The organism is Mycolicibacterium madagascariense (assembly GCF_010729665.1).
Lineage (GTDB): Bacteria > Actinomycetota > Actinomycetes > Mycobacteriales > Mycobacteriaceae > Mycobacterium > Mycobacterium madagascariense.
The window spans coordinates 1,768,376-1,824,761 of record NZ_AP022610.1 but is presented as its reverse complement, the minus strand read 5'-3'; the positions used below and the strand labels follow the sequence as shown (position 1 = coordinate 1,824,761).

Annotated in this window: 54 protein-coding genes (2 of these 54 cut by a window edge); 37 read left to right on the top strand and 17 right to left on the bottom strand. The window is 70.1% G+C overall.

Annotated elements, in window-relative coordinates:
• On the top strand, positions 1 to 187 hold the 3' end of the coding sequence (locus tag G6N60_RS08580; RefSeq protein WP_163735261.1) for an acyl-CoA dehydrogenase family protein. It extends 1,022 nt beyond the left edge of the window; 187 of the gene's 1,209 nt are visible here — the last part of the coding sequence; the start codon falls outside the window, past its left edge; the stop codon is at positions 185 to 187.
• Between the two features lie 29 nt (positions 188 to 216).
• Entirely contained in the window at positions 217 to 1,215 is a 999-nt protein-coding gene (locus G6N60_RS08575) for an acrylyl-CoA reductase family protein (RefSeq protein WP_163735258.1), read from the top strand.
• A gap of 34 nt (positions 1,216 to 1,249) precedes the next feature.
• On the opposite strand, the gene G6N60_RS08570 is transcribed toward G6N60_RS08575, so the two are convergent.
• Positions 1,250 to 2,170, bottom strand: a complete 921-nt coding sequence (locus tag G6N60_RS08570) for an esterase family protein (RefSeq protein WP_276028490.1) — start codon at positions 2,168 to 2,170, stop codon at positions 1,250 to 1,252.
• Between the two features lie 313 nt (positions 2,171 to 2,483).
• On the opposite strand from G6N60_RS08570, the gene G6N60_RS08565 reads away from it, so the two are divergent.
• Positions 2,484 to 3,692 (top strand): CaiB/BaiF CoA transferase family protein, encoded by a 1,209-nt coding sequence (locus G6N60_RS08565; protein ID WP_163735251.1) that lies wholly within the window; start codon positions 2,484 to 2,486, stop codon positions 3,690 to 3,692.
• 12 nt (positions 3,693 to 3,704) lie between these two features.
• Here the strand turns inward: G6N60_RS08565 and G6N60_RS08560 are convergent, their stop codons facing one another.
• The 3 genes from G6N60_RS08560 to G6N60_RS08550 are packed head-to-tail and all read right to left on the bottom strand — an operon-like array spanning position 3,705 to position 9,489.
• A complete protein-coding gene (locus tag G6N60_RS08560) occupies positions 3,705 to 3,944 on the bottom strand; it encodes a hypothetical protein (RefSeq protein ID WP_246240474.1) in 240 nt (79 codons plus the stop codon).
• Between the two features lie 36 nt (positions 3,945 to 3,980).
• Entirely contained in the window at positions 3,981 to 6,827 is a 2,847-nt protein-coding gene (locus G6N60_RS08555; protein ID WP_163735245.1) for a helix-turn-helix transcriptional regulator, read from the bottom strand.
• A gap of 46 nt (positions 6,828 to 6,873) precedes the next feature.
• The gene (locus tag G6N60_RS08550; RefSeq protein WP_163735242.1) at positions 6,874 to 9,489 is read right to left on the bottom strand and encodes a LuxR family transcriptional regulator; all 2,616 of its coding nucleotides are present in this window, start codon (positions 9,487 to 9,489) and stop codon (positions 6,874 to 6,876) included.
• A gap of 137 nt (positions 9,490 to 9,626) precedes the next feature.
• On the opposite strand from G6N60_RS08550, the gene G6N60_RS08545 reads away from it, so the two are divergent.
• The 18 genes from G6N60_RS08545 to G6N60_RS08460 all read left to right on the top strand — a co-directional run bounded on the left by G6N60_RS08545 (position 9,627) and on the right by G6N60_RS08460 (position 26,959).
• Entirely contained in the window at positions 9,627 to 10,163 is a 537-nt protein-coding gene (locus tag G6N60_RS08545) for a YceI family protein (RefSeq protein WP_163735239.1), read from the top strand.
• A 1-nt stretch (position 10,164) separates the two neighbouring features.
• Positions 10,165 to 10,569 (top strand): Rv3143 family two-component system response regulator, encoded by a 405-nt coding sequence (locus G6N60_RS08540; RefSeq protein ID WP_372511009.1) that lies wholly within the window; start codon positions 10,165 to 10,167, stop codon positions 10,567 to 10,569.
• A gap of 171 nt (positions 10,570 to 10,740) precedes the next feature.
• Complete coding sequence (locus G6N60_RS08535) at positions 10,741 to 11,115, top strand: NADH-quinone oxidoreductase subunit A (RefSeq protein ID WP_163735233.1); 375 nt, start codon at positions 10,741 to 10,743, stop codon at positions 11,113 to 11,115.
• Between the two features lie 6 nt (positions 11,116 to 11,121).
• Positions 11,122 to 11,679: a NuoB/complex I 20 kDa subunit family protein gene (locus G6N60_RS08530; RefSeq protein WP_163735230.1), complete on the top strand. Its 558-nt coding sequence runs from the start codon at positions 11,122 to 11,124 to the stop codon at positions 11,677 to 11,679.
• Positions 11,676 to 12,383 (top strand): NADH-quinone oxidoreductase subunit C, encoded by a 708-nt coding sequence (locus tag G6N60_RS08525; RefSeq protein ID WP_163735227.1) that lies wholly within the window; start codon positions 11,676 to 11,678, stop codon positions 12,381 to 12,383. The genes G6N60_RS08530 and G6N60_RS08525 overlap by 4 nt, the downstream gene beginning before the upstream one ends.
• Positions 12,383 to 13,696 carry an NADH dehydrogenase (quinone) subunit D gene (gene nuoD / locus G6N60_RS08520; RefSeq protein WP_163735223.1) on the top strand — a complete coding sequence of 438 codons (1,314 nt, stop codon included), beginning with the start codon at positions 12,383 to 12,385 and terminating at the stop codon, positions 13,694 to 13,696. Before G6N60_RS08525 ends, nuoD begins: the two co-directional genes overlap by 1 nt.
• A gap of 63 nt (positions 13,697 to 13,759) precedes the next feature.
• Entirely contained in the window at positions 13,760 to 14,605 is an 846-nt protein-coding gene (gene nuoE, locus G6N60_RS08515) for an NADH-quinone oxidoreductase subunit NuoE (protein WP_179969666.1), read from the top strand.
• Positions 14,602 to 15,924, top strand: coding sequence for an NADH-quinone oxidoreductase subunit NuoF (gene nuoF / locus G6N60_RS08510; protein WP_163735217.1), 1,323 nt, complete (start codon positions 14,602 to 14,604; stop codon positions 15,922 to 15,924). Before nuoE ends, nuoF begins: the two co-directional genes overlap by 4 nt.
• A gap of 82 nt (positions 15,925 to 16,006) precedes the next feature.
• Positions 16,007 to 18,385: an NADH-quinone oxidoreductase subunit G gene (locus tag G6N60_RS08505; RefSeq protein ID WP_263992388.1), complete on the top strand. Its 2,379-nt coding sequence runs from the start codon at positions 16,007 to 16,009 to the stop codon at positions 18,383 to 18,385.
• Positions 18,382 to 19,614, top strand: a complete 1,233-nt coding sequence (gene nuoH, locus G6N60_RS08500) for an NADH-quinone oxidoreductase subunit NuoH (RefSeq protein WP_163735214.1) — start codon at positions 18,382 to 18,384, stop codon at positions 19,612 to 19,614. Before G6N60_RS08505 ends, nuoH begins: the two co-directional genes overlap by 4 nt.
• Positions 19,607 to 20,203 (top strand): NADH-quinone oxidoreductase subunit NuoI, encoded by a 597-nt coding sequence (nuoI, locus tag G6N60_RS08495; protein WP_163735211.1) that lies wholly within the window; start codon positions 19,607 to 19,609, stop codon positions 20,201 to 20,203. The genes nuoH and nuoI overlap by 8 nt, the downstream gene beginning before the upstream one ends.
• Positions 20,200 to 20,964, top strand: a complete 765-nt coding sequence (locus G6N60_RS08490) for an NADH-quinone oxidoreductase subunit J (RefSeq protein WP_163735207.1) — start codon at positions 20,200 to 20,202, stop codon at positions 20,962 to 20,964. Before nuoI ends, G6N60_RS08490 begins: the two co-directional genes overlap by 4 nt.
• Positions 20,961 to 21,260, top strand: coding sequence for an NADH-quinone oxidoreductase subunit NuoK (gene nuoK / locus G6N60_RS08485; protein ID WP_163735204.1), 300 nt, complete (start codon positions 20,961 to 20,963; stop codon positions 21,258 to 21,260). The genes G6N60_RS08490 and nuoK overlap by 4 nt, the downstream gene beginning before the upstream one ends.
• On the top strand, positions 21,260 to 23,146 hold the full coding sequence (gene nuoL, locus G6N60_RS08480; protein WP_163735200.1) for an NADH-quinone oxidoreductase subunit L: 1,887 nt from the start codon (positions 21,260 to 21,262) through the stop codon (positions 23,144 to 23,146). Before nuoK ends, nuoL begins: the two co-directional genes overlap by 1 nt.
• 5 nt (positions 23,147 to 23,151) lie before the next feature.
• Complete coding sequence (locus G6N60_RS08475; RefSeq protein ID WP_179969775.1) at positions 23,152 to 24,699, top strand: NADH-quinone oxidoreductase subunit M; 1,548 nt, start codon at positions 23,152 to 23,154, stop codon at positions 24,697 to 24,699.
• Between the two features lie 41 nt (positions 24,700 to 24,740).
• A complete protein-coding gene (nuoN, locus tag G6N60_RS08470; protein WP_246241194.1) occupies positions 24,741 to 26,273 on the top strand; it encodes an NADH-quinone oxidoreductase subunit NuoN in 1,533 nt (510 codons plus the stop codon).
• Between the two features lie 42 nt (positions 26,274 to 26,315).
• Positions 26,316 to 26,564 (top strand): type II toxin-antitoxin system Phd/YefM family antitoxin, encoded by a 249-nt coding sequence (locus G6N60_RS08465; RefSeq protein ID WP_163735194.1) that lies wholly within the window; start codon positions 26,316 to 26,318, stop codon positions 26,562 to 26,564.
• A complete protein-coding gene (locus tag G6N60_RS08460) occupies positions 26,564 to 26,959 on the top strand; it encodes a type II toxin-antitoxin system VapC family toxin (protein ID WP_163735191.1) in 396 nt (131 codons plus the stop codon). The genes G6N60_RS08465 and G6N60_RS08460 overlap by 1 nt, the downstream gene beginning before the upstream one ends.
• Here the strand turns inward: G6N60_RS08460 and G6N60_RS08455 are convergent.
• Together G6N60_RS08455 and G6N60_RS08450 are read right to left on the bottom strand one after the other, a co-directional pair.
• Positions 26,956 to 27,291: a hypothetical protein gene (locus G6N60_RS08455; protein ID WP_163735189.1), complete on the bottom strand. Its 336-nt coding sequence runs from the start codon at positions 27,289 to 27,291 to the stop codon at positions 26,956 to 26,958. The two genes, G6N60_RS08460 and G6N60_RS08455, sit on opposite strands and share 4 nt — an antisense overlap.
• A gap of 18 nt (positions 27,292 to 27,309) precedes the next feature.
• Positions 27,310 to 27,912 (bottom strand): TetR/AcrR family transcriptional regulator, encoded by a 603-nt coding sequence (locus G6N60_RS08450; RefSeq protein ID WP_163735185.1) that lies wholly within the window; start codon positions 27,910 to 27,912, stop codon positions 27,310 to 27,312.
• Between the two features lie 41 nt (positions 27,913 to 27,953).
• Between G6N60_RS08450 and G6N60_RS08445 the strand changes: the two genes are divergently transcribed.
• Entirely contained in the window at positions 27,954 to 29,090 is a 1,137-nt protein-coding gene (locus G6N60_RS08445; protein ID WP_163735182.1) for a phosphotransferase family protein, read from the top strand.
• Complete coding sequence (locus G6N60_RS08440) at positions 29,090 to 30,205, top strand: Rv3169 family protein (protein ID WP_163735179.1); 1,116 nt, start codon at positions 29,090 to 29,092, stop codon at positions 30,203 to 30,205. Before G6N60_RS08445 ends, G6N60_RS08440 begins: the two co-directional genes overlap by 1 nt.
• A 72-nt stretch (positions 30,206 to 30,277) precedes the next feature.
• Here the strand turns inward: G6N60_RS08440 and G6N60_RS08435 are convergent, their stop codons facing one another.
• Positions 30,278 to 31,780: a flavin-containing monooxygenase gene (locus tag G6N60_RS08435; protein ID WP_163735177.1), complete on the bottom strand. Its 1,503-nt coding sequence runs from the start codon at positions 31,778 to 31,780 to the stop codon at positions 30,278 to 30,280.
• 48 nt (positions 31,781 to 31,828) lie between these two features.
• Positions 31,829 to 32,818 (bottom strand): TIGR03617 family F420-dependent LLM class oxidoreductase, encoded by a 990-nt coding sequence (locus G6N60_RS08430; RefSeq protein WP_163735175.1) that lies wholly within the window; start codon positions 32,816 to 32,818, stop codon positions 31,829 to 31,831.
• 57 nt (positions 32,819 to 32,875) lie between these two features.
• Here G6N60_RS08430 and G6N60_RS08425 point away from each other — a divergent pair, with 57 nt between their 5' ends.
• Positions 32,876 to 34,216, top strand: coding sequence for a flavin monoamine oxidase family protein (locus tag G6N60_RS08425; protein ID WP_163735172.1), 1,341 nt, complete (start codon positions 32,876 to 32,878; stop codon positions 34,214 to 34,216).
• On the opposite strand, the gene G6N60_RS08420 is transcribed toward G6N60_RS08425, so the two are convergent.
• A complete protein-coding gene (locus G6N60_RS08420; RefSeq protein ID WP_246240471.1) occupies positions 34,206 to 35,156 on the bottom strand; it encodes an alpha/beta fold hydrolase in 951 nt (316 codons plus the stop codon). The genes G6N60_RS08425 and G6N60_RS08420 overlap by 11 nt on opposite strands.
• A 124-nt stretch (positions 35,157 to 35,280) precedes the next feature.
• On the opposite strand from G6N60_RS08420, the gene G6N60_RS08415 reads away from it, so the two are divergent.
• Together G6N60_RS08415 and G6N60_RS08410 are read left to right on the top strand one after the other, a co-directional pair.
• Positions 35,281 to 36,252, top strand: coding sequence for an NADPH:quinone oxidoreductase family protein (locus tag G6N60_RS08415; protein ID WP_163735170.1), 972 nt, complete (start codon positions 35,281 to 35,283; stop codon positions 36,250 to 36,252).
• Between the two features lie 17 nt (positions 36,253 to 36,269).
• Positions 36,270 to 37,268, top strand: coding sequence for a ketopantoate reductase family protein (locus tag G6N60_RS08410; RefSeq protein WP_163735166.1), 999 nt, complete (start codon positions 36,270 to 36,272; stop codon positions 37,266 to 37,268).
• Here the strand turns inward: G6N60_RS08410 and G6N60_RS08405 are convergent.
• Complete coding sequence (locus tag G6N60_RS08405) at positions 37,231 to 38,406, bottom strand: NAD(P)/FAD-dependent oxidoreductase (RefSeq protein ID WP_163735164.1); 1,176 nt, start codon at positions 38,404 to 38,406, stop codon at positions 37,231 to 37,233. The two genes, G6N60_RS08410 and G6N60_RS08405, sit on opposite strands and share 38 nt — an antisense overlap.
• A gap of 104 nt (positions 38,407 to 38,510) precedes the next feature.
• On the opposite strand from G6N60_RS08405, the gene G6N60_RS08400 reads away from it, so the two are divergent.
• Both G6N60_RS08400 and G6N60_RS08395 read left to right on the top strand, forming a co-directional pair.
• A complete protein-coding gene (locus G6N60_RS08400) occupies positions 38,511 to 39,239 on the top strand; it encodes a DUF72 domain-containing protein (protein WP_163743666.1) in 729 nt (242 codons plus the stop codon).
• A gap of 71 nt (positions 39,240 to 39,310) precedes the next feature.
• A complete protein-coding gene (locus tag G6N60_RS08395; protein WP_163735161.1) occupies positions 39,311 to 40,267 on the top strand; it encodes a TIGR03557 family F420-dependent LLM class oxidoreductase in 957 nt (318 codons plus the stop codon).
• Between the two features lie 14 nt (positions 40,268 to 40,281).
• Here G6N60_RS08395 and G6N60_RS08390 read toward each other — a convergent pair whose 3' ends face one another.
• Positions 40,282 to 41,415, bottom strand: a complete 1,134-nt coding sequence (locus tag G6N60_RS08390) for an alpha/beta hydrolase (RefSeq protein ID WP_163735158.1) — start codon at positions 41,413 to 41,415, stop codon at positions 40,282 to 40,284.
• Between the two features lie 134 nt (positions 41,416 to 41,549).
• On the opposite strand from G6N60_RS08390, the gene G6N60_RS08385 reads away from it, so the two are divergent.
• The 3 genes from G6N60_RS08385 to G6N60_RS08375 all read left to right on the top strand — a co-directional run bounded on the left by G6N60_RS08385 (position 41,550) and on the right by G6N60_RS08375 (position 45,390).
• Positions 41,550 to 42,194: a UdgX family uracil-DNA binding protein gene (locus G6N60_RS08385; protein WP_163735155.1), complete on the top strand. Its 645-nt coding sequence runs from the start codon at positions 41,550 to 41,552 to the stop codon at positions 42,192 to 42,194.
• A 92-nt stretch (positions 42,195 to 42,286) separates the two neighbouring features.
• Positions 42,287 to 43,030: a beta-phosphoglucomutase family hydrolase gene (locus tag G6N60_RS08380; RefSeq protein WP_163743664.1), complete on the top strand. Its 744-nt coding sequence runs from the start codon at positions 42,287 to 42,289 to the stop codon at positions 43,028 to 43,030.
• Positions 43,027 to 45,390 (top strand): glycoside hydrolase family 65 protein, encoded by a 2,364-nt coding sequence (locus G6N60_RS08375; protein WP_163735150.1) that lies wholly within the window; start codon positions 43,027 to 43,029, stop codon positions 45,388 to 45,390. Before G6N60_RS08380 ends, G6N60_RS08375 begins: the two co-directional genes overlap by 4 nt.
• Here the strand turns inward: G6N60_RS08375 and G6N60_RS08370 are convergent, their stop codons facing one another.
• The 3 genes from G6N60_RS08370 to G6N60_RS08360 are packed head-to-tail and all read right to left on the bottom strand — an operon-like array spanning position 45,391 to position 47,788.
• The gene (locus tag G6N60_RS08370) at positions 45,391 to 45,732 is read right to left on the bottom strand and encodes a hypothetical protein (RefSeq protein WP_163735147.1); all 342 of its coding nucleotides are present in this window, start codon (positions 45,730 to 45,732) and stop codon (positions 45,391 to 45,393) included.
• Between the two features lie 45 nt (positions 45,733 to 45,777).
• Entirely contained in the window at positions 45,778 to 46,065 is a 288-nt protein-coding gene (locus G6N60_RS08365; RefSeq protein ID WP_163735144.1) for a hypothetical protein, read from the bottom strand.
• 16 nt (positions 46,066 to 46,081) lie between these two features.
• Complete coding sequence (locus G6N60_RS08360) at positions 46,082 to 47,788, bottom strand: sodium:solute symporter family protein (RefSeq protein ID WP_246240469.1); 1,707 nt, start codon at positions 47,786 to 47,788, stop codon at positions 46,082 to 46,084.
• 163 nt (positions 47,789 to 47,951) lie between these two features.
• Here G6N60_RS08360 and G6N60_RS08355 point away from each other — a divergent pair, with 163 nt between their 5' ends.
• From G6N60_RS08355 to G6N60_RS08345, 3 genes are read left to right on the top strand one after another with little or no spacing between them, the layout of a single operon-like run.
• Positions 47,952 to 48,740: a DeoR/GlpR family DNA-binding transcription regulator gene (locus G6N60_RS08355; RefSeq protein WP_163735141.1), complete on the top strand. Its 789-nt coding sequence runs from the start codon at positions 47,952 to 47,954 to the stop codon at positions 48,738 to 48,740.
• Positions 48,741 to 48,745: 5 nt separating this feature from the next.
• Positions 48,746 to 49,840: a galactose-1-phosphate uridylyltransferase gene (gene galT / locus G6N60_RS08350; protein WP_246240466.1), complete on the top strand. Its 1,095-nt coding sequence runs from the start codon at positions 48,746 to 48,748 to the stop codon at positions 49,838 to 49,840.
• Positions 49,837 to 50,949, top strand: a complete 1,113-nt coding sequence (locus G6N60_RS08345; RefSeq protein WP_163735134.1) for a galactokinase — start codon at positions 49,837 to 49,839, stop codon at positions 50,947 to 50,949. The genes galT and G6N60_RS08345 overlap by 4 nt, the downstream gene beginning before the upstream one ends.
• Here G6N60_RS08345 and G6N60_RS08340 read toward each other — a convergent pair.
• Positions 50,877 to 53,141, bottom strand: coding sequence for an MMPL family transporter (locus tag G6N60_RS08340; RefSeq protein WP_246241192.1), 2,265 nt, complete (start codon positions 53,139 to 53,141; stop codon positions 50,877 to 50,879). The genes G6N60_RS08345 and G6N60_RS08340 overlap by 73 nt on opposite strands.
• Before the next feature lie 126 nt (positions 53,142 to 53,267).
• Here G6N60_RS08340 and G6N60_RS08335 point away from each other — a divergent pair, with 126 nt between their 5' ends.
• Complete coding sequence (locus G6N60_RS08335; RefSeq protein ID WP_163735131.1) at positions 53,268 to 53,831, top strand: TetR/AcrR family transcriptional regulator; 564 nt, start codon at positions 53,268 to 53,270, stop codon at positions 53,829 to 53,831.
• Positions 53,832 to 53,876: 45 nt separating this feature from the next.
• Positions 53,877 to 55,277, top strand: coding sequence for a glycoside hydrolase family 27 protein (locus G6N60_RS08330; RefSeq protein WP_163735128.1), 1,401 nt, complete (start codon positions 53,877 to 53,879; stop codon positions 55,275 to 55,277).
• Positions 55,278 to 55,283: 6 nt separating this feature from the next.
• Here G6N60_RS08330 and G6N60_RS08325 read toward each other — a convergent pair whose 3' ends face one another.
• Positions 55,284 to 55,583 (bottom strand): hypothetical protein, encoded by a 300-nt coding sequence (locus G6N60_RS08325; RefSeq protein WP_246240463.1) that lies wholly within the window; start codon positions 55,581 to 55,583, stop codon positions 55,284 to 55,286.
• Positions 55,584 to 55,889: 306 nt separating this feature from the next.
• Between G6N60_RS08325 and G6N60_RS28525 the strand changes: the two genes are divergently transcribed.
• Entirely contained in the window at positions 55,890 to 56,273 is a 384-nt protein-coding gene (locus tag G6N60_RS28525; RefSeq protein WP_246240460.1) for a tudor domain-containing protein, read from the top strand.
• A 17-nt stretch (positions 56,274 to 56,290) separates the two neighbouring features.
• Here G6N60_RS28525 and G6N60_RS08315 read toward each other — a convergent pair whose 3' ends face one another.
• A protein-coding gene (locus tag G6N60_RS08315) for an LLM class flavin-dependent oxidoreductase (RefSeq protein ID WP_163735124.1) crosses the window boundary here: on the bottom strand, positions 56,291 to 56,386 show its 3' portion. The gene runs 936 nt beyond the window's last position; only the last 96 of its 1,032 coding nucleotides appear in the window; its start codon lies off the right edge, out of view — the gene reads right to left on this strand; it ends in the stop codon at positions 56,291 to 56,293.

Genomic DNA, 56,386 nt, shown 5'->3' with positions numbered 1-56,386 from the left:
GGTCGCCAGTGACGTCACGCTCAAGGCCGTCGAAATGGCAGGCACCACAGGCTATTCCGAAGCCACGCTGCTGGAGAAGTGGGCGAGGGACAGCAAGATCCTCGACATCTTCGAGGGCACCCAGCAGATCCAGCAGCTCGTCGTCGCCCGTCGGCTGCTGGGCCTGTCCTCCGCCGAGCTGAAGTAGCCGCGACCCGACGCGATAGCGTCGGTGTCATGGATGACTTTCAGGCTCTGGTCGCCCGACGGGGCGACGACGCGATCACCACGACGGTCGAGACGCTCACTGAGGCGGACCTGCCGCCGGGTGAGGTGACGATCCGGGTGGCGTACTCCAGCGTCAACTTCAAGGACGCGCTCGCGCTGACGCCGAAGGGCGGCGTGGTGCGCGACTACCCGATCGTGCCCGGTATCGACCTGACCGGCGAGGTGGTGGCCTCCTCGTCGGAGGACTTCGCCGTCGGTGACGCCGTCCTGGCGCACGGCTACGAGATCGGCACCGGTCGCCATGGCGGCTACGCCGAGTACGCCAGAGTGCCCGCCGACCAGGTCGTCGCGCTCGGTCCGCTATCGCCCTACGAGGGCGCCGCAATCGGCACCGCAGGCTTCACCGCGGCCATGAGCGTCCAGGCGCTCATCGCCCGCGGCATCGATCCCGAGGACGGGCCCATCGTCGTGACGGGCGCGACGGGCGGGGTCGGGTCGGTGAGCGTCGATCTGCTGTCGGCCGCGGGATACGAAACCGTGGCCTCGACCGGCAAGGCGGACGTGGCGGAGCGGCTGCGGGCGCTGGGTGCGGCCGACGTGATTCCCCGGCTGCCCGCCGACCCCGAGGCCACGCCTCGCCCGCTAGGTAGGACGCGCTGGGCGGGTGCGGTCGACTGCGTGGGCGGTGCCACCCTCGCCGACGTCCTGAGCACCGTCTCCTACGGCGGCGCAGTGGCCGCGAGCGGATTGACCGGCGGGCCGACGCTCAACACGACGGTGCTGCCGTTCATCCTGCGGGGGGTGGCGCTGCTGGGCATGGATTCGGTGCAGATGCCCATCGGCCCCCGGCGCGAACTGTGGGGGCTCCTCGGCGGCTCACTGAAGCCGCGGCGGCTCGAGCAGATCACCCACGACGTGGACGTCAAGGACGTCGTCGAGGTCATCGATCAGGTGCGGGCCGGAACGTTCTCCGGACGCGCGGTGGTGAAGGTGGCAGGCGGGTTCTGAGCTCGCGCGGAACCCGCCCGCCACCGTTCGACGATCAGAGCAGGTGGCTGATGAGGTCGGGCTTCATCTGCTGCAGCTGCGCACCCCAGTACGGCCAGTCGTGCGTGCCGTTGTCCGGGAAGTTGAACACGCCGTTCTTGCCGCCCGCGGCGATGTAGTTGTCCTGGAACGTCTTGTTCGTGCGGATGGTCAGGCCCTCCAGGAACTTGGCGGGCACGTTGTTGCCGCCGAGATCGCTGGGCGTGCCGTTGCCGCAGTAGATCCAGATGCGGGTGTTGTTGTTCACCAGCTGCTGGATGTTGACCATCGGGTCATTGCGCTTCCAGGCGCTGTTGGGGTCCTCCGTGGCGCCCCACATGTCGTTGGCCTTGTAGCCGCCCGCGTCACCCATCGAGATGTTGATCAGGAACGGCCACGAACCCTCCGACGGGTTCAGGAAGCCCGACAGCGACGCCGCGTACGGGAACTGCTCGGGGTGGTAGATCGCCAGGGTCAGCGACGCCGAGCCGGCCATCGACAGTCCGACGGCGGCGCTGCCCGTCGGCTTGACCTGCTTCTGCGAGGCGAGGTACGCGGGCAGCTCCTGGGTCAGGAACGTCTCCCACTTGTAGGTCTGGCAACCGGTCTTGCCGCACGCCGGCGAATACCAGTCGGAGTAGAAGCTGGACTGGCCGCCGACCGGCATGACGATCGACAGGCCGGAGTTCAGGTACCACTCGAAGGCCGGGGTGTTGATGTCCCAGCCGTTGAAGTCATCCTGCGCGCGGAGGCCGTCGAGCAGGTAGACGGCGGGCGAGTTGGGGCCGCCGCTCTGGAACTGCACCTTGATGTCGCGGCCCATGCCCGCCGACGGCACCATCAGGTATTCGACGGGAAGTCCGGGCTTGGAGAAGGCACCCGCGGTCGCGCTGCCCCCTACGGCGCCGACCATGCCCGGCAGCAGGACTACCGCCATGGTCGCCATGAGTATGCGGCGCGCCCAGCGCCCGAGAGATCGTTGAGCCAACATCTACGAATCCATCCAGTTCCTGGTACGGGTGAGCCGGCAGGGCCACCGTCAGCCGCGCCCGCGCCGCGTCAGCAGGCGGACCTGAGTTTTCATTTGTAGATACGCAGTAAAACATGTGGCTATCGTCACCAGCCACCCCAGCACCGATCAGACTAAGCCCCTTTGCCGTCAATCGACTGGCATTTGCCCGTGGGTGCGGCGCGTTTGCACAGTTCGACGGTCTGCACCGGCGCGACGGGCCGTCTGAAATGCTCAGGTGATGAACGAGTGCACGGGCCCACTGGACGGCATCCGCGTCCTCGAGGTCGGCACGTTGATATCGGGGCCGTTCGCCGGCCGTTTGCTCGGCGACATGGGGGCCGAGGTGATCAAGATCGAGCCGCCGGGTGCGCCCGACCCGCTGCGCACCTGGGGGCAGGCCGAGCTCGACGGCCACCACTTCTTCTGGACCGTGCACGCCCGCAACAAGAAGGCCGTCACGCTGAATCTGCGCGAGCCGCAGGGCCGGGAACTGTTCCTCGACCTCGTCGAGCGCTCCGACGTCGTCGTCGAGAACTTCCGGCCCGGCACCCTGGAGAAGTGGGACCTGGGCTACGAGGTCCTGCGCAGCCGCAACCGCGGCATCATCCTGGTGCGGGTGTCGGGCTACGGGCAGACCGGCCCGGAGGCACACAAGGCGGGATACGCCTCGGTCGCCGAGGCCGCCAGCGGACTGCGGCACATGAACGGCTTTCCCGGCGGACCGCCACCGCGGTTGGCCCTGTCCCTCGGCGACAGCCTCGCCGGCATGTTCGCCGTCCAGGGGGCGCTCGCCGCGCTGTACCGCCGGACGGTGACCGGCGACGGTCAGGTCGTCGACGCCGCACTCACCGAATCCTGTTTGGCCGTACAGGAATCCACGATTCCGGACTACGACGTCGGCGGCGTGGTCCGTGGGCCGTCGGGGACCCGGCTCGAGGGCATCGCCCCGTCGAACATCTACCCCACGGCCGACGGCAGCTGGGTCGTCATCGCCGCCAATCAGGACACCGTGTTTCGCCGGTTGTGCGGGGCGATGGGTCGCCCCGAGCTCGCGACCGATCCGCGGTTCGTCAACCATGTGGCGCGCGGCCGCAATCAGGACGAGCTCGACAAGATCATCGCCGCGTGGGCGGCCGAGCGGCAGCCCGCCGACATCATCGCCACGTTGGGCGCCGCCGGCGTAATCAGCGGACCCATCAACACCGTCGCCGAGGTCGTGACGGACCCGCAGCTGACCTCGCGCGGCATGATCGCCGACCACTGGGACGAGCGCATCGGCCGCAACGTCAAGGGGCCCGGCGTGGTGCCGGTGCTGTCGCAGACCCCGGGAACCATTCGCAACGCCGGCTCGGCCGAACCCGGCCAGCACAACGCGCAGGTGTACGGCGAACTACTCGGGAGGACCGCCGAGGAGCTCGCCGCGCTGCGTGCGGCCGGCGTGGTGTGACGGTTCGCCCGCTCAGGCGTTCTCCGCGATCCAGGTCGTGACCTGCGGGGTGAGTCGATGCGGCAGCGCTCCGGCCCGCGTGCACGTGCGCAGGACGCTCTCCGACGTCTCGGCCTCGAAGACGCCGTAGAGCGCGTCGTCGGAGGGCACCGATAGCGTGACGAGCAACCGGATCGGCGTGGTCTCCGCCGACAGCTCGGCGGCCATGGACTCGAGTAGGTGCGCGAAGCCGCTGACCGCGTGGTCGGTCATTCCGGTACGGCACCACTCGGCGAGGAAGCAGGGCATCTAGTCGTCTCCGTCCGTCGCCCGGTCGGGTCGCGGCTGATCGGCCTGCAGGCGACGGGCCAGTTCGACCCTGGTCCGCACGCCGAGCTTCCGGTAGCTGCGACCGAGGTTGGACTCGACGGTCTTGGGGCTGATGAACAGCGCCGCAGCGATGTCCTTGTTGCTCATCCCCGCCGCGGCGAGTTCGGCCACGCGCTGCTCGGACGCCGTGAGGTCCGGCTCCTGACCCCGCAGCACCTGGATGCGCGCGAGTTCGGCCGACGCCCGCGCCGACCAGGCGGGCGTGCCCAGTGCGTCGAACGTCGCCAGCGCGCCCTCGATCGTCGTCCTCGCGGCCTGCCGACGACGCAACCGCCGTTGCAGCTCCGCGAGCAGGAGCTGCGTGCGGGCGCGTTCGAAGGGCACGGTGTCCCCTTCGTGAGCGGCCATGGCGCGCAGGGCCGCTCGCTCGGCACCCGCCAGGTCACCCCGCGCCGCGAGCACCATGCTCCGACAGCGGGCGGCCGTCGCCAGCAGCCACGGGTGACGAAGTCTGGCGCCGTCGCGCTCCATGAGCTCGGCCAGCGCGTCCGCCTCGTCGAGGTCGTCCAACGCGACCATCGCTTCGATCGCGTCCGGAATGACGAAGTGCATGGTCATGTCGGAGTCCTCGGCATGCTGCCAATGGGACAGCAGCGGACGCAACACGCCGAGCCCCTGTTCGTAGTTGCCGAGGGACACCTCGAGGAAGCCGAGGACCACCGGTGGCCAGGTCGTTCGCCACCGCCCGTCGGGCAGCGCGGACTCGGCCAGCGCCTCCGCGATCTCGCGGCGCGCATCCTGCTCGCGCCCCGTGTAGGCCGCGGCGAGCGCCGCGGGCACCGCGGCCAGCACCCGGACGTGCATGCCGCCGAGTTGTGCTGCCCGCGTGCGCATTTCCTCGGCCAGCCGGGCGGCGTCGGCGTAGCGGCCCAGCCAGACGTCGACCATCGCGGCGTGGAATTGCAGCCACTGCACGTCGGGCTCGCTACCACGCGTGGCCGACTGTGCCAGCAGGGACCGCAACTTCGACTCGGATTCACCGAGCCGACCGAGCCACGCGGGGGCGACGGCGTCGACCGCGCTGGCGCTGAACGGCGCCGGGGTGGGCACGTCCCGGTCCTCCAACGCGATGGCGCGGTCGAGCGTGTGACGGTCGAGCCCGAGCCCGCGGCGGGTCCTGAGCGCGACGTGCACCGCGAGTGACTGGCTGATCAGGTGCGGGTCGCCCAACCGCTCGGCATGCGTGATCGCCTGCAGTGAATGCCGTTGCGCGACATCGTCATTGCCGAGTGACGACTGCACCATGGCGGAGCTCAGATGGGTGTGCAGCAGCGGCTTGGTCTGTTCGCCGGCGTCGGCCATCGCGTGCTGCAGCACCGTCGCAGCGGTCTCGAACTCACCGCGGCACATCAGCGTGGCCGCCACCAGCAGCCGGGCGCCGACGCGCGCACCGCCGGGGGCCAGGCCGGCGACCGCGGCCTCCGCCAGCGCCCTGGACCGGTCGAGATCGCCTGCGGACAGGTGAAACCGGGCGCCGGCCAGCCGTCGTGCCGGGGTGTCCCCGCCGAGCCCGATCGCCATCTCGACCAGCTCGGCCGCCGTCGTCGGATCACCCCCGCGGTCGACGGCGTCGGCGGCCTCGTCGAGGGCGCCCAGCGTGTCCGGGTCGGCGCCGTCGGCGGCCAGCGCCAGGTGCCGGGCGCGCTGCTCCTGCGTCGTCGCGAGATCGGCCAGCGCCCGGTGCATCTCGCGGCGCAGCTCCGGTGGCGCCTGACTGTGCACGCCGTGGGACAGCACCGGGTGGGTGAACCGCACCCGGTTGCCCTCGATGCTGACGACGCCCTGCGTCTCGGGTTCCTCGAGCAGCGCCACGATGCGGTCGACGGAGGTCGACGTCATCGCCGCCAACACGTCGACCGTCGGGTCCTGCTGGCAGGCCGCGGCGAGCAACACCCGTCCGACCTCGTCGTCGAAGTGGCCGACGCGCAGCCGGACGAGTTCGGCCAGCGCGGGCGTCAGGGCTGCCGGCGCGGGGCCGGAAACGCCTGCGATACTGGCCAATTCGAGAGCATAGAAGGGGTTGCCGCCGGACGTCTCGGCGATGCGCACCATGGTGGCGCGCGGAAACGGCCGTCCGAGCCGGTCGGTGATCAACCGCTGCAGCCGGCTCGGCTCCATCGGGCTGACGCGCAGGCGGGTGACGGCATCGGGGCTGTCGAGCACCAGCCAAGACGCCGCCCCGTCCGCGGTGGCGCGTTCGGTCAGGAGCACCCCGACCGGCCCCCGCAGGCGTCGCCCCGCGAAGGCGAGCAAGTCGCGCGTGGCGTCGTCGATCCACTGCACGTCGTCGATGGCGATCAACACCGGTGTCGCCTCGGCGAGCGCGTTGACGATCGCGGTAAAGGCCGCCACCACCGCGCGCCGATCGTGACCCCGGTCGTCCCCGCCGCGCCCCCACAGCGTCTGCTCCGCAGCCTGGCGCTGCAGCGTCGGCAGGGCCAGCAGGACCTCGGGTTCGACGTCCCCGATCAGCTGCGAGGCGACACCGAACGGGCGCTGCTGCTCGTCGCGGACCGCTCGCGCCGACAGCACTCGAAAGCCCGCCCGCCGGGCCTGTTCGGCCCCGGCGAGCCACGTCGTCGTCCTGCCGATCCCCGGTTCTCCCTCGATCAGCAGGCCCGCCGGTCGGCTGGCCGCCGCCGTCAGGAACGCCGTCATCCGCGCGGCATCGTCGGTCCCGTTCATCTGCACGCCCTTCGATCCCCGAGCGCCGGCAGCCGCGACCCACGGACCCGCGTGGCGGGGCTCGGCGGTCACCGGAGGCATGGCCCGACGGTAAGAACGACCGCACCCGCGCGTCACGCGTAGTGCACTACCTGTTTTTTGACGACGGCGTCACCGACGGCGCCGGCGAGGTGCCGACGGTCCGCGCCAGCGCGGAGCGATCCGGCAGGTCGAGTTTCACGCACGCCCGATAGACGTGGCCCTCGACCGTGCGGACCGACACGCCCAGCCGCTCCGCGATCGCCCTGTTGCTCAGGCCCTGGGCCACCTTGACCGCGACCTCGCGTTCACGACCCGTGAGCGGCAACGGGTTCAGCACCTCGTCGAGCGCGGGGGTCGCAGGCATGCCGCAGCGTCGGGCCAGCGCCCCGGCCCTGGCCCGAGCCGCGACCTCCGCGGTGCGGTGACCGCGCGCGCGGTGCGCGGCGGCGGCCTGCGCGGCGGCGTCGGCGGCGACGGCCACCATCCCGGCGGCCTCCAGCTCGACCGAGACCGCGTCGAGCGCGCCACCGTTGCGGTCGCTCAGCGCGCTGGCGTGGTCGATGCAGAGTCTGCCTGCGACACAGTCGACGTCGGCATTGATCCGACGTGCCGCGCGCAGTCCGGTGACGTCACCGAGGCGGACCGCCTCCTGGATGGCGCGCAGCGCGACGGCGGCCTGCCCGGTCTGCTCCGCCTCGCGCAGGGCCTCCCTGGCGGCCGCGACGGCGCCGGGCAGGTCGCGGCCCGCAGCGAGGGTCCACGCCCGCGCGAGCTCCAGTTCGGGTGCGTACATCCGCGAGCGCAGACCATGGGCGGCGACGGCGCGCTGCAGCGCATCGGCGGCCTCGGCAGCGCGGCCCTGCTGTCCGAGCGCCTGCGCCAGTCCCATCAGGGCCAGCGGGCCCCAGCTGTAGCCCGTGGAGGTCAACGCCGCTGCGGCGGAGAACAATACGGTGGCCGCCTCCGTGAACGCGCCTGCCGCCAGCAGTGTGTGACCGAACACCACCTCGGCGATCGCTCGGCCGGGCTGCTGAAATTCCGAGAAGGTCAGATAGTGCCGCGCCCGCTCGCCGGCGGCGGCGACGTCACCCGCCATGATCGCCGTCAGCGCCTGCCCGAAACCGATGGTGAAGCGCAGCAGCCCGGGGTGAGCCGCCTCGAGCCCGCGCACGGCGAGCCCCGGCACGTCGTCGAACCGACCGAGACGCGCACTCGACAGCGCCGCCGTCGCGGCCGACCACGCCACCGCAAGGTCCTGCGCCTGCGGCGATTCGAGCACGACGGAGGCCACCCGCACCGCGCGGTCGAGGTCACCGCAGTTCATCGCGAACGTCGCCGCGAGCGCATCGAGGGTGTGATACGCCGCGGGCTCGGAGATGCGCGACCGCATCTCGGCGAGGTAGGCCACGGCCTCCCCGGATTCCGACAGCATCCAGAACCTGTTGGCGGCCTTGGGAAGTGTCCACGCCGTCAGGTCCCACTGCGAGAGCGTCTCGGGATCGACCGGGGCGAGGACCGCGTCGGCATCGCGTCCGCGGCCCTGCCACGACAGCGCGTGCGCCAGCGGTAGGCGCGCGGACAGGGCGCCGGTCTGGTCGAGCGCGCCGCGGGCCAGCCGCTCGCCCAACGCGAGATCGCCCATCCGCATGGCCTCCCAGGACAGCGCGACGAGGTCATCCGGGTCCGGCGGGACGTCGCTGTCCAGCGCCAGCCCGGCGATGCGCAACCGACCGCCGAGATGGGTCGGCGCGGTCGCCGACAGCTGCGCGACGAGCACCTTGCGCAACCTGCGCGCGGCCAGCCGCCCCAGCCCGGACCGGATGCGCTCGGTGTAAAGCGGGTGAAAGGGGTGCACCAGCAGATGGCCGCCCTGATCGCTCGTCGTGACGACACCGGACGTCACGGCGCGCTCGAGCGCGTCGGCGCCGGCGACCTCGGCGAGGTCGGCCGCCGACAGCGGCTCCTCGATCGCCAGGAACTCCAGCACGGTCCTGACCTCGGGGTCCAGTGTGCGCAGGCGCTGGTCGATCAGGGTGGACAGCTCGGGGGTGAGCCGCATTTCGCCGCGCAGCTGCCAGACCCCCTCGACCTGCCGCAGCGAGCCCGCGTCGACCGCGGCCTCCACCAGGTGCCGCAGACACAGCGGGTTGCCCCGGCTCGCGTCGAACATCCGGGCCGCGCTGACCCCCTCGACGGGACCGCCGAGCACCTGTTCGAGGAGCCCCGCGGACTCGTCGGCGTCGAAGGGGTCGATCTCGCAGCGTTCGAGGACCCCGTCGCGCCACAGCGCGACGACCGCGTCGGGGCACGGCTCACCATGCCGCACCGTCAGGAGCAGTCGCGCCATGCCGCTCAGCGCGATCTGGTGGACGAGGGTCGCCGACAGCGTGTCGAGATGGTGCGCGTCGTCGACGACGAGGGTCAAACCCGTTGCAGCATACCGACGCAACGATTCCTGCGCCGCGCGCAACAGCGCGGCGGGCTCGTCGGCGCCGGCGAGTTCAACGAGATGGCTGAACGCGCCGAACGGGATGGCCGTGGCCGACTCGGTGGCCGAGACCCAGCGCGTCGCGACACCGGGGTGCTGCCTGCCGAATTCGCGGGCGACGGCCCGCGCCATCACCGTCTTGCCCACGCCGGGCGCGCCGACGAGCACCGCGCCGCGCCCGGAACCCAATGCGGATTCGAGCCGCTCGCGCGTCGCATCCCGCCCCGCCGTCATCCAGCGAACCCCCACCACATCGCGGATCCTAAGCCGGTCAGGGCCGACCCAGCAGCGGAACGAATGCCGCAACCCGACATTCGCGTCAATTTCGGCGCCGTCCTACGCTTGGCCGCAGAAAAACCTCGGGAGGACACATGACGAATCCGATCGACCACGCCGCGCCGGGCAGCACGTGGGCACTCGACCCCAAGCGGTCGACGCTGGCCTTCAAGGCCAAGTCGTTCTGGGGGGCGCTGCCCGTCAAGGGCACCTTCGGCACCGTCGACGGCGACGGCAGCGTCACCGCCGAGCGCACCGTCACCGGACGCCTTCGCGTCGACGCGGCGTCACTGTCGACCGGCATGGGCAAGCGCGACGAACACCTGCGCTCACCCGACTTCTTCGACGTCGAGAAATATCCCGAGATCACCGTCGAGGTCCACGGTGCGACACCCCGCGGGGCCGACGGCCTGGACCTCGACGCCACCGTCACCGTGAAGGGAACCGCGCGGCGACTCACGCTGCCCGCGACGGCGCGGCTGCTCGACGACGGCGCGGTCCGCATCGCGACCAGCGCCACGATCGATCGCGAGGACTATGGCGTGGACGGCAACCTCGTCGGCATGATCCCCAAGTCCACTCGCATCGACGGTGAAGCGGTATTCGCACCGCGGGGCGGGGCTGGGTCGTAGCATCGCCCCCGTGCCCGAAGCGCCGCTCGTGATCCTGGTCTACAGCGACAACGCGCGCACGCGCGATCGGGTCCGCACCGCCCTGGGCAGACGCGTCCACCCCGACCTTCCCGAGCTGCAGTACGTCGAGGTGGCCACGGCGCCGGTCGTCGTCACCACGGTGGACGCCGGCGGCGTCGACCTCGCGATCCTCGACGGGGAGGCCACCCCGGCCGGTGGCATGGGGCTGGCCAAGCAGTTGAAGGACGAGGTCGCCCACTGTCCGCCGATCCTGGTGCTCACCGGGCGGCCCGACGATGCGTGGCTGGCGTCGTGGTCGCGGGCGGAGGCGGCCGTGCCGCACCCCATCGATCCGATCCAACTGGGCGAGGCCGTGGCGTCCCTGCTGCGCTCGATCGCCACCTAGTCGACACGAAACCCGCTGGCGCGGTTCATCTCTCGCATCTGATTCGACGCGTGGGCCGACTGCGCAACTGATTCAGCGGGATGATTGCCAAAACGCGCCGGGCCGACCGTTAACGAGGCTAAGCTGTGTCGTAGCTCACATCGATAGCCCAACGAGGGAGCGGCCAGCGGCATGAACGCCTACGTACCCATCCTTGTCCTCGGGGCGATCGCGGCGGCATTCGCGGTCGGCTCGGTCGGCATCGCCCTGGTCATCGGGCCCAGACGCTACAACCGCGCGAAACTCGAGGCCTACGAGTGCGGCATCGAACCGGTGACCCCGGGCTCCCCCGGTGACCTGCAGACCGGACAGCGATTCCCGGTGAAGTACTACCTCACCGCCATGCTGTTCATCGTCTTCGACATCGAGATCGTGTTCCTCTACCCGTGGGCGGTCTCGTTCGACTCCCTCGGGCTGTTCGCCGTCGTCGAGATGGTGCTGTTCATGCTCACGGTCTTCGTCGCCTACGCCTACGTGTGGCGGCGCGGCGGGCTGAGTTGGGATTGAGCTGACATGGGACTCGAGGAACAGCTCCCCGGCGGCATCCTGCTCTCGACGTTGGAGAAGGTGGCCGGCTACGTACGCAAGGGGTCGCTCTGGCCCGCGACCTTCGGCCTGGCGTGCTGCGCCATCGAGATGATGGCCACTGCCGGCCCACGATTCGACATCGCCCGGTTCGGGATGGAGCGCTTCTCGGCCACTCCCCGACAGGCCGACCTGATGATCGTGGCGGGGCGGGTGAGCCAGAAGATGGCCCCGGTCCTGCGCCAGGTCTACGACCAGATGGCCGAACCGAAATGGGTTCTGGCGATGGGCGTGTGCGCCTCCTCGGGCGGGATGTTCAACAACTACGCGATCGTCCAGGGCGTCGACCACGTCGTGCCCGTCGACATCTACCTTCCGGGCTGTCCCCCGCGGCCCGAGATGCTCCTCAACGCAATCCTCATGCTGCACGCCAAGATTCAGGACATGCCCCTGGGAGTCAACCGCGCCGAGGCCATTGCGGCCGCCGAGCAGGCCGCGCTCGCCGCCCGGCCCACCATCGAGCTCAAGGGGCTGCTGCGGTCATGACGGGGACCAACGGCAACGGCAATGGGGCGGGGAATGGCAACGGCCACGACCCCGAGATCATCGGCCATCGCCGAGGCATGTTCGGCGCCAACGGGACTGGCGACACCTCCGGCTACGGCAGGCTGATCCGCGAGGTCGCGCTGCCCGGCAGCTCGCCACGACCCTACGGCGGCTACTTCGACGACGTCGTCGACGCGCTGGCCGCCGCGCTCGGCGAGGAAACCTTCGGCGCGGCGATCGAGCGGGTGATCGTGTTCCGGAGGGAACTGACCCTCGAGGTGCGGCGCGACCACCTCGTCACCGTCGCGCAGACACTGCGCGACGACGCCGCCCTGCGGTTCGAGCTGTGCCTCGGCGTCTCCGGGGTGCACTACCCCGCCGACGAGGGCCGCGAACTGCACGCCGTCTACCCGCTGACGTCCATCACGCACAATCGCCGAATCCGCCTCGAGGTGGCCGCGCCCGACGCGGATCCCCATGTGCCATCGCTGTTCTCGGTGTATCCCACCACCGACTGGCACGAACGCGAGACCTACGACTTCTTCGGGATCGTGTTCGACGGGCACCCGTCGCTGACCCGCATCGAGATGCCCGACGACTGGGTGGGACACCCGCAGCGCAAGGACTACCCGCTGGGCGGCATCCCCGTGGAGTACCACGGCGCCCAGATTCAGCCCCCGGACGCGCGGAGGTCCTACAACTGATGAGTTCGCCCAACAACCCGCCCGAAACCTTGGTCACGGTCGGCGGTGAAGACTGGGAGGACGTCGTCGCCGCGGCCAGGGACCGCTCCGTGGCCGGCGAGCGCATCGTCGTCAACATGGGTCCCCAGCACCCCTCGACGCACGGCGTCCTGCGCCTGATCCTCGAGATCGAGGGTGAGACCATCACCGAGATCCGATGCGGCATCGGCTATCTGCACACCGGGATCGAGAAGAACCTCGAATTCCGCAACTGGACGCAGGGCGTCACGTTCGTCACCCGCATGGACTACCTGTCGCCGTTCTTCAACGAGACGGTGTACTGCCTCGGGGTGGAGAAGCTGCTCGACGTGACCGACGACGTCCCCGAACGCGCCAGCGTCATCAGGGTCCTGCTGATGGAGCTCAACCGGATCTCCAGCCACCTGGTCGCCCTGGCCACCGGCGGCATGGAGCTCGGCTCGATGTCGGCCATGTTCTTCGGATTTCGCGAACGCGAGCTGGTGCTGTCGATCTTCGAGACCATCACCGGACTGCGGATGAACCACGCCTTCATCCGGCCCGGCGGTCTGGCCGCCGACCTCCCCGACGAGGCGATCCCCCAGCTCCAGGAACTCCTGACGCTGCTGCCGAAGCGGTTGCGGGACATGGAGGATCTGCTCAACGAGAACTACATCTGGAAGGCTCGCACCCAGGGCGTCGGCTACCTCGACCTGACCGGCTGCATGGCCCTCGGCGTCACCGGTCCCTGCCTGCGCTCCACCGGCCTGCCCCACGACCTGCGCCGCGCCCAGCCCTACTGCGGGTACGAGGACTACGAGTTCGACGTCATCACCACCGACGAGTGCGACGCGTACGGGCGCTACATGATTCGCGTCCGCGAGATGCGGGAGTCGATCAAGATCGTCGAGCAGTGTCTGGACAAACTCAAGCCGGGGCCGGTCATGATCACCGACCGGAAGCTGGCGTGGCCGGCCGACCTGGTGCTGGGGCCCGACGGCCTCGGCAACTCCCCCGCGCACGTCGCCAAGATCATGGGCGGGTCGATGGAGGCCCTGATCCATCACTTCAAGCTCGTCACCGAGGGCATCCGGGTGCCGGCGGGGCAGGTGTACGTCGCGGTGGAGTCGCCACGCGGCGAGCTGGGCGTGCACATGGTCTCCGATGGCGGCACCCGGCCCTACCGCGTGCACTACCGCGACCCGTCGTTCACCAATCTGCAGGCCATCGCGGCGATGTGCGAGGGCGGCATGGTGGCCGATGCGATCGCGGCGGTGGCGTCGATCGATCCGGTGATGGGCGGGGTGGACCGCTGATGAGCGCTTGCGCGAAGAGGAGAGGGCCCAGATGAGCGCTTGCGCGAAGAGGAGAGGGCCCAGATGAGCGTCGTCGATCTGCAGTTGGGTCCGCGCCCCGATGAGCCGGGACCACCGATATCACAAGGGCCGCGGCACTATTCGGACGACGTCACTCGACGGCTGGCGCGCGACGCGGCGCTGGTGATCGCGAGGTATCCGGTGGCGCGGTCGGCGCTGCTGAGCCTGCTGCACCTGGTGCAGGCGCAGGACGGCTACCTCACCCCCGCCGGAATCGAGTTCTGCGCCGCACAACTCGACCTGAGCCCGGCCGAGGTCACCGCGGTCGCGACGTTCTATTCGATGTACCGTCGCACGCCGACCGGTGACTACCTGGTCGGCGTGTGCACCAACACGCTGTGTGCGGTGATGGGCGGGGATGCGATCCTCGAGACGCTCGAGGGCCACCTCGACCTGCGCGCCGGGGAGACGACCCCGGACGGCAAGGTCACCCTCGAGCACGTCGAATGCAATGCCGCGTGCGACTACGCCCCGGTGGTCATGGTCAATTGGGAGTTCTTCGACAACCAGACTCCGTCCTCGGCGCGCGATCTGGTGGACGATCTTCGGGCCGGGACACCCGTGACGCCGACGCGTGGCGCGACGCTGTGCTCGTTCCGTGAGACCGCCATGATCCTGGCCGGTTTCGCCGATCAGCGCGCCGGCGCCAACGACGCGCCGACCGGCGAGGCCACGCTGGCAGGTCTGCGGATTGCCCGCGAGCGCGGGATGCGTGCCCCCGACGTCGACGAATCATCGGGCGGCGCAAGCGGACCCGATGACGAGCGGATGACCAGGGAGGCCAAGCGCGACGAACCCGCCCCCGGGCCGTCCGCCGAGGTGCCGTCGAGGAACGGAGCGCCCGAATGACCCGATCGACCCTGACGCCGGTGCTGAGCAGCTACTGGGACGAGCCGATGTCGTGGACCCTGGACTGCTATCACCGCCACGACGGGTATCAGGCGCTGCGCACCGCTGTGACGATGGCCCCCGACGACGTGATCGGACTGGTGAAGGACTCGGGGTTGCGCGGCAGGGGCGGTGCCGGCTTCCCGACCGGACAGAAATGGTCGTTCATACCGCAGGGAGGAGAAGGCGCGGCGGCCAAGCCGCACTACCTGGTGATCAACGCCGACGAGTCGGAACCCGGCACGTGCAAGGACATTCCGCTCATGATGGCCACCCCGCACGTGCTCGTCGAGGGGGCCATCATCGCCGCGTACGCGATCCGGGCGCGCCACGCGTTCATCTACGTGCGCGGTGAGGTCGTGCCCGTGCTGCGCCGGCTGCAGACCGCCGTCGCCGAGGCCTACGATGCCGGCTACCTCGGCACCGACGTCCTCGGGTCCGGCTTCGACCTGGATCTGGTGGTGCACGCCGGTGCCGGTGCCTACATCTGCGGCGAGGAGACCGCCCTGCTGGACTCGCTGGAGGGCAGGCGTGGCCAGCCGCGGCTGCGGCCGCCGTTCCCGGCCGTCGCCGGTCTGTATGCGTGCCCGACGGTGGTCAACAACGTCGAGTCCGTCTCCAGCGTGCCCGCCGTCATCCGCGGTGGCGTCGACTGGTTCACGACGATGGGAACCGAGAAGTCGCCCGGCTTCACGCTGTACTCGCTGTCCGGGCACGTCACCACACCGGGGCAGTACGAGGCCCCGCTGGGCATCACGTTGCGCGAGCTGCTGGACTACGCGGGCGGGGTGCGCGCCGGACACGAGCTGAAGTTCTGGACGCCCGGCGGATCGTCGACCCCGCTGCTGACGGGCGAACACCTCGACGTGCCACTGGATTACGAGGGCATGGCCGGCGTCGGGTCGATGCTGGGCACCAAGGCGCTGCAGATCTTCGACGAGACGACGTGCGTGGTGCGCGCGGTCCGCCGATGGACGCAGTTCTACGCCCACGAATCCTGCGGCAAGTGCACGCCGTGCCGGGAGGGCACCTACTGGCTGACGCAGATCTATGCGCGGTTGGAGAACGGCGACGGGCAGCGGGCGGACCTCGACACGCTGCTGGACATCGCCGACGCCATCTTCGGCAAGTCGTTCTGCGCCCTCGGCGACGGCGCTGCGAGCCCAATCCTGTCGTCGCTCAAGTACTTCCGGGCCGAATACGAGGCGCACCTCGACGGCGGCTGTCCGTTCGACCCGGTCGCCTCGATGCTGGCCGTCCCGGAGGGGGCTCTGTCATGACCGCGAGCAGCCGCAAACATGCACTTTCCACCGGCGTGTCGCGCACATTTGCGGCTGCTCGGCGGGGAGGGGGGAGGCGCGCGTGACGACTGCGGAGAACGAAACCGGCACCGACGTCGAGATGGTCACGCTCACCATCGACGACCACGAAATCAGCGTGCCCAAGGGCACGTTGGTGATTCGGGCCGCCGAGCTGATGGGCATCCAAATCCCGCGGTTCTGCGACCATCCGCTGCTCGAACCCGTCGGGGCGTGTCGGCAATGTCTGGTCGAGGTGGAGGGCCAACGCAAGCCGATGGCGTCGTGCACCATCACCGTCACCCCCGACATGGTGGTGCGCACGCAGCTGACGTCACCGGCGGCCGACAAGGCCCAGCACGGCGTCATGGAGCTACTGCTCATCAACCACCCGCTGGACTGCCCCGTGTGCGACAAGGGTGGGGAGTGCCCGCTGCAGAACCAGGCGATGTCCCACGGGCGGACCGACACCCGCTTCGACGACGTCAAGCGCACCTTCCCCAAGCCCATCAACCTGTCCTCGCAGGTGCTGCTCGACCGCGAACGATGCGTGCTGTGCGCCAGGTGCACGCGCTTCTCCAACCAGATCGCCGGCGATCCGTTCATCGAACTCCTCGAACGCGGTGCGCTGCAGCAGGTCGGCATCGCCGACGACACCCCCTTCGACTCGTACTTCTCGGGCAACACCGTGCAGATCTGTCCCGTCGGCGCCCTCACCGGGACGGCGTACCGATTCCGCGCCAGACCGTTCGACCTGGTGTCCTCCCCGAGCGTGTGCGAGCACTGCGCGTCGGGCTGCGCCCAGCGCACCGATCATCGCCGCGGAAAGGTGTTGCGGCGCTTGGCTGGTGACGATCCCGAGGTCAACGAGGAGTGGAACTGCGACAAGGGCCGCTGGGCGTTCACCTATGGTTCTCGGGGCGATCGCATCGCCACGCCCCTGCTGCGCGAGCCCGACGGCAGTCAACGCCCCGCCTCGTGGTCGGAGGCCGTCGCCGTCGCCATCCGCGGCTTGACCGCGGCGGGCGCCGACACCGGCGTGCTCGTCGGCGGCCGCGCCACGCTCGAGGACGCCTACGCCTACGCCAAGTTCGCCCGAATCGTGCTCGGCACCAACGACGTCGACTTCCGGGCCCGCGCGCACTCCGACGAGGAGTCACGGTTCCTCGCAGCGGCCATCGCGGGACGGCCGATGACCGTGACCTACGCCGACCTCGAATCGGCCGCGGCGGTCCTCCTGGTCGGGTTCGAGCCGGAGGAGGAGTCGCCGATCGTGTATCTGCGCCTGCGCAAGGCCTTCCGCAGGCACGGCACGAAGGTCTCCGCGATCGCACCGTTCGCGACGCGCGGCCTGGACAAGATGGGCGGCACGCTCATCGCGACGGCCCCCGGCGGCGAAGCCGAGGCGCTGGACGCGCTCGAGGTGGCCGCCGTCACGATCGTGCTCGTCGGCGAACGCCTCGCAACGTCGGCGGGCGCCTACTCCGCGGTGCTGCGGCTCGTCGAACGGACGGGCGCCCGGCTCGGCTGGGTACCGAGGCGCGCCGGTGAACGCGGCGCGTTGGAAGCCGGTGCGACACCGCATCTCCTGCCCGGTGGCAGGCCGCTGGCCGACGCCGCCGCCCGTGCCGAGGTGGCCGCGGCGTGGAACGTCGACGCGCTGCCCAGTCGAGCGGGTCGGGACACGGCGGGCATCGTCGCGGCGGCCGCCCAGGGGTCGCTGGGCGCCCTGCTCGTCGGCGGCGTCGAGCTCGGCGACCTTCCCGACCCCGTCGCGGCGCTCGCGGCCATCGACGCCGCGCCGTTCGTCGTCAGCCTGGAACTGCGCCACAGTGCGGTGACCGAGCGCGCCGACGTCGTCTTCCCCGTCGCTCCGGTCACCGAGAAGTCGGGGACGTTCGTCGATTGGGAAGGGCGGCACCGGTCCTTCGCACCGGCCCTTCCGCCGAACGCCACCGCCGACGCCCGTGTCCTCGTCGCACTGGCCGAGGAGGTGGGCATCGACATCGGCCTGCGGGACGCCGCCTCCGCGCGCGCCGAACTCGCCCGGCTCGGACCGTGGCGGGGCAGCCGCCCATCCGACCCGACGGTCGAGGCTGCGCGCCCGAGGACTCCGGCGGCCGGGCAGGCGGTGCTGGCGTCGTGGCGAATGTTGTTGGATGCCGGTCGACTTCAGGATGGCGAACCCCATCTGGCGGGCACGGCACGGATCGCGGTCGTCCGACTGTCCCGCACGACCGCCGAGGAGATCGGCGCCCGCGACGGCCAACCCGTCACCGTCGCCACCCCGCGCGGCGCCATCACCCTGCCACTCGTGGTCACCGAGATGCCAGACCGGGTGGTGTGGGTACCGCTCAATTCGCCTGCCTCCCAGGTTCATTCGACGCTCGGCGTCTCACCCGGCGCCGTCGTCTCGATCTCGACGGGAGGTGGGTCGGCGTGACCTATCCCGACCTCGGCTCGTTCGGCCACGACCCATGGTGGCTGGTCATCGCGAAGGCGTTGTTCAGCTTCGTGTTCTGTCTGCTGACGGTGCTCGTCGCGATCCTCGTCGAGCGCAAGGTGCTCGGGCGGATGCAGATGCGCTACGGCCCCAACCGCGTCGGCCCGTTCGGGCTGCTGCAGAGTCTGGTCGACGGGGTCAAGCTGGCCCTCAAGGAAGGCCTCGTCCCCGCGGGCGTCGACAAGCCCATCTACCTGGCCGCCCCCGTCATCGCGGTCATCCCCGCCATCATGGCGTTCGCCGTCATCCCCATGGGCGGGATGGTGAGCGTGTTCGGTCACCGGACCCCCCTGCAGCTGACCGACCTGCCCGTCGCCGTGCTGTACGTGTTGGCCGTGACGTCGATCGGCGTCTACGGAATCGTCTTGGCGGGCTGGGCATCCGGGTCCACCTATCCGCTGCTCGGCGGATTGCGCTCGAGCGCGCAGGTCATCTCCTACGAGATCGCCATGGCACTGTGCTTCGCCGCGGTGTTCCTGTACTCGGGCACCATGTCGACCTCGGAGATCGTCGCCAAGCAGCACGGCCTCTGGTACGTGTTCCTCCTGCTCCCCTCGTTCGTCATCTACGTGACGTCGATGGTCGGTGAGACCAACCGCGCCCCCTTCGATCTGCCGGAGGCCGAGGGCGAACTGGTCGGGGGCTTCCACACCGAGTACTCGTCGCTGAAGTTCGCGATGTTCATGCTCGCCGAGTACGTCAACATGACCACTGTCGCGGCGCTGGCGACGACGCTGTTCCTCGGCGGCTGGCAGGCACCGTGGCCGTTCGACATGATCGACGGCGCGAATTCCGGGTGGTGGCCGCTCCTCTGGTTCGTCGGCAAGGTCTGGACGTTCATGTTCATGTTCATCTGGCTGCGGGCGACCCTGCCGCGCCTGCGCTACGACCAGTTCATGGGATTGGGGTGGAAGATCCTCATTCCCATCTCACTGGGCTGGATCATGACGGTCGCGGTGGTGCGGACCCTGCGCAACGAGGGCTACGACGGCCTCGCCGTAGTCCTCGTCGCCACCGGCGTCTTCCTCGGCATCCTGCTGCTGGTCTACCTGTCGCGGGTGCTCCGGCACGAGCAGGCCCGCCCCAGTCGCCAAGCCGATCCCCCGTCGACGGTACCGGGATCCTTCCCGGTACCGCCCATTCCCGTGAAGGAGCACGCCGATGCCTAAGCGGCCCCACCTCGTCGACGCCCTCGCCGGTTTCGGCGTGACGTTCAAGACCATGTTCAAGAAGCCGATCACCGAGGAGTATCCGGAGAAGCCGGGGCCGACGGCCAAGCGCTATCACGGCCGCCACCAACTGAATCGGTACGAGGACGGCCTGGAGAAGTGCATCGGCTGCGAACTCTGCGCCTGGGCGTGCCCGGCCGACGCGATCTTCGTCGAGGGCGCCGACAACACCGATGCCGAACGCTTCTCCCCCGGTGAGCGTTACGGCCGGGTGTATCAGATCAACTACCTGCGTTGCATCGGGTGCGGTTTGTGCATCGAGGCCTGCCCCACCCGCGCGCTGACGATGACCAACGACTACGAACTCGCCGACGACAACCGCGCCGACCTCATCTACGGCAAGGACGAACTGCTGGCCCCGCTGGGCCCGGACATGACGGCCCCGCCGCATGCGATGGCCCCGGGCAGCACCGACGAGGACTACTACCGCGGCCACATCCGAGCCGACGGCCTGGCCACCTCCCTGGGCATGCCGACCGTCACGACGCACCAGAAGACCCCGGAACCGGTCGAGGAAGTCGTGCTGTGACAGGCGAAGTCACGCTGCTGGCCGCCGAGACCGTCTACCGCACGTCGACGGCGGAGGCGGTGACGTTCTGGGTGCTCGGCACGCTCGCCGTCGTCGGCGCCATCGCCGTCGTCGCGGCGCCCAAGGCCGTGTACTCGGCGATCTTCCTGGCGATCACCATGATCGTGCTGGCCGTCCTCTACATCGCGCAGGACGCGCTGTTCCTCGGTGTCGTTCAGGTCGTCGTCTACACCGGCGCGGTGATGATGCTCTTCCTGTTCGTGCTGATGCTGATCGGCGTCGACTCCGCCGACTCGCTGGTGGAAACCATTCGCGGCCAACGCATTGCGGCCATCGTCGCCGGCGTCGCGTTCGGCCTGCTGCTCATCGCGGGCATCGGGAACGCGTCGGTGACGGGTGTCGGTGGGCTCGACCAAGCCAACGCAGGCGGCAACGTCCAAGGCTTGGCGGCACTCATCTTCGTCCGCTACCTATGGGCCTTCGAACTCACCAGCGCACTGCTGATCACCGCCACGCTCGGTGCGATGGTGCTCGCGCACCGCGAGCGCGTCGACCGCCGAAAGACCCAGCGCGAGCTGTCGATCGAGCGCTTCGCCCCCGGGGGCCATGCCACGCCGATGCCCAATCCGGGCGTCTACGCCAGGCACAACGCGGTCGACGTGGCGGCCTGGCTACCCGACGGTTCCGACGCCGCGACGTCGGTGAGCTCGATCCTGCCGCCGCGCAGCGTGGCCGCCACGAAGAACGGGGCGCCGCGATGAATCCCATCAACTACGTCTACCTGTCTGCGCTGCTGTTCACCATCGGTGCGGCGGGAGTCCTGTTGCGGCGCAACGCCATCGTGATGTTCATGTGCGTCGAGCTGATGCTCAACGCCGGAAACCTGGCATTCGTGGCCTTCTCGCGCATGCACGGCCATCTCGACGGTCAGGTGGTGGCGTTCTTCACCATGGTGGTCGCGGCGTGCGAGGTCGTCGTCGGGTTGGCGATCATCATGACGATCTTCCGGGCCGGACAGTCGGCTTCGGTCGACGCGGCCAGTCTGCTGAGGCACTAGTGACGCTCCCGGTCTGGCTGCTGATTGCGCTGCCGCTGCTGGGTGCGGCGATCCTGCTGCTCGGCGGCAGGGCCACGAACGCGTGGGGACATCTGCTGGGCTGCGCCGCGGTGCTGGCCTCCTTCGCCATCGGCGTGGTGCTGTTCGTCGGTCTGCTCGATCAGCCGGCCGACGACCGTGGAATCCACCAACGCCTCTTCACCTGGGTGCCGGTGGGACGGCTACACGTCGACTTCGGCCTCCAACTCGACCAGCTGTCAATTTGTTTCGTGCTGTTGATCACCGGCGTCGGATCACTGATCCACGTCTACTCGGTCGGCTACATGGCCCACGATCCCGAGCGCCGACGATTCTTCGCCTACCTCAACCTGTTCGTCGCGGCCATGCTGCTGCTGGTGCTCGCCGACAACTACCTCGGGCTCTACATGGGTTGGGAGGGCGTGGGTCTCGCGTCGTATCTGTTGATTGGATTCTGGTCCTACAAGCCATCGGCCGCGACCGCGGCGAAGAAGGCCTTCGTGGTCAACCGGGTCGGCGACGTCGGTCTCGCGCTGGCGCTGATGGTGATGTTCGCCAGCGTCGGAACCATCTCGTATGAGGGCGTCTTCGGCGCTGCCGGTCTGATGACGCACGGCACGCTCACCGCGATCGGTCTGCTGCTGCTGCTCGCCGCGTGCGGCAAGTCGGCCCAGGTGCCGTTGCAGTCGTGGCTCGGCGACGCGATGGAGGGCCCGACGCCGGTGTCGGCACTCATCCACGCGGCGACCATGGTGACCGCGGGCGTCTACCTGATCGTGCGCTCCGGTCCCCTCTACGACCTCGCCCCCGATGCCCGCCTCGGCGTGGTCGTCGTGGGTGCGGTGACGCTGCTGTTCGGCGCCGTCATCGGCTGCGCCAAGGACGACATCAAGAAGGCGCTCGCCGCGTCGACGATGAGCCAGATCGGCTACATGGTGCTCGCGGCAGGCCTCGGCCCGGCGGGGTACGCCATCGCGATCATGCACCTGCTGACCCACGGCTTCTTCAAGGCCGGACTGTTCCTCGGCGCGGGTTCGGTGATGCACGGCATGGACGACGAGACCGACATGCGCCGCTACGGCGGGCTGCGCTCGGTCATGCCGATCACGTTCGTCACGTTCGGGCTCGGGTATCTCGCGATCATCGGCGTGCCTCCGTTCGCGGGATTCTTCTCCAAGGACGCCATCATCGAAACCGCGTTCGCGACAGGCGGATTCAGGGGTCTGCTGCTCGGCGGGGCCGCGCTGCTCGGGGCGGGCATCACGGCGTTCTACATGACCAGGGTGATGCTGATGACGTTCTTCGGGGAGCGGCGCTGGAAACCCGACACCCATCCCCACGAGTCGCCGGCCAGCATGACGATGCCGATGATCGTGCTCGCCATCGGGTCGGTCGGTGCGGGTGGGTTGCTGGCCATCGGCGGCACGCTCCAGCAGTGGCTCGAACCCGTCGTCGGCGCGCATCCCGAGACTGCCGAGGTGGTGCCGGCGTGGGTGCTGACGGTCGGCACGCTCGCCGTCGTCGCGGTGGGCATCGCGATCGCCTACCGCATGTACGCGACGCGACCGGTACCGCAGACGGCCCCCGACGACGTCTCGACGTTGACGGTGGCCGCCCGCCGCGACCTCTACGGCGACGCGTTCAACGAGGGCGTGCTGATGCGGCCGGGCCGAATGCTGGTGGCCGGTCTCGTCGACGTCGACGACGACGGCATCGACGGTGTCTCCCGTCGCCTCGGTGACGTCGTCGGCGGAGCCTCGGAGCGCCTGCGCCAATTCCAGACGGGCTTCGCCCGCTCCTATGCCCTGTCGATGCTCGGCGGCGCGGCTCTGGTCGTGGCCGCGATCCTGGCGGTGAGGATCTGGTGAACGCCATGCCGTGGTTGACGATCCTGTGGGCCGTCCCGATGGTGGGCGCAGCCGTGGTCATCCTGTTGCCCTCTGCCGCAGGGCAACTCGCGAAGTACGTGGCGCTGGCGCTCTCGGTGGCCGTGCTGGCGATCGCGGTCGTGCTGGCGGTGACGTTCGTTCCCGGTGGGTCGCAGTACCAGTTCGTCGAAGACCACGCCTGGATCCCGTCGTTCGGGACGGGCTACGTCCTCGGACTCGACGGCATCGCGCTGGCGCTGGTCGTCCTGACGGCCGTGCTCGTCCCGCTGCTGATCGTCGCCGGGTGGAACGACGGCGGCGACCAGGGCCGGTCGGCGCACACCTACATGGCGTTGGCGCTGGCCGTCGAGGGCATGGTGCTGATCTCGCTCACCGCCCTGGACGTACTGCTGTTCTACGTGTTCTTCGAGGCGATGCTCATCCCGATGTACTTCCTCATCGGTGGGTTCGGCGGCGCCAACCGCTCGAAGGCTGCCGTGAAGTTCCTGCTGTACAACCTCTTTGGCGGCCTGATCATGCTCGCCGCGGTCATCGGGCTCTACGTGGCGACGGCCACCAGCGGCGCGTTCACCGCGGGCACGTTCGACTTCCGCGCGATCGTCGCCGCCGTGGCCAACGGGTCACTGCACGTCAGCCCGGCCGTGCTCAATGCTCTGTTCCTCGGCTTCATGTTCGCGTTCGCCGTCAAGGCCCCGCTGTGGCCGTTCCACCGCTGGCTGCCGGATGCGGCCGTCGAGTCGACCCCCGCGACGGCGGTGCTCATGATGGCCGTCGTCGACAAGGTCGGTACGTTCGGCATGCTGCGCTACTGCCTGCAGCTCTTCCCCGACGCGTCGATGACGTTCCGGCCGTTGGTCATCGCGCTCGCGGTGGTCGGCATCGTGTACGGCGCCGTCGTCGCGATCGGTCAGACCGACGTCATGCGGCTGATCTCCTACACGTCGATCTCGCACTTCGGCTTCATCATCCTCGGCATCTTCGCCATGACCAGCCAGGGTCAGTCCGGCTCGACGCTCTACATGGTCAACCACGGCATCTCGACGGCCGCCCTGTTCCTGGTCGCGGGATTCCTGGTGTCGCGCAGGGGAAGTCGCGCGATCGCATCGTTCGGCGGTGTGCAGAAGGTCGCGCCCGTACTCGCAGGCACGTTCCTCGTCGCGGGCTTGGCCACGCTGTCGCTGCCCGGATTGGCACCCTTCATCAGTGAATTCCTCGTCCTCATCGGCACGTTCACCCGCTACCCCGTGATGGCGGTGTTCGCGGCGTCGGCGCTGGTGCTCTCGGCGATCTACATCCTGTGGATGTACCAGCGCATGATGACCGGCCCCGTCGCCACGGACAACGAGAAGCTGCGTGACCTGGTGCCGCGCGAACTCGTCGTGGTGGCGCCGCTGATCGCGATCCTGCTGGTGCTCGGCGTCTATCCCAAACCGGTGCTCGACGTCATCGATCCGGCCGTGGGCCACACCCTGACCACGATCGGCCAGCAGGACCCGGCGCCGCACCTCGCCGAAGGGGGCGCCGCGAAGTGACGATCACCCCGCCCTCGGTCGAGTACGGCCTGCTCTCCCCCATGCTCATCGTGCTGGGCGTCGCCGTCCTCGGCGTGCTCGTCGAAGCGTTCCTGCCCCGCGCGGTGCGGTACCGGACGCAGTCGGCGCTGGCCGTCGCCGGGCAGCTCGCCGCGCTGGTCGCGGTCGTCGTCGAGTGGACCGGTCTCGGTGCGTCACCCGGCCATACCGCCGTGATGGGGGCCGTCGCGCTCGACCGGCCGGCACTGTTCCTGCAGGGCACCCTGCTGCTGGTCGGCATCATCGGCACGCTCCTGATCGCCGAGCGTCGCATCGCCTCCGAGGTCGACGTGGCGGAGGGCGCGAGCGGTCTGGACGCCTTCACCCCGATGGCGTCGACCGTGCCCGGCAGCGTCGCCGAGAAGATCGCGACGAAGGCCGGCATCGCGCAGACGGAGGTCTTCCCGCTCACGATGTTCGCGCTCGCCGGGATGATGCTGTTCCCCGCCGCCGACGACCTGCTGACGATGTTCGTTGCGCTCGAGGTGTTCTCGCTGCCGCTCTACCTGATGTGCGGGCTGGCCCGGCGACGGCGATTGCTCTCGCAGGAGGCCTCGCTCAAGTACTTCCTCCTCGGCGCCTTCTCCTCGGCGTTCTTCCTCTACGGCATCGCGCTGCTCTACGGCTACTCAGGTACGTTGAGCCTCAACGGCATTCGTGAGCAGGCCGCGTCGAGCTCCGAGCGACCGACGCTCGCGCTCGTCGGCATCGCCCTGCTCTCCATCGGCGTGCTGTTCAAAGTCGGTGCAGTGCCGTTTCATTCGTGGATCCCCGACGTGTACCAGGGCGCCCCCATCCCGGTGACGGCGTTCATGGCGGCGGCCACCAAGATCGCCGCCTTCGGGGCCATGCTGCGCATCTTCTCGGTCGCGCTGCCCGGTTTCGAGGACGACTGGCGCCCGCTGATGTGGGGTATCGCGATCCTCACGATGGTGGTCGGCACGGTGACGGCGGTGTCGCAGACCGACGTCAAGCGGATGCTGGCCTACTCGTCGGTCGCCCACGCCGGGTTCATCCTGACCGGTGTCATCGCGCTGAACGCCAACGGCGTCGCGGCGACGCTGTTCTATCTGTTCGCCTACGGCTTCAGCACGCTCGGCGCCTTCGCCGTCGTCAGCGTCGTGCGCAACGCCGGGGGCGAGGAGGAGACCGACCTGTCCCAGTGGGCCGGTCTCGGTCGCAGCCATCCGCTGGTGGGCGTGGTGTTCTCGCTGTTCCTGCTGGCGTTCGCGGGCATCCCATTGACGAGTGGCTTCGTCAGCAAGTTCGCCGTCTTCAAGGCCGCCGCCGAGGGCGGCGCCTCCCCACTGGTGATCGTCGGCGTCTGCGCCAGCGCGGTGGCAGCGTACTTCTACGTCAGGGTCATCGTGCTGCTGTTCTTCACCGATCCACCCGAGAACGCCCCCACGGTGGTGGTGCCGAGCGCCCTGAGCACTGCGACCGTCACCGTCAGTGCGGCCATCACGCTCGCCCTCGGCGCCCTGCCCCAGCCGATCCTCGACCTGGCGAACACCGCGAACCACTTCGTGCCGTGACCGTGTAGCGCACCGTAGCACATTGCGCTACAGTTGGCGATCATGGCGATCACCATCCCCCAGCGTGACCTCCGCAACGACAACGCCAAGGTCATCGACGCCGTCGCCGGCGGGCAGACATTCGTCGTGACGCGCAATGGTGAACCGGTGGCCGAGCTCCGTCCGGTACAGGCCGCCCGGCGTACGTTCCTGACGCGCGAGCAGTTGACTCGCATGGCCAGCACCGACATTCGCATCGACCGCCGCGCCTTTCGCGACGATCTGGACCGCGACGTCGATCAGACCCTGTGATGGCGGCTGGCCTGCTCGATACATCAGTCGTCGTCGACTGGCACGACCCCGCAGTCATCGCAGCGCTGCCCGACACGATGGCCATCTCGGCAATCACCTCGGCGGAGCTTGCTGCCGGGCCGCTCCTCGCCCGATCTCCCGCGGAGCGGGCCAGGCGGCAGGCCCGCCTACAAGAGGTCGAGTCGGTGCTCGAGCCCCTACCCTTCGATGCCGCAGCCGCCCGCAGCTACGGGCTCGTGGTGGCCGCCGTAGTGGCCGCGGGCCGACGTCCACGCAGTCGGTTCGCCGACCTGCTGATCGCTGCCACCGCGCACGCCCACGGACTCGACCTGTACAGCCGCAACGCCGGCGACTTCGCCGGTCTCGACGGCCTCGTCGACGTCATCCCCGTCTAGGAGTCCTCGACGTCGTCGGTGGTGGCCATCAGCACGTTCCAGGCTTCGCGCCGCTTGCGGTCCTGGACTTCGCGTCGCCACTGGGTGCCGCGTCGGCTGAACTGCCCCTCGGCGGCCGCCTCGGCGATCTCGGTGATGCGTCGCCCCAGCACCAGCGCCTCGCCGATCGTCATCGTCAGCAGCACCCCGGATCGCTCGCCATCCGGTCTGCCGACGGGGTCGACGACGACCCTGGCCGTCTCGGCCCGCCCGTCGGCGTCGTCGGTCCATGGCGGCGTGGAGTACACCTCGGGCACTCCATCCTCGTCGTTCAGGGTCAGCTGCACGTACATGGACTCAACGGTAGCCGCTCACGCCTGCACACCGTGACTGATGATCGCCGCGGTCTGCACGACCCACGCGTCGTCCAGCTGACCGCCGGGATCGAGGAGCAGCCGAAGAAGCGTTGCCCCGCCGATGATCTCGATCAGCCGCTGGGGGTCGACGTCGGCGCGCACCTCCCCCCGGCCGACGGCGTGCGCCAACCGCTCCCCGACGACGCCGAACAGGCCGACGAACCGGCTCATCACCCTGGCGTTCAGATCGGCGTCGGCGGCCATGTCGGCGATGAGCCCGGGCAGCGCGGCCCGCACCACGGGGCTGACGAAGACGTCGCGCGCGGCGGCGAGCATGGCCCGCACGTCGCCGGCGATGTCGCCCTCGGGGGCCACCAATGCCGTTGGCGCGCTGGGAAATGCGGCTTCGTGGACGAGTTCGGCCTTGCTGGACCACCGCCGGTAGAGCGCCGTCTTGGTGGTGCCCGCACGCTCGGCGACCGCGGCCATCGTCAGATTCGCGTAGCCGATCTCGACGAGGAGGTCGGCGGTCGCCGTCAGGATGGCGGTGTCGATGCGTCGGTCGCGGGGGCGTCCGGCGGTCGCACCCTCGACATCGTCGCGCTGGTCTGCTTTCATAACGCTACTCACCGTATCGTAATTGCGCGAAGGGGTCCGACTTGGCGAACGAACCGGCTGTCGAGGACGTCAGCCGCCTCAACCGCACGTCCCGCGACGTCAGCACCCTGCCGAAGGTGATGTCGCAGTGGCTGTCCACCGTCCTGCCGGGCGGTGTCACCCCCGACGTCAGCGTCGAGAGCGGCATCGACGCCAACGGCATGTCGTCGGAGACGATCGTGCTGACCGGCAGTTGGGAGCAGGACGGCCGGGCCGTCGAGCAGAAGTGGGTGGCGCGGGTGGCCCCCAGCGCCGCGGACGTCCCGGTGTTTCCGAGCTACCGACTCGACCATCAGTTCGAGGTCATCCGCCTGGTCGGCGAACTGACCGACGTGCCGGTCCCCCAGGTGCGCTGGATGGAGCACACGGGGGACGTCCTGGGTACGCCGTTCTTCCTGATGGACCACGTCGACGGCGTCGTGCCGCCCGACGTCATGCCCTACACGTTCGGGGGCAACTGGTTCTCCGACGCGCCCGCCGAACTCCGTCGCCAACTGCAGGACGCCACGGTGCGCGTCCTGGCCACCCTGCACTCGATCCCGCACGCGGAGCAGACCTTTGGCTTCCTCGCCGAGATGGATCCGCCGGGTGACACCCCGCTGCGCAGACACTTCGGCTGGCTGAAGGACTGGTACGAGTTCGCCGTCCCCGACATCGGCCGCTCCCCGCTGGTGGAGCGCGCGCTGACGTGGCTCGAGGACCACTTCCCGACCGACGTCGCCGCCACCGCACCGGTGCTGGCCTGGGGCGACTCCCGAATCGGCAACGTGCTCTACCGGGACTTCCGTCCGGTCGCGGTGCTCGACTGGGAGATGGCCACGGTCGGGCCGCGGGAGCTCGACGTGGCCTGGATCGTGTTCGCGCACATGGTGTTTCAGGAGCTCGCCGGACTGGCCGGCCTGCCGGGCCTGCCCGACGTGCTGCGCGAGGACGACGTGCGCGCCACGTATGAGGACGCCACCGGCATGACCCTCGGCGACCTCGACTGGTTCTACGTCTACTCCGGGGTGATCTGGTGCTGTGTGTTCATGCGCACCGGCGCCCGGCGGGTCCACTTCGGCGAGATCGAACGACCCGACGACGTCGAGTCGATGTTCTATCACGCCTCGCTGCTGCGTCGACTGATCGGAGAGTCGTAGTGCTCGGCCCCATGGACGAATTCCCCGTCCACCAGCTGCCCCAGCCCATCGCGTGGCCGGGGTCCTCGGACCGCAACTTCTATGACCGGTCCTACTTCAACGCCCACGACCGCACGGGCAACGTCTTCCTCATCACGGGGATCGGCTACTACCCGAACCTCGGCGTCAAGGACGCGTTCGTGTTGGTGCGGCGCGGCGACGAGCAGACCGCCGTGCACCTGTCGGATGCGATCGACTCCGACCGGCTGAACCAGCACGTGCTGAGCTACCGCGTCGAGGTCACCGACCCGCTGCACTCCCTGCGCATCGTGCTCGACGAGACCGAGGGCATCGCCGCCGATCTCACGTGGCACGGCCTGTTCGACGTCGTTCAGGAGCAGCGGCACGTGCTGCGGGCGGGCAACCGCGTCACCCTCGACGCCCAGCGTTTCGCCCAACTCGGGTCGTGGAGCGGCACGCTCGCCATCGACGGCACCGACGTCGCCGTCGACCCCGACGTGTGGATCGGTTCGCGCGACCGCTCCTGGGGCATCCGGCCGATCGGCGAGTCCGAACCCGCTGGGCGCCCGGCAGATCCGCCGTTCGAGGGCATGTGGTGGCTGTACGTGCCGATGGCGTTCGACGACTTCTCGATCGTGCTCATCATCCAGGAGGAGCCCAGCGGCTTCCGCTCGCTCAACGACTGCACGCGCATCTGGAAGGACGGCCGCGTCGAGCAACTCGGTTGGCCGCGCGTCAGGATCCACTACACCTCCGGCACCCGCATCCCCACCGGGGCCAGCATCGACGCGACGGCAGGGGACGGCACGCCGGTGCACTTCGCGGTGGAGTCCAAGCTGCCCGTGCCCATTCACGTCGGCGGCGGCTACGGCGGCGACTCGGACTGGATCCACGGCGTGTGGCGCGGCGAGCGGTTCACCGAGCGGCTCACCTACGACATGACCGATCCCGCGATCGTCGGACGCGCGGGTTTCGGCGTGATCGACCACGTCGGTCGCGCGGTGTGCACGGAGGGTGAGCGGGCGCCCGTCGAGGGCTGGGGCCTGTTCGAGCACGGCGCGCTCGGCCGCCACGACCCGTCGGGGTTCACCGACTGGCTGACCGTCGCGGACTGACCCCCGCCGAGACTGCTGGGAGATCGCGTCTTCCGACGAATTCGCGATCTCCCAGCAGTCTCGGCGGAGGGGCTAGGCGGTCTGGGCGTCCTGCGGCGCGGCGGCGGCGACGCGCGCCGGCGCCCGCCCGAACACCATCGACTCCTCGATGCGGTCGAAGCGGTGGTCGACGATGTCCAGCAGGTAGTTGTGCCGCACGTTCCAGGGCCGTCGAATGCCCGACTTGGGCAGCGCGTGCGGGGAGCGCTGGATGTAGCCGGCCTTGAGGTCGAAGGTCGGCTTCTCCGGCATCGGCACGTCGCCCAGATGCGGGTAGGCGTGGGTGTACCCATGAGCGTCCATGTGCGCCAACAACTTCGCGACGGCCCGCGCCGTCATGTCGGCGCGCAGCGTCCAGGACGCATTGGTGTAGCCGATGCACCACGCCATGTTGGGGACGTCCTCGATGAGGTACTCCTTGTAGACGAAGCGGTCGGTGGGGTCGACCTCCTCGCCGTCGACGACGATCGTGATGCCGCCGAGTGCCTGCAGTCGCAGCCCGGTGGCCGTCACGATGACGTCGGCGTCGAGGTGTCTGCCCGACGTCAGCGCGATACCGGTTTCGTCGAGGTGGTCGATGGTGTCGGTGACCATCTCGGCGCGCCCGTCGCCGATGTGCCCGTACAGGTCTCGGTCGAGGATCAGGCACATGCGCTGATCCCACGGCTCGTACCGCGGCTTGAAGTGCACGTCGACGGGATACCCGGCGGGCAGCGCGGCGACTGCACGGTTCCTGATCAGCCAGCGACCGAACTTCGGCAGCTTGCGGAACATGAAGTAGCTCAGCACGTGCACCAGTGCGTTGCGCACCCGGACGATCGGGTGGGAGAGCTTCTGCGGCAAGACCTTTCGGATCGCCTGCACCATCGGATCGATGCGCGCCATCGACATCATGTAGGTAGGCGAGCGCTGCAGCATCGTCACGTGGGCGGCCTGCTGCGCCAACGCCGGTACCAGGCTGATCGCCGTCGCCCCGCTGCCGATCACCACCACCCGTTTGCCGGAGTAGTCCAGCGACTCCGGCCAGAACTGCGGGTGCACGACGTCGCCGGCGAAGTCCTCGACGCCCGGGAACTCCGGGGTGTAGGGGTGGTCGTAGTCGTAGTAACCGGTGCCGCAGAACAGGAACCGCCCGCGGTAGAGCTTCTGCACGCCGTCGCGGCCCTCGGTGCGCAGCGTCCACGTGTCGGTGGTGGAGTCCCACTCGGCGGTCTTGACGTACGTCTCGAAGCGGATGTGCCGGTCGATCCCGTGGTGGCGCGCGGCGTCGGTCAGGTAGGTCCGGATGTCGCCGCCGTCGGCCACGTTCTCCGGCCTGGTCCACGGCTCGAAGGGCAGGCTCAGGGTGAAGATGTCGCTGTCGGAGCGGATGCCCGGGTAGCGGAAGAGGTCCCACGTCCCACCGATGCGCTCGCGGCGCTCGAGGATGGCGTAGCTCAGCGTCGGATTCTTCTCGCGGATGCGGTACGCCGCCCCGATTCCCGATATGCCCGCGCCGATGATCAGCACGTCTGAGTACTCGGCCTGCTCGTCCATCGAGAACCTCCCTTGGTCCCGCTCGGTACCAGACCCCACGATAGGACCTCAGGTGCGCAGCGCGTCGACGATCCCGGCCAACGATTCCGGCCGGATGGGTGCGGGCTGGTAGACGCACACCCGATCACTGACGCCGTCGACGCGATCCCGAATGTGCGCGGCGATCTCCTGCGGCGTCCCGCACGCGGCGATGGTGTGCAGGACGTCGTCGTCGATGAGCCCGCCCATCTCCTGCCAACGGCCCTGCTTGGACAGGGCATGCAGCTCGGGCTGCAGGTCACCCCAGCCGTGGGCCTCGAGTACCGGCCGGTAGGCCGGCGTCGACCCGTAGAACGCCAGCAGCTGGCGGGCCGAGGCGTGCGACGGGTCCTCCTCGATGACCGACACGATGATCTCGGGTACGACGGCGAAGTCCGCGCGCGTGCGTCCCGAGGCGGCCAGACCCTCGTCGACCTTGGCCATCGTGACGTCGTGCAGGTACCGCTTGGAGCCGAACGGCATGACGAGCAGGCCGTCGGCGATCTCGGCGGTGGCGCGGGTGAGGCGCGGGCCGAGCGCGCCGAGGTAGATCGGCGGCGGACCGTACGGGAGGGACTTCGGCGTGAAGTTCGGCGTCATCAGGGTGTGGCGGTAGAAGTCGCCGCGAAAGGCCAGCCGCTCCCCGGTGGTCCACGCCTCGAAGATGGCCCGCAGCGCGGCGACCAGCTCGGTCATCCGCGCGACCGGGCGATCGAAGTCCGCGCCGAACCGCTTCTCGATCTGGGTGCGGATCTGCGTGCCGAGGCCGAGGACGAAGCGCCCGTCGGACAGCAGCTGGTGGTCCATCGCCTGGTGCGCGAGGTGAATCGGGTTGCGCGGGAACGCAATCGCGACGTTGGTCATCAGGTCCAGCCCGCCGACGGTCGAGGCCAGCGTCAGCGGGGCGAACACGTCGTGGGGGCCCTCGAAGGTGAACAGTCCCCCTGCCCCGGCGTCGCGCAGCGCGGCAGCGCGCTCGATCGCGTCGGTCGGTCCGAACAACGCCGTGGAGACCTTCACCCGCCCGACCCTAGTGCGACGTGGGCGCGCACAGGTCGATGTCGGCAGACTGTGGGCATGTCAGACGTCGTGGTGGTGGGCGCCGGGTTCGCAGGGCTCGTGGCGGCGCGCGAGCTCACCGCGCTCGGCTACGACGTCACGGTCCTGGAGGGCAGGGACCGCGTCGGCGGCCGGTCGCACACCACGACGATCGCCGGCGTGCCCGTCGACCTCGGCGCCACGTTCGTCGGACCCACCCAGACCGAGGTGCTGGCGCTGGCCGCCGAACTCGGCTGCCCCACCGTGCCGACGTACGACACCGGGACGAACCTGATCCGCTGGCGCGGCCGGGTGAAGTCCTACCGCGGCACCATCCCCAGACTGTCGGTGCTCGAGTTGCTCGACGTGTCGCGGATCCAGTGGCGGGTAGAGCGGCTCGCCAGGCGCGTGCCGCTGGGGCAGCCGTGGTCGGCGCCGAACGCCGAGCGGCTCGACGGCCAGACCCTGCTGGGCTGGCTGCACTCGGTGCACGCGGGGTCGAGCACCCGCGCGCTGATGGCGATCATGGCCAGGGTGACCTGGGGATGCGAACCCGACGAGGTGTCCATGCTGCAGGCCGTGCACTACGTCAAGGCCGCGGGCGGCATCGGCCCCATGCTCGACGTAAAGGGCGGCGCGCAGCAGGACCGCTTCGCGGCGGGGACCCAGCAGATCGCCCTGCGCATGGCCGACCAGCTCGGCGACCGGGTGCGGCTGAACAGCGTCGTCGAGCGCATCGACCACGACGCGGGGCACGCCACCGTGCACACGGCCACCGGGTCGCACGCGGCGCGCGCGGTCGTCGTCGCCGTCCCACCCGTGCATCGCGGCGCCATCGCCTTCACCCCGGAGCTCCCGGCCGGGCACGCCGAGCTGACCGGGCACTGGCCGCAGGGCAACCTCAGCAAGGCCTACGCCGCCTACGAGACGCCGTTCTGGCGCGCCGCCGGCCACTCCGGTGAGGCGCTGTCCGACGAGGGTCCGGTGTTCATCACCTTCGACGTCACCCCCAGCGACGACGGACCGGGCGTGCTGCTCGGGTTCACCGACGCGCGCACGTTCGACGCCCTGGCACCCGGCGCCCGCCGGGCCCGCGCGCTCGACGGCTTCGCCGGGCTGTTCGGCGAGCAGGCCCGCCATCCGATCGACTACGTCGACCACCGGTGGAGCGCCGAGCCGTTCGCACCGGGCGGCCCCACCGCGGCGGTGCCGCCGGGGTCGTGGACCACCTACGGGCGGTTCCTGCGCCAGCCGGTGGGCGTCGTCTGCTGGGCGGGCACCGAGACCGCCGACCGGTGGACGGGGTTCCTCGACGGCGCCGTCCGGTCGGGCAGGCGCGCGGCGGCCGAGGTCGCCGCCCATCTCGGCGCTAGGAGCTGATCCGCCGCTGCTCGCGCACCGACTCCGCGAGGCTGCGCAACTGGTGGTTGACCTCCTCGGGCTGCTCGAGGATGGCGCAGTGCCCGCCCGGGAGTTCGACGAAGGACGCGAGGTTGGGGGCGTCCGCGGCGATGCGCCGCGAGGCGCCGATCGGCAGCAGCCGGTCGCCGCGGCTGCCGATCACCAACGTCGGCACGGTCAGGTTGCGCAGCGAAACGTGCCGTGGGCCAAGGGAATCGACGAGGACGCGGGCCCAGCCGCCGCGGCCGGCGGGCGGGGTCTGCGCGAACAGCTCGAAGACGAAGTCGGCGATCGCGGGGTCCGCGTCACGGCCCACCGCGAGGGTGCGCACGACGCGTCGGGTCTGCTGCACCGAACCGGGCAGCAGCGGCGCGGCACCGACGGCCTTGAGGAGCGACCCGGCCGCCCGCACCCGACCACCGGACAGTGCGCGCGGCACCGGCAGGAACTTGACGTCGCGCAGCAGGTCACCGGTCGTGGTGTTGACGAGCGCGACCGCGTCGGCGCACCGCCGCACCCGCTGCGGGTAGCGCTGCGACCACGCCGAGATCGCGATGCCGCCCATCGAGTGCCCGGCGATCACGGCGCGCTCGTCGGGGCGCAGCGCGGCGGCCAGGACGGCGTCGAGGTCCGCGGCGAGGAAGTCCAGGCTGTAGCCGCTGCGGCGGCGCGGCGTATCGCTCCTGCCGTGGCCGCGGTGGTCGTAGGCGATGACCCGGTAGTCCCCCGCCAGGTCGACGATCTGGTTGGCCCACACCCGCAGGGCGCAGGTGATGCCGTGGGCCAGCACGATCGGATAGCCGTCGTCGGGGCCGAAGACCTCGGTGTGGATGCGGGTGCCGTCGACCGAGCGGACGTCGACCGGACGACTCGGGGGCATCGCCGCCAGCACTGCCAACCGCCTGTGTCCCGCCGCCATGAGCGCTCCGATCCGCCGCGACGCCACCGCCGTCGGCCGCAGAAGTATAACTAGGTGGGGTCGAGCCGCCCGGCGCCCCGGCCGCCGGTTCGCGGTCGTGGGCGGGCGGTGTTCAATGGTCTCGATGCGCGCCATACAGATTCCCCGGCTCGACGGCCCCGGCGCTGCCGAGCTCGTCGAGATCGACGAACCCAGCCCCGGCCAGGACGTCCTGATCGACGTGTACGCCGCCGGGGTGGCCTTCCCCGACGCCCTGCAGACCCGGGGGCTCTATCAGCACCGGCCCGAACTGCCCTACGTGCCGGGCGCCGAGGTCGCCGGTGTCGTCCGCAGCGCGCCCGCCGACGCGCACGTGAGTGCTGGTGACCGGGTGGCCGCCCTGACGATGTTCACCGGCGCGATGGCCGAAGTGGTTGCGGTACCGGCAGATCGAGTCTTCGCGCTGCCCGACGCGGTGTCCTTCACCGCGGGTGCCGGCCTGCTGTTCAACGACCTGACCGTGCACTGTGCGCTGCGCACCCGCGGCCGCCTCGCCCCCGGCGAGACGGTCCTCGTGCACGGCGCGGCCGGGGGCATCGGCACCTCGACCCTGCGACTGGCCAAGGCCTGGGGTGCGGCGCGCACGATCGCGGTCACCAGCACCCCGGAGAAGGGCGACGTCGCCCGCGCGGCGGGGGCCACCGACGTCGTGCTGGCCGACGGGTTCAAGGACGCCGTCAAGGAGCTGACCGACGGGCGAGGGGTCGACGTCGTCGTGGACCCCGTGGGCGGCGACCGGTTCACCGACTCCCTGCGCTCGCTCGCGGCCGGCGGCCGGCTGCTGGTCATCGGCTTCACCGGTGGCGACATTCCGACGGTGAAGGTCAATCGGCTGCTGCTCAACAACGTCGACGCCGTCGGCGTCGGCTGGGGCGCCTGGGCTGCGACGCACCCGGGCTACCTCGCCGAGCAGTGGCGCGAACTCGAGCCGCTACTGGCCTCCGGCGTCGTGGCCGCACCCGAGCCCGTCGTGCATCCGCTGGAGCGGGCGGGCGAGGCGATCGCTTCGCTGGAGGATCGCTCAGCGACCGGCAAGGTCGTCGTCGCCGTGCGCTAGGCGCTAGCGTGGCGATCGTGCGCTATCTCATCATCGGCGCCGGCGCCGTCGGCGGAACCATCGGCGGCCGGCTGGCCCAGAGCGGGCACGAGGTCGTGCTCGTCGCGCGCGGATCGCATCTGAAGGCGTTGCGCGACAACGGATTACGACTGATCACGCCGGACGGCGACGTGACCTCGCCGATCCCCGCGGTGGACGGCCCGGCAGCCCTCGGCGAGCTGCGTCCCGACGACGTGCTGGTGCTGTCGGTCAAGTCGCAGGACACCGCGGCCGCCGTCGCCGACTGGGCCGCGGCCCCGGTCGCGGGAGGTGGTGCGGCCGGTGACCGACTTCCCCTGGTGTGCGCCCAGAACGGCGTCGCCAACGAGCGGATGGCCGCGCGGCTCTTCGACGCCGTGTACGGGCTCACCGTGTGGCTGCCCGCCACGCACCTCGAGCCGGGGGTCGTCGTGGCCCACACCGCGCCGATGAGCGGGATCCTGACCCTCGGCCGCTACCCACACGGCAGCGACCCGACGGTGCTCCGCATCGGGGCCGAGCTGTCGCAGAGCCGGTTCGACGCCCCCGTCGTCGACGATGTCATGCGCTGGAAGTACGGCAAGTTGCTCAAGAACCTCGCCAACGCCGTCGACGCCCTGCTCGGACGCGAGGCGCCCCGCGAGCCCGTCGCCCGCATCCGCGAGCGCTGCGAGGAGGAGGGCCGCGCCGTGCTCGCGGCTGCGGGCATCGCCTTCGCCGACGACGAGGAGCGCCGTGAGCAGCAGGGCGATCGGATGAACGCCGTGGACATCCCGGGCGCACCGCGTGGCGGCGGTTCCACGTGGCAGAGCCTGACCAAGGGCAATCCCGCCGAGACCGACTACCTCAACGGCGAGATCGCGCTGCTGGGACGCCTGCACGGCGTCGCGACGCCGGTGAACGTGGGCCTGCAGCGGATGGTCGCACGAGCCGTCCGCGACCGTCGCGCCCCGGGCGACCTCACGGCCGATGCCCTGGCCGAGGCGTTGCACCTCTAGGGGAGGGTCTGCCCTCGGCGATGAGCCGCTCCCCCGCGTCGTAGTCGTCGTCGGCGTTGCACGTCAACACGCCGACCGTCGCGCCGTCCGCCTCGTACCAGACGGTGAATCCGTCGTCGTGGGTCACCAGGTAGTCGCGGTCATACCCGTCGCCCCAGGCGTGATGCTTGATCGTCGACTCGCCGATCGTGCTCCAGAAGCCGGGCACGTCGTCCCACGTCGAGTCCGCGCCCGCCGCATTCGCACCCGCCACCGCGCCGTGGTCGTCGGCGTCCTGCCAGTGCTCGACGGCGACGTGCCGCCCCGCCACGCCGTTGAAGGCCAGGGCGACGTCGCCGACGGCGTAGACGTCCGCCGCGGAGGTGCGCATGTCGGAGCCGACGACGACCCGTCCGTCGCGGACCTGCAGACCCGCCGCCTCGGCCAGGGTGATGCGGGGGCGCACCCCCGTCGCCGCGACGACCAGGTCGGCGTGGACGTCGACCCCGTCCCCGACGTGCACGACACCCTCGTCGAGGGCACGGACGGAGACGCCGCCGGCGTAGCGCACGCCGGCGTCGGTGACCAGGCCGAGCAGCCGCTCGCCCGCGGCCCGGCCCAGCCGCTTCTCCTGCGGGAAGTCTTGCGGTGCAACGAGAGTCACCGCCACGCCGTGCATTGCCAGGGACGCGGCCACCTCGCAGCCGATGAACCCGGCACCCACGACCACCGCCGAGGTGGCGTCGTCGGCGCGCCTGCGCAGCCGCGCCGCGTCGGCCAGGGACCTCAGCGACAGCGCGAAGTGCCCGCCGGGCACGGGAAGTGGCATCGGGGCGGCGCCGCACGCCAGCACCAGCGCGTCGTAGGAGAGCACCTCGGCGCCGACGGTGACGGTGTGCGCGCCGGGATCGATGGCGCTCACCTCCACCCCCGACGAGAGGTCGATGCCGCGTTCGGCGTACCAGTCGGCGGGGTGCAACCACACGTCGTCGGTCTCACCGCGCAGGTAGTCCTTGCTCAGCGGGGGCCTGGCGTAGGGCGGTTCCGGGTCGGCGGTCAGGATGCGTACCGGCGAGTCGCGATCGTGTTCGCGGAAGGCCTCCGCGGCACTGACTCCGCCCGGCCCGCTCCCCACGATCAGCAATCCGGACCCGCTCATCGGGCGACCCTCGATGTGTCGGACATAGGGCCTTCTTACCCGCGACCGGGTGCCCACAATCGCCGTCCGGCATGAGCGCCGGGCCGCGCGGGTACCTCGTCGACGTGGCGGTACACATCGGTACGTCGGGCTGGTCCTATGACCACTGGCGCGACGTGCTGTATCCGCCCGGGCTGCCCGCCGGGTCGCGATTGGCCAGGTACACCGAGGAATTCGACACCGTGGAACTCAACGCGAGCTTCTACCGCTGGCCCAGGGACGACACCTTCGCCGGGTGGCGCGACCGCCTGCCGCCGGGGTTCCAGCTCTCGGTGAAGGCGCCGCGCGGACTGACCCATGCTCGGCGGCTGCGCTCACCGGAGGACTGGGCGGAGCGGATCGCGCGGGCCTGGGACGTCCTGCGCGACCGCAGCGGGGCCGTCCTGGTGCAACTGCATCCGGCCCAGGAACGCGACGACGCCCGGCTGGACCACTTCCTGAACGTGGTCCCCGAGCGGGTGCGCCTGGCGCTGGAACTGCGTCACCCGTCGTGGGACGACCCCGCCGTCTACGACCTGCTGGAGCGGCACCGGGCGGCGTACGTCGTGATGAGCGGCGCGGGGATGCCGTGCGTGCTGAAGGCCACCAGCGACCTCGTGTACGTGCGGTGGCACGGGCCCGACGACGACGTGCTGTACGCCGGTTCCTACACCGACGACGACCTGAGCTGGTGGGCCCAGCGCATCGCCGAGTGGACCGGACAGGGGCGAAACGTCCTGGGCTACTTCAACAACGACGGTCACGGCCACGCCGTGCGCAACGCGTGGACGCTGCGCCGTCTGCTCGGCGCGTAGCCGCCGCACCGCAGCGCAGAGTTCGCGCGCGGGTAGGCGTGAACGCCGGGGAAACGGGTAACGCGAGAGCCATGACTCGAATCGGCTATTTCCTCTCCTGTGAACAGTTCGGCCCCAAGGAACTCATCGACCAAGCCAAACGCGCCGAAGACGCGGGCTTCCAAGCACTGTGGATCTCCGACCACTTCCACCCGTGGAACGACGAGCAGGCGCAGAGCCCGTTCGTGTGGGGTGTCATCGGCGCGCTGTCGGAGGCCACCTCGCTACCGGTGTCGACGGCGGTGACGTGCCCGACCGTCCGCATCCACCCGGCGATCATCGCGCAGGCAGCGGCCACCGCCGCGGTCCAACTCGACGGCAAGTTCGTCCTCGGCGTCGGCAGCGGCGAGGCCCTCAACGAGCACATCCTCGGTGATCCGTGGCCGTCGGTCGGCCTGCGGTTGGAGATGCTCGAGGAGGCCATCGAGGTGATCCGGTTGCTGCACGAGGGCAAGGAGGTCAGCCACCACGGGCTGCACTACGAGGTGCAGGACGCGCGCATCTACACCCTGCCCGAGCAGCCGGTGCCGATCTACGTCTCCGGCTTCGGCCCCCAGGCCGCCGAGTTCGCCGGCCGCGTCGGCGACGGCTTCTGCATGGTGACCCCCGAAGCGGATCTGGTGAAGACCTTCCGCGAGTCCGGCGGTGGCGACAAGCCCGTGCAGGCCGGCATGAAGGTCAACTGGGACGCCGACGCCGACACGGCGCTGGACACCGCGCACCGGCTCTGGGCCAACGAGCAGCTACCCGGTCAGCTGGTCCAGATCCTGCCTCGCCCAAGGGACTTCGGCGCCGCCATGCCGCTGGTGCCCAAGGAGGACGTCGCGGAGTCGATCGCCTGCGGGCCCGACGCCGACCTGCACCTGCAGCGCGCCCGCGCGTACGTCGACGCCGGTGTCGACGAGCTCTACGTGCAGCAGATCGGGCCGGACATGGCGGGCTTCTTCGCGACGTGGCAGAAGGACGTCCTGCCGTCACTCCAAAGCTAGTAATTCACAGGCTTTTACACAGCTGTGGACGTGACGCGGTCGAGATGCCGGTTCCTCACCTCGGTGAGGAATTCGGCAGTCTCGACCGCGCACCGTCTGGCGTGCGAGCTGTCGACGAGGTCGAACGCATGCCCGGCCCACGGAATCTCGCTGTAGCGCACCGGATTCGCCGACACCTCGCTCAGGGCGTCGTGGAACTGCCTGGCCTCGGCCGCGGGAATCAGGGTGTCCTGCTCACCGTGGATGAGGAAGAACGGCGGCGCGTCGCGGTGGATGCGGGCCAGCGGGGACGCCGCGGCGTAGACCTCGGGATGACGAGACTGTCTGCGGCCCACCACGACCCGCTCGAGGAAGTTCTGGAAGCTGCGACGGATCGGCGTCGAGCGGTCCTCCCAGTCGTATCGGCCGTAGATGCCGACGACGGCGTCCACGGTCGTGTCGGCGTCCTCGGACAACTCGCCGCGGAACTCCGGATCACCGGGGGTGAGACCGGCCAGCGCGGCCAGATGCCCGCCCGCCGAGCAACCCGCGATGGTGACGAAGTCGGGGTCCCCGCCGAACTGGTGGGCGTTGGCGCGGGCCCACGCGATGGCCGCGTTGACGTCGGCTATCTGACGGGGCCACCGGTGCAGCGGTGACACCCGGTAGTCCATCGTCAGACAGACCCAGCCCCGCTTGACCAGATGCGCCAGCAGCGTGTGGCCCTGCAGCACCCGGGTGCCCTGCACCCAGGCCCCGCCGGGGACGAAGAGCAGGACCGGCGCGGGTCCCGGCGGCAGCTCGGGCAGGCGCCACACGTCGAGCAGCTGGGCGGGGCTGTCGCCGTAGCGGATCGATCCCTGGTGCAGGTAGGCCTTGCGCTGCGCGCGGGCCCTCGCGAACGGGGGCAGCCGGCGGACCTGCGCCGCCTCGACCCCGGCGACGCCCGCGGCGGCGGCCTGGGCTGCGGCAGCGGCGGTGCGACGTCCGACGGCCGCCCGCAGCGTCGCCGGCGCGTACGGCCCGCCCCAGAGGGCCATCGCCGTCAGCCCGGCGAAGGGCTCCAGGTGCTTGCCGACCACGGGAAGCGATGAGTACAGCCTGGTCGACGCCAACACGGCGTCGACGGGAACGCGCCGCAGCGCACGGGTGAGCGACGAGTCGAGCATGAAGACTCCCTGTGGGTGCGAGGGGACGCCGACCGGGCTGCAGCGTGGACGGTTGTTACCCCCCGTCGACGGCCGTCAAACCCCGTGAGCGCCGACGGCGTTTCGACCACGACCGCCGAGGGCAAGCGCCCGACGTGACTCCCGTCGGTGCCGCTCGATTCGTCCCACCCGACCGCTCCCTGCCCCGGCTCGCCGAGGCGGCGCGCCACTGCGAGGGTTGCGATCTGTTTCAGGAGGCGGGGCCGACGGTGTTCGGCGCAGGCCTGTCGGACGCGCGCCTGATGCTGGTGGGCGAACAGCCCGGCGACCAGGAGGACCGCGCGGGACGGCCGTTCGTCGGCCCCGCGGGCCGGGTGCTGAACGAGGCGCTCGACGCCGCCGGGGTGTCCCGCGACGGTCTGTACGTGACCAACGCGGTCAAGCACTTCAAGTTCGTCCGCGCCGAACGCGGCCAGCGCCGGATCCACAAGACGCCCAGCCGGACCGAGGTGGTCGCGTGCCGCCCGTGGTTGTTCGCCGAGCTCGAGGTCGTGACCCCGGACGTCGTGGTGCTGATGGGTGCGACGGCGGCGAAAGCCTTGTTGGGCAATGACTTTCGGCTCACCGCGCACCGACAGGAGGTGCTGCGGGCGCCGGCGGACTCCGGCGCACCCGAACTGACCGCCGACCTCGTCGCGACCGTGCATCCCTCGTCGATCCTGCGGGGTCCACCCGAGACGCGGGAGGAGGCCATGGCCGGACTCGTCGACGACCTGCGCTTCGCCGCGAATCTGCTCTGAGGGCCGGGGACCGGTTTGCCGAGGAAGTGGGTACCCCACCCCCGGCGCGGTGGACGCGCACCCGATCTCACCGACCGAAAGTGGGGACTGCCGTGTTGGGCCTGCCCGAGCACGTCACCGCGTGCCTGTTCGACCTCGACGGCGTGTTGACCGACACCGCCAGCGTGCACCGCACCGCGTGGAAGGCCATGTTCGACGAGTTCCTGCGCCAGCGCGCCGACGCGTCGGGCGAGCCGTTCCGGCCGTTCGACGTCGACGCGGACTACTCCGAGTACGTCGACGGCAAGAAGCGCGAGGACGGCGTTCGCTCGTTCCTGCAGAGCCGCGGGATCGAACTGCCGGAGGGCTCGCCGGACGACGGCCCGGACGCCGAGACCGTGCAGGGGCTCGGCAACCGCAAGAACGACGCCTTCCTCAAGACGCTGCACACCGACGGGGTGAAGGTCTTCAACGGCTCGCGCCGCTACCTGGAGGCCGTCGTGGACAAGGGGCTCAAGGTGGCCGTGGTGTCGTCCTCGGCGAACACCCGTGAGGTCCTCGACATCACCGGGCTGGCCAAGTACGTGCAGCAGCGCGTCGACGGGGTCACCATGCGCGAGGAGCACATCGAGGGCAAGCCGGCGCCGGACTCCTACCTGGCCGGGGCCAAGCGCCTCGGCGTCGAACCCGCGCAGGCGGCCGTCTTCGAGGACGCCATCTCCGGCGTGGAGGCAGGCCATGCCGGGCACTTCGGCATCGTGGTCGGCGTCGACCGCGTCGGGCACGCCGACGCGCTGCGCCAGCACGGGGCCGACGTCGTCGTCGAGGATCTCGCCGACCTGCTCGACGCCTCGTGATCACCGACGACACCTTCCCCGTCGAGCCGTGGCAGGTCCGGGAGAAGACGCTGGACCTCGACATCCTGGCGCAGTCCGAATCGGTGTTCGCGCTGTCCAACGGGCACATCGGCATGCGCGGCAACCTCGACGAGGGCGAACCGCACGGACTTCCGGGCACCTATCTCAACTCGTTCTTCGAGATTCGGCCGCTGCCGTACGCCGAAGCCGGGTACGGCTACCCCGAGGAGGGCCAGACCCTCGTCGACGTCACCAACGGCAAGATCCTTCGGCTGCTCGTCGACGACGAACCCTTCGACGTCCGCTACGGCCAACTCGAGCACCACGAACGCGTGCTGGACTTCCGGGCCGGCACCCTGCGCCGCGACGTCCGGTGGCGCTCCCCCGCCGGGCGCCGCATCGCCCTCACCACGACCCGCCTGGTGTCACTGGCGCACCGCGGGGTGGCCGCCATCGAGTACGTGGTGGAGGCGGTCGACGAATTCACCAGGGTCACCGTGCAATCCGAGCTCGTCGCCAACGAGGACCAGCCCGAGACGTCTCAGGACCCCCGGGCGGCGGCGATCCTCACCAAGCCGCTGCAGCCGGTCTCCCACGACAGCGACGAACTGCGGGCGGTGCTCATCCACGAGACGCGCTACAGCGAGCTCATGACCGCGGCGGCGATGGACCACGACATCGAGGTCCCCGGCCGCGTCGAGAAGAACACCATCTCCCGCGAGGATCTCGCCCGCACCACCGTCATTTGCGGTCTGCAACCCGGTCAGAAGCTGCGCATCGTCAAGTACCTCTCCTACGGCTGGTCGAGCCTGCGCTCGCGGCCCGCCCTCGCCGACCAGGTGGCCGGTGCCCTCGACGGCGCCCGCTACACGGGTTGGCAGGGCCTGCTCGACGCGCAACGTCAGTACCTCGACCACTTCTGGGACGGTGCCGACGTCGAGGTCGAGGGCGATCCGGAGATCCAGCAGGCCGTGCGCTTCGGCCTGTTCCACGTGCTGCAGACCAGCGCCCGCGCGGAGCGCCGCGCCATCCCCGGCAAGGGCCTCACCGGAACCGGGTACGACGGGCACGCTTTCTGGGACACCGAGGGCTTCGTGCTCCCCGTGTTGACCTACACCCAGCCGAACGCCGCCGCCGACGCGCTGCGCTGGCGCGCTTCGACGCTCGACCTGGCGCGGCAGCGCGCCCGCGAACTCGATCTGGAGGGTGCGGCGTTCCCGTGGCGCACCATCCGCGGACAGGAGTGCTCGGCCTACTGGCCGGCGGGCACGGCCGCCTGGCACGTCAACGCCGACATCGCCGCGGCGTTCGAGCGGTACCGCATCGTCACCGGAGACGAGTCACTCGAGGCCGACTGCGGTCTGCAGGTGCTCATCGAGACGGCTCGGCTGTGGTTGTCGCTAGGGCACCACGACCGCCACGGCGCCTGGCATCTCGACGGCGTGACGGGCCCCGACGAGTACACCGCCGTGGTGCGGGACAACGTGTTCACCAACCTGATGGCCGCGCACAATCTGCGGGTGGCGGCCGACGCGTGCAATCGCCACTCCGAGGCGTCGCGTGCGCTCGGCGTCACCACCGAGGAGATCGCGGCCTGGCGCGATGCCGCGGACACCGTCAACGTCCCCTTCGACCAGGGCCTCGGTGTGCATCAGCAGTGCGAGGGGTTCACCACCTTCAAGGAATGGGAGTTCACCGACGAGACCCAGTTCCCGCTGCTGCTGCACGAGTCCTACGTCCGGCTCTATCCGGCCCAGGTGATCAAGCAGGCCGACCTGATCCTCGCCATGCACTGGCGCAGCCACTCCTTCACCGCCGAGCAGAAGGCGCGCAACGTCGACTACTACGAGCCGCGCATGGTGCGCGACTCGTCGCTGTCGGCGTGCACGCAGGCCGTGCTGTGCGCCGAGGTGGGACATCTCGAGCTGGCGCACGCCTACGCCTACGAGGCCGCCGCCATCGATCTGCGGGACCTGCACCACAACACCAAGGACGGGCTGCACATGGCGTCCCTGGCCGGCGCGTGGATCGCACTCGTCGCCGGCTTCGGCGGCCTGCGCGACGACGACGGCGTGCCGGAACTCGACCCACAGCTTCCCGAGGAGATCGTCCGACTGCGATTTCGGTTGCGCTGGAAGGGACTTCGACTGATCGTCGACGTCACCCATGACGAGGTGCGGTACACGGTGGAGTACAACGGTGACGACACCGTCGACGACGCGCTGACCATCCGCCACGCGGGCGCCGACCTGACACTCACGGTCGGGCACACCCGGGCGGTACCCCTGCAGCCGCGTCGCGCCCTGCTGCCCGCTCCCTCGCAGCCGCCGGGGTGCTCGCCGCAGCGGCGCCGCGGGTGACTACTGCTGCCCGCCGACGTAGAGCACGACGAGGCCCGCGATGATCAGGATCCACGCCACGGCGGGCACGACCCAGCCCCACCGCTTGCGTGCGGTCACGAACGACAGCGCGATCGCCACCACCGCGACGATCGGCGTGCCGTAGACGACCGGCCCGTATGCGGCGTTGGCCAACCCCAGGTGGGGGCAGCTCTGATCGGTACAGCCGGCCACGCCCAGCGTCAGCCCGTACGCGACGACCTCGGCCACCGCGGCTCCAATGATGGTCAACAGCGCGGCAATCCAGTGAATCCGGCGCTGCGCGGGAGTGGCCTCGGTGACACCTGCCCCATCGGTACTCATGCAGCGCGACTACCCGAGCCGTCGGCCGGACAAACCGCGGCGAAGCTACCTTGGCTCGGCGGGTGCCTGCACCCTGAGCGGACGAATCAGCGCCCAGGCGAAGAACGCCACGCCGGCGGCCAACATGATCAGCCCCACCCACCAGTTGGCGGCGGTGCCGATGTACAGGTCGGACCGGTTGCCTGCCGCGGCGGGATCGGCGTGATCGCGCAGGATGCCCGGCGCGAAGCCCGCGATCGTCAGCACGACACCGTAGATGGCGAGCAGGGCGCCGATGATGTTGCGGATGTCGAAGAGGTGGGCGAGCACCCGATGTTCGTGTGGGACGGTCATTCTCGGCTCCTGAGCTCTAGTGGAAGATGACGTTGAAGGCGATGGTCAGCACGATCATGACCGCGCCGAGGGGAACGGCGCGCTGGAACCATGGCCGCCCCGCCTCGTCCGGGTCGGACATGATGTCCACCTGCGTCTCGGAGTAGACGAACCCGACGAGTTCCTCGCGGGGTTTCGGCGTCGTGACCAGGCTGACGCCGACGCTGACCATGATGTCGACGATGAACGCCGCCGCGGCCGCGACGAACGGCATGCCCTGCCCCGGCAGGTCGATGATGCCGACCTTGGACAGGATGAAGACGAAGATCGCCGACAGCGTGCCCGCGACCAGCCCGACCCAACCGGCCGTCGCCGTCATCCTCTTCCAGAACATGCCCAGGATGAAGGTGGCGAACAGCGGGGCGTTGAAGAACCCGAACAGCGTCTGCAGGTAGTCCATGATGTTCGAGTAGCCCGAGGCGATCAGCGCGGTGAAGATCGCCAGCAGCGTCGCGGCGACGGTGGCGAAGCGCCCCACGGCGATGTAATAGTCGTCGGAGCGGTCCTTGACGACGTACTGCTGCCAGATGTCATAGCTGAACACGCTGTTGAACGCGGAGATGTTGGCGGCCATGCCCGCCATGAACGAGGCGATCAGGCCCGCGATGGCGACGCCGAGCAGTCCGTTGGGCAGGATGTCGCGGATCATCAGCAGCATCGCGTCGTTGTAGGTGACGTCGCCGGCGCCGGTGGACTTGAGCTTCATCATGTCGCCGATGGAGGCCGCCGCGATCATGCCGGGCACCACCACCACGAACGGGATCAGGAGCTTCGGGAAGGACGCGATGATGGGTGCGCGACGCGCCGCCGACATCGAGTTCGACGCCATGGCGCGCTGCACCTCGACGAAGTTCGTCGTCCAATAGCCAAAGGAGAGAACGAATCCCAAGCCGAAGACGATGCCGACGACCGACCAGAACGGGCTGCTGAAACCGCTGAGTGCCTGCCCGGGCCAGGTGGTCAGCTGCTCGTTGACTGTCGCGGTGACCTTCTGGCCGGAGCCGACGGTCTCGACCACCTTCTCCTTCAACCCGGTCCAGCCACCGACCTTGATGAGCCCGAACACCGTGAGCGGGACGAGCGCGGCCAGGATGACGAAGAACTGGAGGACCTCGTTGTAGATCGCGGCCGAGAGACCACCGAGTGCGGTGTAGGTCAACACGATTGCCGCCGCGACGAGGAGGGACACCCAGGTGGCCCAGCCCAGCAGGACGTTGATGACGGTCGCGAGCAGGAACAGGTTGACGCCGGCGATGAGCACCTGGGCCACGGCGAAGCTGATGGCGTTGACCAGGTGCGCCCCCGTTCCGAAGCGGCGGCGCATGAACTCGGGGACGCTGCGCACCTTGGACCCGTAGTAGAACGGCATCATCACGATGCCGAGGAAGATCATCGCGGGGACCGCGCCGATCCAGTAGTAGTGCATCGTCGCCAGGCCGATCTGAGCGCCGTTGGCGGCCATGCCCATGATCTCCACCGCACCGAGGTTCGCCGAGACGAACGCGATCCCGGTCACCCAGGCCGGCAGCCGACGGCCGGAGAGGAAGAAGTCGAGGCTCGTCGAAACCTGGCTGCGCGCAAGGTATCCGATGCCGAGCACGAAGGCGAAGTACACCGCGATCAACGTGTAGTCGACGGCCCCGACGTTCAACCGCAAGACGTCGTCTGCCATGAGCGTGGTCATGTGGGGCACCAACTCCTTCGTTGAGTGATCTGGACCATTGTCCTAACATGTCCTAACAGTTTCGCGCAAGATTGCACAAGTTTTTACACAGATTTGACGCTTACCGTGCTTTGCTGTTCATTATTGTTCGGTTTCATGCCCACTGGAGGGAGTGTCGACGACGATGCTGGCCGCTGAACGGCAGGAGGCGATCCTGCGCGCGTTGCAATCCGGTGGCGCCGTGCGCGTCGCCGATCTCGCGACCGAACTGGCCGTGTCGGAGATGACGGTGCGCCGTGACCTCGACACCCTCGACGCCCAGGACCTCCTGCGCAAGGTGCATGGCGGGGCGGTTGCACACCACAACCGCGGCGAGGAACCGCGCTCGGCCGACAAGGCGACGCGTCAGCAGGCCGAGAAGCGGGCCATCGCCGCGACCGCCGCGACGACCGTCGCCGACGGCATGACGATCGCGATCGGCGCGGGCACCACCACCGCCGAACTCGCCAGGCAGCTGCGCCATCGACCCTCGATCACAGTGGTCACCAACTCCATCAACATCTTTCAGGAACTGACCGACCCCGCCGCGGACGGCGCGGACGCCCCGCTGGTGTACCTCAGCGGCGGCGTGCGCACCCGCTCCGACGCCCTCGTCGGGCCGGTCGCCGATGCGGCCATCGCGTCGTTCCGGGTCGACGCGACCTATCTCGGCGTGCACGGCTTCGACGTCGACGCCGGCCTGACGTCGCCCAATGTCGCCGAGGCGCAAACCAATCGGACGCTCATCGACGTCGGCGGCCGGTTGGTGGTGCTCGCCGACCACACGAAGTACGGCGGGGTCGGCGCGTGCGTGTTCGCCCGGCTGTCCCAGATCGACACGCTGATCGTCGACGACGGCCTCGACGCACCCGACCGCTCGCTGATCGACGCGCACGTCGGCGATCTGCTCATCGCGCCGGTGGCGGCCCGGTGACCGCGGTGACGAATCAGCCCACGCGGTGGCGGCTGGCCGACGGTCGCGAACTGCTGTTCTTCTCGCTGCCCGGCCACGAACCCGCGCCGGTCCCCGACCTGCGACCGCTGCCGCCGCGCGGAGAACGGTTGTCGCAGTTGCGCTTCGACCGGCAGACGCAGCAGTGGGTCGCGGTGGCGGCGCTGCGTCAGGACCGCACCTACAAGCCGAACGCCGATCAGTGTCCGCTGTGCCCGGGCGCCTCGGGCGACGTCAGCGAGGTCCCGGCGCCCGACTACGACGTCGTGGTGTTCGAGAACCGCTTCCCCAGCCTCTCGGGCGCCGACGGGCGGGCCTTCACGCTGCCCGACGGTGACGGCGGTGGCTTCGTCGACGCCCCGGGACATGGTCGCTGCGAGGTCATCTCGTTCTCGAGCAGTCACACCGCCTCGTTCGCCGACCTGGCCCTCCCCCACGCCCGGCTCGTCGTCGACGCCTGGCGCGACCGCACCCACGACCTGATGGGCCGCCCCGGCATCGAGCAGGTGTTCTGCTTCGAGAACCGGGGCGAGGAGATCGGTGTGACGCTGACCCATCCGCACGGCCAGATCTACGGCTATCCCTATCTCACGCCGCGCACCGCGCACATGCTCGCCGCCGCCAGGGCTCACGCCGAACGCCACGGCAGCAACCTGTTCGCCGACATCCTCGCCGACGAGGTGGCCGACGGCAGCCGGGTGATCGCCAGGACGGAGTCGTTCACCGCGTTCGTGCCGTTCGCCGCGCGCTGGCCCGTCGAGGTGCACCTGTATCCAAATCGCTTCGTGCGCAACCTCGGTGAGCTCACGGAGGCCGAATTGGACGGGTTCGCCGCCGTCTACTGCGACGTACTGCGGCGGTTCGACCGCATGTATCCCACCCCGCTGCCCTACATCTCGGCGCTGCACCAGTACCGCGACTCAGAGTCCCAGCGGGAGGGCTACTTCCACGTCGAGCTGATGTCGGTGCGCCGCAGTGCCACCAAGCTCAAGTTCCTGGCCGGCTCCGAGTCGGCCATGGACGCCTTCATCAGCGACGTGACCCCAGAGTCCGTCGCTGCCCGACTCCGGGAGCTCGCGTGACCGAGACCGTCCACTACGCCGCCCCGGGCCGGATCAACCTGATCGGTGAACACACCGACTACAACCAGGGTTTCGCGCTGCCGATCGCGCTCCCCGAGCGCACCGAGGTGACCTACCGGCCCGACGGCGGCGACGCCGTCGTGGTCCGCAGCGCCGACGAGGCCGGCGAGGTGACGATTCCCCTCGACACCGCCCGCGGCGCGGTGCGGGGATGGGCCGCCTACGTCGCGGGCGTCGTGTGGGCACTGCGCGACGCCGGGCATTCGGTGCCCGGTGGCGAGATGTCGATCAGCAGCGGTGTCGAGATGGGCTCCGGGCTCGCGTCGTCGGCAGCGCTGGAATGCGCTGCGCTCGGGGCGCTGGCCACCGCGGCCGGTCTGTCCATCGGGCGCGTCGAGCAGGCCCGGCTCGCGCAGCGCGCAGAGAACGAATATGTAGGCGCGCCAACGGGTTTGATGGATCAGCTGGCGTCACTGTGCGGCGAGCCCCGGCACGCACTACTCATCGACTTCCTCGACGACGGCGTCCGCCCGGTGCCCTTCGACCCCGCTGCCGCGGGTGTGGTTCTGCTGCTGATCAATTCGATGGCGCCACACCAGCATGCCGGGGGCGAGTACGCCGCCCGGCGCACCGCGTGCGAGCGGGCGGCGGCCGACCTCGGGGTGACGTCGCTCCGCGACGTCCAGGACCGCGGCGAGGATGCCCTGCGCGGTATCGCGGATCCCGTCGACGCCCGGCGCGCCAGGCACGTCCTGACCGAGAACCGGAGGGTCGCCGACGTCGTCGCCGCCCTCGGCGCCGGGGACTACGCATCGGTCGGCCGGATCTTCACGGCGTCGCACGCCTCCATGCGCGACGACTTCGAGATCACCACCCCGCACATCGACCTCATCGCCGACACCGCCGTGCGCGCCGGTGCGCTCGGGGCGCGGATGACGGGCGGCGGTTTCGGCGGCTGCGTCATCGCACTGGTCGCCCACGAGCGGTGGACCGAGGTCGCCGACGCCGTGCGGCGGGCGGTGGCCGCGGCCGGTCATCACGCGCCGTCGATCGCCCTCACCGAGGCGGGCGCCGGGGCGGGCCCCTCCGAGATGCCGAACCGGGCGTGAAGCCGAGCCAATGACGTTGGCGCCCACCAGGATCGGGTGCCCAGCAGCTGCAGGAAGGCGGGCAGCAGCACCATCCGGACCAGGGTGGCGTCCACGACGACGGCGAGCGTCAGACCCACGCCGAACATCCTCATGAACGACACGTGCGAGGCGATCAACGCCGCGAACGAGATCGACATGACGAGCGCGGCCGCCGTGACGACGCGTCCGGTGCGGGAGATTCCGAGTGCGACACTCTCGCGGTGGTCGGCGGGCGTGCGCCCCGAGGCCAGCCAGAACTCGCGGATGCGGGAGACGACGAAGACCTCGTAGTCCATCGCCAGGCCGAATGCGATGCAGAACAACAGGACCGGCATGTTCGCGACGAGGGTTCCCGTCGATGCGGTGCCAAGCCCACCGAGGTGGTGGTCCTGGAAGATCCACACGATCGCACCGAACGCCGCCGTCAGCGACAGGACGTTGAGCACCAGGGCCTTGAGTGGGAGCACCACGCTGCCGGTGAGCAGGAAGAGCAGGCCGAACGTGATGACGGCGATCAGGCCGAGGACGTAGGGCAGGCGAGAGGTGATGGCGTGCACGCTGTCCCGGTTGGTCTGCGCCGTGCCCGTCAGTTCGACGGTCCGGCCGCCGGGGGTGGGCACCGCGTGCAGCCGGTCCAGTTGCGCCTCGGAGCGATCGGAGAACAGCGGCGCCGTGGAGCTGACGGTCACCAGCGCACGCCCATGGGCGAATCCCGTTGGCGCCGACGGCGGTCCGACCGGTCTGCCGTCGACGAACGTGCCCGTCGGAGCCGACACCGCCGACACGTCGGGCACCCGCGACAGATCGAGGGCGTACCGCGTCATCTCCCCGGCGGCGATGCCAGTGGCGTCGGGGACGACGACGCTGACCGCGGTGGTGGAGTCGGTCGCGAAGTCCCGCCGCAACTGGTCACCGACCTCGCGGGCGGACGCCGATGCCGGCAGCACCCGGTCGTCCGGAAAGCCCCATCGGACGCCGAGGAACGGGAGCCCGACCAGCAGGAGCACCGCGACGACGGCGAGGCCGACGGGCAGCGCGCGGCGCATGACGAACGTCGTCGTGCGGTACCAGAACTGCCGCTCGACGGTCGTCGGAACCGACGCGCGCCCACCGATGACGCGATCGCCGAGCAGGACGATCGCGGCGGGGGTGACCACGACGGCGGCGATGGCGGTGAACGCGACGGTCGCGATGCCCGCGTAGCCGAAGGACTTCAAGAAGTGCATGGGGAACAGGATCATCGCGGCCATCGACAGCGCGACCGTCGTGGCGGAGAACACCACGGTGCGCCCAGCGGTCGCCATGGTGCGCAGCAGAGCGTCGTCTCGCGCTGCGCCGCCGGCGATTTCGTCGCGGTAGCGGCTGATGATGAGCAGCGTGTAGTCGATCGCCAGGGCCAGCCCGAGAGCCGTGCTCAGGTTGAGCGCGAAGATCGACACGTCGGTCGCGAACGTAATGAGGCGCAGCACCGCCAGCGCGCCGAGGATCGACATGCCGCCGACCGCGACCGGCAGCGCCGCGGCGAGCAGACCGCCGAACACCCAGACCAACACCAGGAAGCTGAGCGGAATGGCGATGGCCTCCATGACCATGACGTCGTGCTGCGCCTGGGCGGTGATCTGCGCGTTGACCATCGCCACGCCGCCGGCCCGGACGGTGACGCCGTCGCGGTCGCGGGCGAACCGGTTCGACAGGTCCTCGGCGTAGGCCTGCGCCCGACTCTCACCGCCTCCGACGCCCGCGACGATCAGACCTGCCGCGCCGTCTCTGCTGACGAGCGAGGCGGCGGCCTGCCGTGGTGCGGTCCACGCCGAGGACACGCTCGTCACGTGCGGCGAGGCCGCCAGTTGGGCGGCGATCTCGGTGCCGACGCGCCGCGCCGCCGGACCGTTGGCGCCGCCAGGGGCCGACACCAGGAACACCAGTTGAACGTCACCCTGCCCGAAGTCGTCGACCAACGCCGCGGTGGCCCGGGCCGATTCCGACGTGGGGTCACCGAAGCCGCCCGCCGAGAGGCTGTCGGCGACCGGGATGCCGAACACGCCCGCGGCGGCCATCAGGACGACCGCGACGGCGAGGGTGCGCTTGGGGGCGGCGATCGCCAGACCCGCGATGCGCTGCAGGAGGCCGCGCGGTGGCGCGCTCGCCCCGGGGTCCTCCGTCGGCGCGATGACCGTGCCGGTCCGTCCGTTGCCACCGCTCACGGAGCCACCATCCCTTAAGTCATCGGTTGATGACTTGGCACGCTACGCGCGGGTTCGAGCCGCGTCAACAGTGGCTGACATACAGTTCTTCGGATGACGACACCACGTCCTCGCAACGCCGCCCAGACGCGCGCCGACATCCTCGCCGCGGCCAGGACCCGGTTCGCCACGGAGGGCTTCGAGCGCACGACGCTGCGCGCGATCGCCGCGGACGTCGGGGTGGATCAGGCCTTGGTGAGCCGGTACTTCGGGAGCAAACAAGACCTCTTCGCCACCGCCACCGAGTTCCGCATCGATCTGCCCGACCTGGACGGCGTGCCCGCCGACGACGTCGCGGCCATGCTGCTGCCGCGCTACTTCGCCGTGTGGGAGGACGACCAGTCGTTCCTGGCGCTGCTGCGCGCGGCAGGCACCAGCACGGTCGCCGCCGAGACGCTCAACCGGACGCTGGCGACCAACGTGGCGCCCGCGCTGCTGTCGGCCACCCCCGACCACCACCGGCAGCGGGTCGCGCTGACCGACGCCTTCGTCATCGGGCTGGCGATGACGAGGTCGGTGCTGGCCAACCAGCCGATGGTCGAATTCAGCAGGGAGGAACTGTCCCGCTGGGCCGCGCCGATCTTCGAGCTGTTGCTGACCGGTCCGGCGCCCGACTGACGCGCAGGCTTTGCACAACCGCCCGTCATCGGCAATCCTCGGCAGATGCGCTCACCGCTGCGGATCGAGCCTCTCCGGATCGTCGCAGCCCTCGCGGTGGCATTAGCCGCCCTCGCCGGGTGTGCCGGCCCGGCCAGGGACGCGGGCGCCCCGACCCGTCTGACGCCACCGATGGGCTGGAACTCGTGGAACGCCAGCATCCCGATGACCGAGCAGACCGTCGAGCAGACGATCGACGCCATGGTGTCCTCGGGGATGCGCGACGCCGGCTACCGCTATGTCGATCTCGACGCGGGCTGGGCGGCGCCGACCCGCGACGCGGACGGCAAGCTGCGCGCGGACCCCCAGGCCTTCCCCCACGGGATCGCCGCACTGGCGTCCTACGCCCACGACCGCGGAATGCTGTTGGGCATCTACGCGAGCCCGTTCGACGAGACGTGCGGACAGGACGTGCGCATCGGCAGCAGTGGGCACGAGAAGACCGACGCGAACAGCTTCGCCGACTGGGGCGTCGACTATCTCAAGTACGACTGGTGCCGCTCCGCCGCCGACCACGACCAGCAGGTGAAGGTCTTCACCGCAATGCGAAATGCCCTGCGCGACACGGGCCGTCGCATCTTCTACAGCATCAACCCCAACAGCTCCAGCGATCATCGCGCCGGGGTGACCCATGACTGGTCCGGCATCGCCGACATGGCGCGCACCACCGTCGACCTGGTTCCGGTGTGGCGCAGCACGCTATCGCCGCTCGACGCGTCGGACGCCTTCCTGACCGGAACCAACCTCGGGGTGCCCGACGAGTTCGCCGCGTCGTTGCGCGTCACGGGCGCCAGTCATCCCGGCTATTCGAACGACCCCGACATGCTGGTGGCCGGGCTGCCCTGGAGCGAGTACTTCGTCAACCACCTGGCCGTCAACCGGCAGATCGTCGCGGCCTACCAGGTGCCGCCGGACCGGCTGGCCAAGCTCAGCGAGAAGTTCCCCCTGTCGGACGCCCAGTTGGCCTACCGTGCCACCGCGCAACCCGCGCTGACGGATGCCGAACAGCGGACCCATCTTTCGCTGTGGGCCATGCTCGCGGCACCCCTCATCGCGGGCAACGACGTGCGGTCGATGACCGATGCGACGCGGGCGATCCTGACCAACCCCGACGTCATCGCCGTCGACCAGGATCCGATGGTCGCTCGCGCGACGCCCTCCGCGGCGGACCCGCGCGTGTTGGTCAAGCCGCTGGCCGGAGGGGACGTGGCCGTGGCGCTGTACGACGCCGACGACCACCCCGAGTTCATCGCCGCCAGCGCCCGCAGCGTGGGATTGCCCGCGGCACCGTGCTATTCGGTGCGCGACCTCTGGTCACACGTCACCACAACCGGTCCGGGCGACGTCGGTCGCCTGGTCGCGCCGCACGAGGTCGCGATGATGCGGATCGGCGCGCACTGTCGCTAGCCCGCCTCAGCCGCAGGGAGCGTCGCCCGGCGTGTAATACGGCACGCCGGCCGGCGTGTAGCAGGGCGGCTGCCCGGCCGCGGCCTGCGCGGCGGCGTCGTCCTGGTCGGCCACGGCCACCCCGACGGCCGCATCCCGTGCGATGTCGGTGCACCCGCCCACGTCGACGTGCCTGCCGCCCGCGCCGGCGCAGACGTCGGCCCGGCTGATCGCGGGGGTGTCGATCGTCGCGATCGCCGTCGGCACCGCCGCCAGCACCGCGAGCATTCCGAGACCGGCCACCCATGACTTCGTGAACTGACCCATGGCGTCATCTCCTCGCCGCCACGACCATTCGTGGCCCTGGCGAGTCTATGTTCGCCACCCGGTGCGCGCGGGGCATTCGCGATACTCGACGGGCGCCCGAGCGGAACGCGGTGCGTCGCTTCGTCACCCGCGCACCCGCGGCCTCGAGGGCCGCCCCCGGCGGGCGCACCGGCGGGCCCGCGCGCCAAGCGTTCACCGCCTCCCGCCGAGCGCCAAAGTGCCCGTGCGTCATGGTGTTCGGGCATCGGTCGGCATCCGGTGGCACAGTGGAGGTGACCGACGCCGCCGCGCCGACCGGGAGATGGGATGACTGCGATGCGTTACAACCCGCCGCCGAACTGGCCGCCGCCTCCACCGGGATGGCGCCCCAGCCCCACCTGGACGCCCGACCCGGCCTGGCCCCCTCCGCCGTCCGGCTGGCAGCTGTTCGTCGACGACGAGGCGGCCGCCGCGGACCACCCCCGTCCGGCGATCCCGGACACGCTCGGCGAGCTCGCCGCCGATCGACTCTCGGTCGATCACGTGGGAGCCAGGGCCATGGCGGTGTGGGAGGACGACGGCCGCTACGAGATCGGCACGATCACCGGCGTCTCCGCCGACCCCGCCACCATCACGGTGCGTCTGGCGGGATCGGTCACCATCGCGTTCCCCCGCGACGGCGGCGGCCCCCGGCTCTACGTGGCGACCTGAGCGGTCGGACCGGTCGTTCAGTCGGGCCGGCAGGCCTCCATCACCGCCGTGATCGACGGCGGCTCCGGGCGGGCCGCCACCACCCGCACGATCGCGACGTCGAGTCCCTCGGC

What these genes read in the sequence shown, in the direction of transcription:
- G6N60_RS08570 (WP_276028490.1), bottom strand. Translation starts at nt 2,170, where the DNA reads ATGGCGGTAGTCCTGCTGCCGGGCATGGTCGGCGCCGTAGGGGGCAGC.
- G6N60_RS08460 (WP_163735191.1), top strand. Translation starts at nt 26,564, where the DNA reads ATGGCGGCTGGCCTGCTCGATACATCAGTCGTCGTCGACTGGCACGAC.
- G6N60_RS08550 (WP_163735242.1), bottom strand. Translation starts at nt 9,489, where the DNA reads ATGACGGCGGGGCGGGATGCGACGCGCGAGCGGCTCGAATCCGCATTG.
- G6N60_RS08425 (WP_163735172.1), top strand. Translation starts at nt 32,876, where the DNA reads ATGTCAGACGTCGTGGTGGTGGGCGCCGGGTTCGCAGGGCTCGTGGCG.
- G6N60_RS08475 (WP_179969775.1), top strand. Translation starts at nt 23,152, where the DNA reads ATGCCGTGGTTGACGATCCTGTGGGCCGTCCCGATGGTGGGCGCAGCC.
- G6N60_RS08435 (WP_163735177.1), bottom strand. Translation starts at nt 31,780, where the DNA reads ATGGACGAGCAGGCCGAGTACTCAGACGTGCTGATCATCGGCGCGGGC.
- G6N60_RS08465 (WP_163735194.1), top strand. Translation starts at nt 26,316, where the DNA reads ATGGCGATCACCATCCCCCAGCGTGACCTCCGCAACGACAACGCCAAG.
- nuoF (WP_163735217.1), top strand. Translation starts at nt 14,602, where the DNA reads ATGACCCGATCGACCCTGACGCCGGTGCTGAGCAGCTACTGGGACGAG.
- G6N60_RS08555 (WP_163735245.1), bottom strand. Translation starts at nt 6,827, where the DNA reads ATGCCTCCGGTGACCGCCGAGCCCCGCCACGCGGGTCCGTGGGTCGCG.
- G6N60_RS08455 (WP_163735189.1), bottom strand. Translation starts at nt 27,291, where the DNA reads ATGTACGTGCAGCTGACCCTGAACGACGAGGATGGAGTGCCCGAGGTG.
- G6N60_RS08565 (WP_163735251.1), top strand. Translation starts at nt 2,484, where the DNA reads ATGAACGAGTGCACGGGCCCACTGGACGGCATCCGCGTCCTCGAGGTC.
- G6N60_RS08545 (WP_163735239.1), top strand. Translation starts at nt 9,627, where the DNA reads ATGACGAATCCGATCGACCACGCCGCGCCGGGCAGCACGTGGGCACTC.
- nuoE (WP_179969666.1), top strand. Translation starts at nt 13,760, where the DNA reads ATGAGCGTCGTCGATCTGCAGTTGGGTCCGCGCCCCGATGAGCCGGGA.
- nuoD (WP_163735223.1), top strand. Translation starts at nt 12,383, where the DNA reads ATGAGTTCGCCCAACAACCCGCCCGAAACCTTGGTCACGGTCGGCGGT.
- G6N60_RS08330 (WP_163735128.1), top strand. Translation starts at nt 53,877, where the DNA reads ATGCGCTCACCGCTGCGGATCGAGCCTCTCCGGATCGTCGCAGCCCTC.
- nuoN (WP_246241194.1), top strand. Translation starts at nt 24,741, where the DNA reads ATGCTCATCGTGCTGGGCGTCGCCGTCCTCGGCGTGCTCGTCGAAGCG.
- G6N60_RS08415 (WP_163735170.1), top strand. Translation starts at nt 35,281, where the DNA reads ATGCGCGCCATACAGATTCCCCGGCTCGACGGCCCCGGCGCTGCCGAG.
- G6N60_RS08365 (WP_163735144.1), bottom strand. Translation starts at nt 46,065, where the DNA reads ATGACCGTCCCACACGAACATCGGGTGCTCGCCCACCTCTTCGACATC.
- G6N60_RS08530 (WP_163735230.1), top strand. Translation starts at nt 11,122, where the DNA reads ATGGGACTCGAGGAACAGCTCCCCGGCGGCATCCTGCTCTCGACGTTG.
- G6N60_RS08525 (WP_163735227.1), top strand. Translation starts at nt 11,676, where the DNA reads ATGACGGGGACCAACGGCAACGGCAATGGGGCGGGGAATGGCAACGGC.
- G6N60_RS08370 (WP_163735147.1), bottom strand. Translation starts at nt 45,732, where the DNA reads ATGAGTACCGATGGGGCAGGTGTCACCGAGGCCACTCCCGCGCAGCGC.
- G6N60_RS08325 (WP_246240463.1), bottom strand. Translation starts at nt 55,583, where the DNA reads ATGGGTCAGTTCACGAAGTCATGGGTGGCCGGTCTCGGAATGCTCGCG.
- G6N60_RS08355 (WP_163735141.1), top strand. Translation starts at nt 47,952, where the DNA reads ATGCTGGCCGCTGAACGGCAGGAGGCGATCCTGCGCGCGTTGCAATCC.
- G6N60_RS28525 (WP_246240460.1), top strand. Translation starts at nt 55,890, where the DNA reads ATGACTGCGATGCGTTACAACCCGCCGCCGAACTGGCCGCCGCCTCCA.
- G6N60_RS08335 (WP_163735131.1), top strand. Translation starts at nt 53,268, where the DNA reads ATGACGACACCACGTCCTCGCAACGCCGCCCAGACGCGCGCCGACATC.
- G6N60_RS08405 (WP_163735164.1), bottom strand. Translation starts at nt 38,406, where the DNA reads ATGAGCGGGTCCGGATTGCTGATCGTGGGGAGCGGGCCGGGCGGAGTC.
- G6N60_RS08390 (WP_163735158.1), bottom strand. Translation starts at nt 41,415, where the DNA reads ATGCTCGACTCGTCGCTCACCCGTGCGCTGCGGCGCGTTCCCGTCGAC.
- G6N60_RS08535 (WP_163735233.1), top strand. Translation starts at nt 10,741, where the DNA reads ATGAACGCCTACGTACCCATCCTTGTCCTCGGGGCGATCGCGGCGGCA.
- G6N60_RS08420 (WP_246240471.1), bottom strand. Translation starts at nt 35,156, where the DNA reads ATGGCGGCGGGACACAGGCGGTTGGCAGTGCTGGCGGCGATGCCCCCG.
- nuoI (WP_163735211.1), top strand. Translation starts at nt 19,607, where the DNA reads ATGCCTAAGCGGCCCCACCTCGTCGACGCCCTCGCCGGTTTCGGCGTG.
- G6N60_RS08450 (WP_163735185.1), bottom strand. Translation starts at nt 27,912, where the DNA reads ATGAAAGCAGACCAGCGCGACGATGTCGAGGGTGCGACCGCCGGACGC.
- G6N60_RS08575 (WP_163735258.1), top strand. Translation starts at nt 217, where the DNA reads ATGGATGACTTTCAGGCTCTGGTCGCCCGACGGGGCGACGACGCGATC.
- G6N60_RS08395 (WP_163735161.1), top strand. Translation starts at nt 39,311, where the DNA reads ATGACTCGAATCGGCTATTTCCTCTCCTGTGAACAGTTCGGCCCCAAG.
- G6N60_RS08560 (WP_246240474.1), bottom strand. Translation starts at nt 3,944, where the DNA reads ATGACCGACCACGCGGTCAGCGGCTTCGCGCACCTACTCGAGTCCATG.
- G6N60_RS08360 (WP_246240469.1), bottom strand. Translation starts at nt 47,788, where the DNA reads ATGACCACGCTCATGGCAGACGACGTCTTGCGGTTGAACGTCGGGGCC.
- nuoK (WP_163735204.1), top strand. Translation starts at nt 20,961, where the DNA reads ATGAATCCCATCAACTACGTCTACCTGTCTGCGCTGCTGTTCACCATC.